At 69.2% G+C, this 57671-nt stretch carries 50 protein-coding genes, 2 tRNA genes, 3 pseudogenes and 1 riboswitch (1 of these 56 running past the window's edge); of the genes and pseudogenes, 39 read left to right on the top strand and 16 right to left on the bottom strand.

The genetic code is table 11. The annotated features are described in order from the left end of the window. Positions 1-105: 105 nt before the first annotated feature. The 14 genes and pseudogenes from H590_RS0109990 to H590_RS0110055 all read left to right on the top strand — a co-directional run bounded on the left by H590_RS0109990 (position 106) and on the right by H590_RS0110055 (position 16450). Positions 106-1335, top strand: coding sequence for a sensor histidine kinase (locus H590_RS0109990; RefSeq protein ID WP_126412844.1), 1230 nt, complete (start codon positions 106-108; stop codon positions 1333-1335). Then, positions 1329-2021 carry a response regulator gene (locus H590_RS0109995; protein WP_126412845.1) on the top strand — a complete coding sequence of 231 codons (693 nt, stop codon included), beginning with the start codon at positions 1329-1331 and terminating at the stop codon, positions 2019-2021. The genes H590_RS0109990 and H590_RS0109995 overlap by 7 nt, the downstream gene beginning before the upstream one ends. Before the next feature lie 228 nt (positions 2022-2249). Further along, positions 2250-3245, top strand: a pseudogene (cbiB, locus tag H590_RS16060) (adenosylcobinamide-phosphate synthase CbiB); the annotation flags it as partial. A 104-nt stretch (positions 3246-3349) separates the two neighbouring features. Beyond that, a complete protein-coding gene (locus tag H590_RS0110005; protein ID WP_028703444.1) occupies positions 3350-4804 on the top strand; it encodes a cobyric acid synthase in 1455 nt (484 codons plus the stop codon). A gap of 152 nt (positions 4805-4956) precedes the next feature. Beyond that, positions 4957-5023, top strand: a riboswitch (cobalamin riboswitch). Between the two features lie 50 nt (positions 5024-5073). Beyond that, positions 5074-5835 carry a precorrin-2 C(20)-methyltransferase gene (cobI, locus tag H590_RS0110010; RefSeq protein ID WP_097799297.1) on the top strand — a complete coding sequence of 254 codons (762 nt, stop codon included), beginning with the start codon at positions 5074-5076 and terminating at the stop codon, positions 5833-5835. Continuing rightward, positions 5832-6794: pseudogene (gene cobM / locus H590_RS16065) on the top strand (precorrin-4 C(11)-methyltransferase); the annotation flags it as partial. The gene cobI and the pseudogene cobM, both read left to right, overlap by 4 nt. A gap of 182 nt (positions 6795-6976) precedes the next feature. Continuing rightward, the gene (gene cobJ / locus H590_RS0110020; protein WP_028703446.1) at positions 6977-9547 is read left to right on the top strand and encodes a precorrin-3B C(17)-methyltransferase; all 2571 of its coding nucleotides are present in this window, start codon (positions 6977-6979) and stop codon (positions 9545-9547) included. Then, positions 9544-10917 carry a CbiX/SirB N-terminal domain-containing protein gene (locus tag H590_RS0110025; RefSeq protein WP_084149436.1) on the top strand — a complete coding sequence of 458 codons (1374 nt, stop codon included), beginning with the start codon at positions 9544-9546 and terminating at the stop codon, positions 10915-10917. The genes cobJ and H590_RS0110025 overlap by 4 nt, the downstream gene beginning before the upstream one ends. A gap of 46 nt (positions 10918-10963) precedes the next feature. After that, positions 10964-11824, top strand: a complete 861-nt coding sequence (locus H590_RS0110030) for a hypothetical protein (protein WP_028703448.1) — start codon at positions 10964-10966, stop codon at positions 11822-11824. A gap of 121 nt (positions 11825-11945) precedes the next feature. Further along, a complete protein-coding gene (locus tag H590_RS16070; protein ID WP_126412847.1) occupies positions 11946-12830 on the top strand; it encodes a CPBP family intramembrane glutamic endopeptidase in 885 nt (294 codons plus the stop codon). Positions 12831-12923: 93 nt separating this feature from the next. Continuing rightward, complete coding sequence (locus tag H590_RS0110040) at positions 12924-13856, top strand: sugar phosphate isomerase/epimerase family protein (RefSeq protein ID WP_028703449.1); 933 nt, start codon at positions 12924-12926, stop codon at positions 13854-13856. Positions 13857-13990: 134 nt separating this feature from the next. Further along, positions 13991-15004: a LacI family DNA-binding transcriptional regulator gene (locus H590_RS0110045; RefSeq protein WP_028703450.1), complete on the top strand. Its 1014-nt coding sequence runs from the start codon at positions 13991-13993 to the stop codon at positions 15002-15004. Between the two features lie 292 nt (positions 15005-15296). Further along, the gene (locus tag H590_RS0110050) at positions 15297-15767 is read left to right on the top strand and encodes a VWA domain-containing protein (RefSeq protein WP_161626019.1); all 471 of its coding nucleotides are present in this window, start codon (positions 15297-15299) and stop codon (positions 15765-15767) included. Between the two features lie 2 nt (positions 15768-15769). Continuing rightward, on the top strand, positions 15770-16450 hold the full coding sequence (locus H590_RS0110055; protein WP_126412848.1) for a hypothetical protein: 681 nt from the start codon (positions 15770-15772) through the stop codon (positions 16448-16450). Between the two features lie 3 nt (positions 16451-16453). Here the strand turns inward: H590_RS0110055 and H590_RS0110060 are convergent, their stop codons facing one another. Genes H590_RS0110060 through H590_RS0110070 form a run of 3 tightly spaced genes read right to left on the bottom strand, consistent with a single transcriptional unit; the run spans position 16454 to position 21229 of the window. Next, entirely contained in the window at positions 16454-18109 is a 1656-nt protein-coding gene (locus H590_RS0110060) for a DNA repair helicase XPB (protein WP_036981976.1), read from the bottom strand. A 31-nt stretch (positions 18110-18140) separates the two neighbouring features. Then, positions 18141-20348 (bottom strand): helicase-associated domain-containing protein, encoded by a 2208-nt coding sequence (locus H590_RS0110065; protein ID WP_028703454.1) that lies wholly within the window; start codon positions 20346-20348, stop codon positions 18141-18143. Beyond that, positions 20345-21229: a hypothetical protein gene (locus H590_RS0110070; RefSeq protein ID WP_028703455.1), complete on the bottom strand. Its 885-nt coding sequence runs from the start codon at positions 21227-21229 to the stop codon at positions 20345-20347. The genes H590_RS0110065 and H590_RS0110070 overlap by 4 nt, the downstream gene beginning before the upstream one ends. Positions 21230-21541: 312 nt before the next feature. Between H590_RS0110070 and nagB the strand changes: the two genes are divergently transcribed. Then, positions 21542-22327, top strand: coding sequence for a glucosamine-6-phosphate deaminase (gene nagB, locus H590_RS0110075; RefSeq protein WP_028703456.1), 786 nt, complete (start codon positions 21542-21544; stop codon positions 22325-22327). A gap of 92 nt (positions 22328-22419) precedes the next feature. On the opposite strand, the gene H590_RS0110080 is transcribed toward nagB, so the two are convergent. Further along, on the bottom strand, positions 22420-23142 hold the full coding sequence (locus H590_RS0110080; RefSeq protein ID WP_028703457.1) for an ABC transporter permease: 723 nt from the start codon (positions 23140-23142) through the stop codon (positions 22420-22422). Between the two features lie 459 nt (positions 23143-23601). On the opposite strand from H590_RS0110080, the gene H590_RS0110085 reads away from it, so the two are divergent. From H590_RS0110085 to H590_RS0110100, 4 genes are all read left to right on the top strand, one after another. Next, complete coding sequence (locus H590_RS0110085) at positions 23602-23985, top strand: cold-shock protein (protein ID WP_028703458.1); 384 nt, start codon at positions 23602-23604, stop codon at positions 23983-23985. A gap of 308 nt (positions 23986-24293) precedes the next feature. Continuing rightward, complete coding sequence (locus tag H590_RS0110090; RefSeq protein ID WP_028703459.1) at positions 24294-25034, top strand: DUF3027 domain-containing protein; 741 nt, start codon at positions 24294-24296, stop codon at positions 25032-25034. A 101-nt stretch (positions 25035-25135) separates the two neighbouring features. Then, on the top strand, positions 25136-26989 hold the full coding sequence (locus tag H590_RS17380; RefSeq protein WP_084149438.1) for a vWA domain-containing protein: 1854 nt from the start codon (positions 25136-25138) through the stop codon (positions 26987-26989). Positions 26990-27572: 583 nt separating this feature from the next. Beyond that, positions 27573-28979: an NCS2 family permease gene (locus tag H590_RS0110100; RefSeq protein WP_028703460.1), complete on the top strand. Its 1407-nt coding sequence runs from the start codon at positions 27573-27575 to the stop codon at positions 28977-28979. 65 nt (positions 28980-29044) lie between these two features. Here the strand turns inward: H590_RS0110100 and H590_RS0110105 are convergent, their stop codons facing one another. Continuing rightward, on the bottom strand, positions 29045-29728 hold the full coding sequence (locus tag H590_RS0110105) for a DUF7691 family protein (protein ID WP_028703461.1): 684 nt from the start codon (positions 29726-29728) through the stop codon (positions 29045-29047). A 195-nt stretch (positions 29729-29923) separates the two neighbouring features. Between H590_RS0110105 and H590_RS0110110 the strand changes: the two genes are divergently transcribed. Next, positions 29924-30868, top strand: coding sequence for a hypothetical protein (locus H590_RS0110110; protein WP_154655320.1), 945 nt, complete (start codon positions 29924-29926; stop codon positions 30866-30868). 23 nt (positions 30869-30891) lie between these two features. On the opposite strand, the gene serC is transcribed toward H590_RS0110110, so the two are convergent. Then, entirely contained in the window at positions 30892-32022 is a 1131-nt protein-coding gene (gene serC / locus H590_RS0110115; protein WP_051238489.1) for a phosphoserine transaminase, read from the bottom strand. 109 nt (positions 32023-32131) lie between these two features. Between serC and H590_RS0110120 the strand changes: the two genes are divergently transcribed. The 4 genes from H590_RS0110120 (at position 32132) to trxA (ending at position 35545) form a co-directional block, all read left to right on the top strand. Further along, a complete protein-coding gene (locus H590_RS0110120) occupies positions 32132-33265 on the top strand; it encodes an N-acetylglucosamine-6-phosphate deacetylase (RefSeq protein ID WP_028703464.1) in 1134 nt (377 codons plus the stop codon). 212 nt (positions 33266-33477) lie between these two features. Further along, positions 33478-34164 carry a metal-dependent transcriptional regulator gene (locus H590_RS19160; protein WP_338028430.1) on the top strand — a complete coding sequence of 229 codons (687 nt, stop codon included), beginning with the start codon at positions 33478-33480 and terminating at the stop codon, positions 34162-34164. Between the two features lie 12 nt (positions 34165-34176). Then, positions 34177-35028: a class I SAM-dependent methyltransferase gene (locus tag H590_RS0110130; protein ID WP_028703465.1), complete on the top strand. Its 852-nt coding sequence runs from the start codon at positions 34177-34179 to the stop codon at positions 35026-35028. Positions 35029-35164: 136 nt separating this feature from the next. Continuing rightward, positions 35165-35545, top strand: a complete 381-nt coding sequence (gene trxA, locus H590_RS0110135) for a thioredoxin (protein ID WP_028703466.1) — start codon at positions 35165-35167, stop codon at positions 35543-35545. Between the two features lie 136 nt (positions 35546-35681). Here the strand turns inward: trxA and H590_RS0110140 are convergent, their stop codons facing one another. Continuing rightward, positions 35682-36758 (bottom strand): transaldolase family protein, encoded by a 1077-nt coding sequence (locus H590_RS0110140; protein WP_028703467.1) that lies wholly within the window; start codon positions 36756-36758, stop codon positions 35682-35684. A gap of 245 nt (positions 36759-37003) precedes the next feature. On the opposite strand from H590_RS0110140, the gene iolC reads away from it, so the two are divergent. The 4 genes from iolC to iolD are packed head-to-tail and all read left to right on the top strand — an operon-like array spanning position 37004 to position 41697. After that, positions 37004-37990, top strand: a complete 987-nt coding sequence (gene iolC / locus H590_RS0110145) for a 5-dehydro-2-deoxygluconokinase (RefSeq protein ID WP_028703468.1) — start codon at positions 37004-37006, stop codon at positions 37988-37990. After that, positions 37987-38868 (top strand): Cgl0159 family (beta/alpha)8-fold protein, encoded by an 882-nt coding sequence (locus tag H590_RS0110150; protein ID WP_028703469.1) that lies wholly within the window; start codon positions 37987-37989, stop codon positions 38866-38868. Before iolC ends, H590_RS0110150 begins: the two co-directional genes overlap by 4 nt. Before the next feature lie 5 nt (positions 38869-38873). Then, positions 38874-39770 (top strand): 5-deoxy-glucuronate isomerase, encoded by an 897-nt coding sequence (gene iolB, locus H590_RS0110155; RefSeq protein WP_028703470.1) that lies wholly within the window; start codon positions 38874-38876, stop codon positions 39768-39770. Between the two features lie 22 nt (positions 39771-39792). Next, complete coding sequence (gene iolD / locus H590_RS0110160) at positions 39793-41697, top strand: 3D-(3,5/4)-trihydroxycyclohexane-1,2-dione acylhydrolase (decyclizing) (RefSeq protein ID WP_028703471.1); 1905 nt, start codon at positions 39793-39795, stop codon at positions 41695-41697. A 267-nt stretch (positions 41698-41964) separates the two neighbouring features. Here iolD and H590_RS0110165 read toward each other — a convergent pair whose 3' ends face one another. Continuing rightward, the gene (locus tag H590_RS0110165) at positions 41965-42225 is read right to left on the bottom strand and encodes a hypothetical protein (protein ID WP_028703472.1); all 261 of its coding nucleotides are present in this window, start codon (positions 42223-42225) and stop codon (positions 41965-41967) included. Between the two features lie 239 nt (positions 42226-42464). Here H590_RS0110165 and H590_RS16085 point away from each other — a divergent pair, with 239 nt between their 5' ends. The 4 genes from H590_RS16085 to iolG all read left to right on the top strand — a co-directional run bounded on the left by H590_RS16085 (position 42465) and on the right by iolG (position 46736). After that, positions 42465-43643, top strand: coding sequence for a LacI family DNA-binding transcriptional regulator (locus H590_RS16085; protein WP_051238484.1), 1179 nt, complete (start codon positions 42465-42467; stop codon positions 43641-43643). 27 nt (positions 43644-43670) lie between these two features. Next, positions 43671-43859 carry a hypothetical protein gene (locus H590_RS0110175; protein WP_028703473.1) on the top strand — a complete coding sequence of 63 codons (189 nt, stop codon included), beginning with the start codon at positions 43671-43673 and terminating at the stop codon, positions 43857-43859. A 67-nt stretch (positions 43860-43926) separates the two neighbouring features. After that, positions 43927-45534 (top strand): MFS transporter, encoded by a 1608-nt coding sequence (locus H590_RS0110180; RefSeq protein ID WP_028703474.1) that lies wholly within the window; start codon positions 43927-43929, stop codon positions 45532-45534. A gap of 188 nt (positions 45535-45722) precedes the next feature. Further along, on the top strand, positions 45723-46736 hold the full coding sequence (gene iolG / locus H590_RS0110185; RefSeq protein WP_028703475.1) for an inositol 2-dehydrogenase: 1014 nt from the start codon (positions 45723-45725) through the stop codon (positions 46734-46736). Positions 46737-46763: 27 nt separating this feature from the next. Here the strand turns inward: iolG and H590_RS0110190 are convergent. Continuing rightward, positions 46764-46839: transfer RNA gene (locus tag H590_RS0110190), tRNA-Arg, on the bottom strand. Between the two features lie 103 nt (positions 46840-46942). Between H590_RS0110190 and H590_RS0110195 the strand changes: the two genes are divergently transcribed. Continuing rightward, positions 46943-48343, top strand: a complete 1401-nt coding sequence (locus tag H590_RS0110195; protein ID WP_028703476.1) for a UTP--glucose-1-phosphate uridylyltransferase — start codon at positions 46943-46945, stop codon at positions 48341-48343. After that, a complete protein-coding gene (locus tag H590_RS0110200) occupies positions 48340-48720 on the top strand; it encodes a hypothetical protein (protein ID WP_084149440.1) in 381 nt (126 codons plus the stop codon). Before H590_RS0110195 ends, H590_RS0110200 begins: the two co-directional genes overlap by 4 nt. A 48-nt stretch (positions 48721-48768) precedes the next feature. Here H590_RS0110200 and mscL read toward each other — a convergent pair whose 3' ends face one another. The 4 genes from mscL to H590_RS16090 form a co-directional block, all read right to left on the bottom strand. Beyond that, entirely contained in the window at positions 48769-49137 is a 369-nt protein-coding gene (gene mscL, locus H590_RS0110205) for a large conductance mechanosensitive channel protein MscL (protein WP_028703478.1), read from the bottom strand. A 146-nt stretch (positions 49138-49283) separates the two neighbouring features. Next, positions 49284-49952: an SAF domain-containing protein gene (locus H590_RS0110210; RefSeq protein ID WP_028703479.1), complete on the bottom strand. Its 669-nt coding sequence runs from the start codon at positions 49950-49952 to the stop codon at positions 49284-49286. A gap of 59 nt (positions 49953-50011) precedes the next feature. After that, positions 50012-50341 carry an FmdB family zinc ribbon protein gene (locus H590_RS0110215; RefSeq protein ID WP_028703480.1) on the bottom strand — a complete coding sequence of 110 codons (330 nt, stop codon included), beginning with the start codon at positions 50339-50341 and terminating at the stop codon, positions 50012-50014. 227 nt (positions 50342-50568) lie between these two features. Beyond that, positions 50569-51237: a 5-formyltetrahydrofolate cyclo-ligase gene (locus H590_RS16090; RefSeq protein ID WP_051238492.1), complete on the bottom strand. Its 669-nt coding sequence runs from the start codon at positions 51235-51237 to the stop codon at positions 50569-50571. A gap of 79 nt (positions 51238-51316) precedes the next feature. Here H590_RS16090 and H590_RS0110225 point away from each other — a divergent pair, with 79 nt between their 5' ends. The 5 genes and pseudogenes from H590_RS0110225 (at position 51317) to H590_RS16100 (ending at position 55766) form a co-directional block, all read left to right on the top strand. After that, complete coding sequence (locus H590_RS0110225; protein ID WP_028703481.1) at positions 51317-52594, top strand: molybdopterin molybdotransferase MoeA; 1278 nt, start codon at positions 51317-51319, stop codon at positions 52592-52594. An 87-nt stretch (positions 52595-52681) separates the two neighbouring features. Then, entirely contained in the window at positions 52682-53314 is a 633-nt protein-coding gene (locus tag H590_RS0110230; RefSeq protein ID WP_028703482.1) for a GNAT family N-acetyltransferase, read from the top strand. Positions 53315-53446: 132 nt separating this feature from the next. Continuing rightward, on the top strand, positions 53447-54277 hold the full coding sequence (locus tag H590_RS19165; RefSeq protein WP_071161744.1) for a hypothetical protein: 831 nt from the start codon (positions 53447-53449) through the stop codon (positions 54275-54277). A 49-nt stretch (positions 54278-54326) separates the two neighbouring features. After that, positions 54327-54402, top strand: a tRNA-Ala gene (locus tag H590_RS0110240). Between the two features lie 264 nt (positions 54403-54666). Beyond that, positions 54667-55766 (top strand): annotated as a pseudogene (locus H590_RS16100) (AI-2E family transporter). A 73-nt stretch (positions 55767-55839) separates the two neighbouring features. On the opposite strand, the gene H590_RS0110250 reads toward H590_RS16100, so the two are convergent. The 3 genes from H590_RS0110250 to H590_RS16105 all read right to left on the bottom strand — a co-directional run. Next, positions 55840-56706 carry a C1 family peptidase gene (locus tag H590_RS0110250; RefSeq protein WP_028703483.1) on the bottom strand — a complete coding sequence of 289 codons (867 nt, stop codon included), beginning with the start codon at positions 56704-56706 and terminating at the stop codon, positions 55840-55842. Between the two features lie 97 nt (positions 56707-56803). Further along, positions 56804-57016 carry an EamA family transporter gene (locus tag H590_RS18940; protein ID WP_232021367.1) on the bottom strand — a complete coding sequence of 71 codons (213 nt, stop codon included), beginning with the start codon at positions 57014-57016 and terminating at the stop codon, positions 56804-56806. A 2-nt stretch (positions 57017-57018) separates the two neighbouring features. Further along, on the bottom strand, positions 57019-57671 hold the 3' portion of the coding sequence (locus H590_RS16105) for a DMT family transporter (RefSeq protein WP_197720481.1). It continues 58 nt past the right edge of the window; the window shows 653 of its 711 coding nt (coding positions 59-711); the start codon falls outside the window, past its right edge; the stop codon is at positions 57019-57021.

Raw genomic sequence — 57671 nt, forward strand, 5'->3', positions numbered from 1 at the left:
TCCGGTTCCTGGATGCGTGTGTGGTAACCCACATCCTGCCGGAGGCCTCCCCCCTCAGCTCAACTGTTCACAACGTCCCGGGGAAGTACACCTAGAGTGACCCGGGTGACGAGCGACTTCACCGGGCGGGCCACCGTGCAGGACCACTACCCGCCACCGCCTCTGAGCCGATGGCAGCAGACCTGGCGGTGGGGGCTGTGCGTCCTCGTGACCCTGGTGCTGCTGATCAGCAATGGCGATGGCTTCTCCTTCGTGATCCCGATCTGGCTGGACCTGTTCGCCGGAGTGGTCTCGCTGGTTCTCGTCGGCTTCCGCCGTCGCCACCCCCTACCGATCTGCCTGGCGCTCAGCGCCCTGTCCGCGGTCTCGCAGAGTTCCGGAGCGGCGTCCGGGTGGGGGTTCGCGAGCCTGTGCACCCGGAGGCGGTGGCGGGAGATCCTCCCCGCCACGGTCGTCTTTGTTGGTTGCGGAGCTGTCAATGTGGTCCTCTCCGACGATCTGCGCAAGACCCTGGGACGTCCCTTTCCCGGGGCCTCGACTGCGCAGTACCTGAGCTATCTCGGCTTCATCGTGCTGTCGACCCTGGCTCTGTTTGCGGCGCTGATGGCTCTGGGGCTGTACACCGGCGCCCGTCGAGATCTCATCGCCTCGTTGTCGGAACGGGCCGACACCGCGGAGCGGGAGCAGCAGATCCGGGTGCTGGCCGCCCGGTCCGAGGAGCGCAACAGGATCGCCCGGGAGATGCACGACTCCCTGGCCCATCAGCTGACCCTGGTCTCGATGCACGCCGGAGCCCTGGCCTCCCGGGACGACCTGAGTCCTGAACAGACCCGCCGGGCGGCCGGCGTCATTCAGGAGGCGGCCGGCCGGGCGCTCAACGAGCTGCGCGGCATCCTTGGCTCGCTGCGCAATGCCGACGAGGTGGACGGTCGGCTCTCCCGCCCCCAACCCACCCTGGCCGATCTGGCGGACCTGTTGGACGAGATGCGCTCGGCCGGCATGCGGATCGAGTGGGATGACGCCCTGCAGCACCCTGAGGAGATCCCCGCCCCGACCGGGCGGAACCTGTACCGGATCGTCGCAGAGTGCCTCACCAATGCCGGGAAGCACGCCCCGGGGGCGACGGTGCGGGTCGCGCTGTCGGGAGGCAAGGGCGAGGGAGTTCGGCTGAAAGTGACCAATCCCGTGCGCGGGTCTCAGACCGGTCGCAGCACCGTTCCGGGTTCCGGGTCGGGTCTCATCGGGGTGGCCGAGAGGGTGGAGTCGCTGGCTGGCAGGATCGACTACGGGACGCAGCAGGGCGAGTTCGTGGTGGAGGTGTGGTTGCCGTGGTGAATCGGGAGGGGGCCGAACCGGTCTCCGTTGCCCTGGTGGATGACGACCCGCTGGTCCGCAGCGGGCTGCAGCTGCTGCTCGAGGGTCCGCAGTCGGGAATCCGGATCGTGGGGGAGGCCAGCGACGGCGATGAGGTGCTCGATCTCGTCGCGCAGTGCCGGCCTCGGGTCGTGCTGATGGACATCCGGATGAGACGGGTCGACGGCATCGAGGCCGCCCGGCGGCTGCTTGCCACCGAGGATCCGCCCCGGATCGTCATGCTCACCACCTTCGATGCCGACGAGATGGTGCTGCGGGCGCTGGCGGTCGGTGCTCACGGATTCCTTCTCAAGGACACTGCGCCGGACCGGATGGTCGAGATGATTCGCTCCGTCGCGGCGGGGGAGTACACCCTGTCGCCGACGATCCTGGGTCAGGTGATCGCCGCGGCCACCTCCGAGGTGGTCGACCCACGGCGCGACCAGGCCCGATCGGCTCTGGCCGGGCTGAACGCCCGCGAGCGCGAGATCGCGGTGCGGCTGGCCGACGGGTTGTCCAATGCCGAGATCGCGGGCCGGATGTACCTGTCGGTGGCCACGGTGAAGGCCTGCGTGACGCGGATCCTCAGCAGTCTCGGGATGGCCAACCGGGTTCAGGTGGCGATCCTGGTCCATGACGCCGAGCTTGAGGATCGGGAAGACGGATGAGATCTGCCACGTGCGGGCCGGCGAGTGGATAGTGCGCCTGCCGGGGTTCCTGGTGGCAGATCTCGTTTCTACTGCGGCCGGCCCTCGGTTGAGATCTGCCATCTAAAGGCCGGCGGCTGGATAGTGCGCCTGCCGGGTCCCTCCGTGACAGATCTCGTTGGGTCCCGGCCGAACGCACCGAGATTCGGCCGAACTGCTCAGCCACTGCCTCATTGGTAGGTTGACCGTATGGCGTTCACCCCACATCGCAGACTCGGTGCCGCACTGCTGGCCAGGGGAGTCGGAATCGGTCTGGGTGTCCTCGCCGATCGCTCCATCGCCGATCCGCAGCACCACCCGGTTGCCGTCTTCGGGTCGGTGGCCGACAGGCTGGAGAAATGGGTCTGGGAAGACTCGGTGACCTGCGGCGGCCTCTACACCGCCGCCTGTCTACTGCCCCTGGGAGTTCTCGGCGCCGCAGTCGACCGCGCCACCCGCGACCACCCGGTGGCGCGAGTCATTGTCACCGCGGCCGCCACCTGGGCCGTGGTCGGCGCCACCTCGCTGGCCCGCGAGGGGGACACGATGGCCTCAAGACTGGCCGCCGAGGACCTCGAGGGAGCACGCGACCAGCTCTCCCACCTGTGCGGACGGGATCCGAGCTCTCTGGACGAGCCGGAGCTGGCGCGGGCCACCGTGGAGTCGATGGCCGAGAACACCGCTGACGCAGCGGTCGCCTCCATCTTCTGGGGAGCGGTCGGCGGGCTCCCGGCGATGCTCATCCATCGGGGTGCCAACACTCTGGACGCCATGGTCGGTCACCACAACGAGCGGTTCGAACGGTTCGGGAAGATCTCGGCCCACCTCGACGATCTCCTCGACCTCGCCCCGGCGCGGATCACCGGGGTGCTTGCCTGCATGCTCGCTCCCATGGTCGGGGGAGACCGGCGGCGCAGCCTCTCCGTGCTCGCCCGCGACCACGCCCACCACCCCAGCCCCAACGGCGGCTGGTGCGAATCAGCCTGGGCCGGGGCGCTCGGCGTCACCCTGGGCGGCCGCAACCTCTACTACGGATCCCGGGAGGAGAACCGCCCCCTGCTGGGAAACGGTCCCCGACCCGACGCCGACAAGGTCCGCGACGCCGCCAGGCTGGTCCAGGCGGTGACCTTCGCCGCCACCGGGATCGCGGTCTCCGGAGTCGCCGCGGCGGGCCACCTGCTCTTCTACGGCGGCATCCTCCCGCGCCCCGCAGGCACCCTCGGAGACCGCGACACCAAGGGTGCGCGCCGCACTCGCAGGTCCCTCAGAGCGGCCCTCCGCACCACCACCCACCCCACGGAGGCCCACCAGTGACCGGAATCCTCATTGCCGGAACCTCCTCGGACGCGGGGAAGTCTCTCGTCGTCACGGCCCTGTGCCGAGTGGCGGCCCGCCGGGGCATCGACGTGGCCCCATTCAAGGCCCAGAACATGTCGAACAACTCGATGGTCTGCGCCGATGGCGCCGAGATCGGCCGCGCCCAGTACCTCCAGGCCCAGGCAGCCGGCGTCGCACCGACCTCGGCGATGAACCCGGTGCTGCTCAAGCCGGGCACCGACAGGCGCTCCTTCGTCGTGCTGCGCGGCCACCCCGGCGGCACCCTGGAGGCCGGCCAGTACACCACCGGACGCCATCAACTCGCAGAGGCGGCGTGGGCCGCCTACGACGAGCTCGCCGGCCAGCACGACCTGGTGGTCTGCGAGGGAGCGGGGTCCCCGGCCGAGATCAATCTGCGCCAGGGGGACTACACCAACATGGGGCTGGCCCTGGCCAAGAATCTCCCGGTGGTGCTGGTCGGCGACATCGACCGTGGCGGCGTGCTGGCCTCCATCTACGGCACCTGGGCGCTCCTCGACGACGCCGATCGCAGCCACCTGGTCGGCTATCTCATCAACAAGTTCCGCGGCGACGCGGCCGTCCTGGCCCCCGGTCTCGAGGAGATCACCCGGCGCTCCGGGCTGCCCAGTCTGGGCGTGCTGCCCTGGTTGGACGGCGTCTGGCTCGACGGCGAGGACGCACTGGAGGTCGGCCGGTGGCACCACGAGGGGGAGTCCACCGACTCCGCCGCACTGCGGGTGGCGGCGGTCCGACTGCCCAGGATCTCCAACGCGACCGATGTCGACGCGCTGGCAGGGGAGCCCGGAGTCGACGTCCAGGTGACGGTCAATCCGACCACCTGCGCGCGGGCCGACATCCTCGTGCTGCCCGGATCCCGGTCCACCGTCTCCGATCTGGCCTGGCTGCGTCGCACCGGGATCGCCGAGGTGATCGCCGAGCGGGCGGCCGCCGGGCGCACCGTCGTGGGCGTGTGCGGCGGCTACCAGATGCTCTCCCGGCTGATCCTGGATCCCGAGGGGGAGGAGGCCGCCCCCGGTTCGCGGATCGAGGGTCTGGGCCTGCTCCCGGTGGAGGTGGACTTCGCCGCCGACAAGGTGACGTCGCTGTCCCAGGGGTCCTGGCGCGACATCCCGGTCGGCGGCTACGAGATCCACCACGGCTCCTGCACGGTGCTCGACGAGGCGGAGCCCTTCCTGGACGGCTGTCGGGTCGGCAGCGTGTGGGGGACGATGTGGCACGGCGCCTTCGAGTGCGACGCCTTCCGCCGGGCCTGGTTGGAGCAGGCCGCCGCCGACGCCGGGCTGGACTGGCGGGCCGACCACCGGGCGATGGGCTACCAGGCCCTGCGCGGCCAGATGATCGACACCCTGGCCGACGGCCTGGAGGCCCATGTCGACATCGACCGGCTGCTCGGTCTGGCCCGCTGAGGCCGGGCCCCGCGGACTCGGCCGTCACCCCAGCATTGGCCCCACCGCCGACCCGGCGTTAGCCCGGTCGCCGACCCGGCCGCTGCCCGGACAGTTCTGCGGGAGGTGCCTTGTCGGGCGGATGTGGGAGACTGGGGCCCGCGACCATCGACGAGGAATCCGGTGAGAGTCCGGAGCGGTCCCGCCACTGTGACCCCACCCAGGGGCAGCCAGACACTCCGATGGCACGTCACGAGCACGTTTCGGGCGAGAGACCTGAGGAGGCCGGCATGACCCATGCCATGAACCCTGTACGCAGACTTGTCGGAGTGGGGGTGGGTCCCGGCGACCCCGAACTGGTCACCCTCAAGGCGGCGCGCATCCTCAGCGAGGCCGATGTCGTCCTGGTGCCCGCCACCGAGACGTCCGGGGACGGCCCCGGTCGCGCCGAGATGATCGTGCGGGCCGCCTGCCCGCAGCTGCGCGGAGATCTGCGCAGGGTTCCCTTCTCGATGTCGCAGCGTCGCGGCATCGGTCACAAGCGTGCGGAGTCCTGGCGGGCCTCGGCCGACGCCGCCATCGCCGCCTTCGACGCCGGGGCGCACACCGTCGCCCTGGCCACCGTCGGCGATCCCGGGGTGTTCTCCACCTTCAGCTACCTGCGCGGCAATGTCGAGGAGCGGATGTCCGACGTCGAGGTGACGATGGTTCCCGGCATCACCGCGATGCAGGCCCTCTCGGCGGCCACCGCCACCCCGCTCGTCGAGGGCCGCGAGATCCTCGCGCTGGTGCCGGCCACGGTCGGCGTCGAGAAGCTCGGTGAGGTCCTCGACCTGGTCGACTCGGTCACGGTCTACAAGGGCGGCCGCGTCCTTCCGGCGGTTCTCGAGCAGATCCGCTCCCGGGGCCGCGACGCCGTCCTGGGCACCGACGTCACCCTGGACTCCCAGCAGCTCGTCGGGCTGGACGACGTGGCCGAGGGCACCACGCTGCCCTACTTCTCGACCGTCATGACCGCCCCGTCCCGCACCACGACTGGAGGAAGCCTGTGACCGGTACGACCGGACCGAACGGAACCACCGGAACCGATGGGGCGCGCCCCGCGCGACCCACTCAGCACAGCTCCGAGAAGACCCTGGAGGAGATCGACCACACGAAGATCTCCCCGGCACCCATCCCCAGGGTCCAGACCGGATCCGGCGAAGGGAAGGTCGTCTTCGTGGGGGCCGGACCGGGTGCGGCCGATCTGGTGAGTGTGCGCGGAGCCCGCGTCATCGAGCAGGCCGACATCATCATCTGGGCCTCCAGCCTGGTCCACCCCGACATGGTCGCCCGCCACAAGGCCGGCGCCGAACTCATCGACTCGGCCTCGATCCCCCTGGAGGACCTGGAGCCGCTCTACTCCCGGGCCCGCGACGAGGGTCTGCTGGTCGCCCGGGTGCACACCGGCGACCCGTCCATCTACGGGGCCACCGCCGAGCAGCGGGATCTGTGCCGTCGGGTCGGGATCGCCTTCGAGACGATCCCCGGCATCTCCGCCTTCTCGGCGGCCGCCGCCCGGATGGATGTCGAGATCACCGTCCCGGAGGTCTCCCAGTCGCTCATCCTCACCCGGTTGGAGGGAGGTCGCACCCCGATGCCGAAGGGGGAGACCATCGCCTCCTTCGCGGCGCACGGCGCCACCATGGCGATCTACCTGTCGGCGGCCCGCAACAAGGCCCTCCAGGAGGCTCTGCTGGAGGGCGGCTACCCGCCCGAGACGCCGTGCATCATCGGCTACGCGGTCACCTGGCCCGAGGAACTGATGTTCCGCTGCCCGCTGTCGGAGCTGTCGGAGACGATGCGCGCCCACAAACTGTGGAAGCACGCCGTCGTGCTGGTCGGCCCGGCCCTGGCCGAGGGCCCGATCGCCACCCGCAGCCACCTCTACCATCCCGGCTTCCGGCACGAGTACCGGCCGGCCGATCCCGCAGCCCACGCCGATCTGAGGGAGCACGGCACCCGGGGTGTCCTGGAGGACATTCCCGACCCGCAGTCCATCGGTACTGCGCAGCCCTCCGACACCGCGCCGTCCTCCGACACGGAATCCACCATGCAGTCCGGCACTGCGCCCACCACGCACCTCGACACGGCGTCCGACGCCACCTCCAGCACGGCGTCCAACGCCACCTCCGACACCAAGGGAGACCTTTCATGATCCGGGTCCACGGCTATCTCGGCACCCTCACCGAGGCGATGAACCGCGACGTCGCCGACTCCGCCCTGGTGGTCGGCGGCCGCCGTCACCTCGACGCGCTCGGGGTGCCCGAGGACAAGCGACAGGTCCTGGGTCTCATCGGCCCGGCGATCGAGCGCATCCAGTCCCTCCCCACCGACTCCAAGGTGACGGTCGTCGCCTCGGGCGACCCGATGTTCTTCGGGGTGGTGCGCAGGATGCGCCAGGCCGGTCTGCGCCCCGAGGTCATCACCGCTCCGAGCTCCCTTCAGGCGGCCTTCGCCGCGATCGCCCTGCCCTGGGACGACGCCCAGCTGGTGTCCTCCCACACCGGCGGGATCGAGTCGGCCATCCGGGTCGCCAAGGTCCACCCCAAGGTCGGCGTCCTCACCGCTCCCCACAAGGGCCTTCCCGAGCTCGTCGCCGGACTGGCCGGCCTGGGCCGGTACTACGTGGTCGCCGAGCGGATCGGCGAGGAGAACCAGCGGATCCGGATCCTGGACGAGGACGCCGCCCGCGCCGTGGTGGACGCCGAGGACCTCACCAGCCCCTATGTGGTGCTGGTGCTGGCCCATCACCCCGACGACCCGGCCGAGATCGGCGTCAGCCCCGAGCTCGTGGGCGACGTCAACACCCCCGGACCGCAGGATCCGACACCGGGTTCCGACACGAACCCGGACGGCTCCGACCGGACACCGATCATCGGCCAGATCATCAACACCGATGCCGCGATCGCCCACGCCGAGGCGATCGACAAGGCCCTCGGGGTCACCACCAGGAAGTACCCCGGGCCGGCCACCGCCGGGCTGGTCGAGGCCTGGGGCCAGTGCGACCTCATCGTCTCCCATCTGGCCCTCGGCGCCACCACCCGCATCATCGCCCCGCTACTGGCCTCCAAGAAGACCGATCCCGGGGTGGTCGTCGTCGACGAGGCCGGACGGTTCGCCATCCCGCTGGTCGGCGGCCACGTCGGGGGAGCCAACGGTCTGGCCCGCCAGATCTCCGAGGCCCTCGGCGGGACCGCCGTCGTCTCCACCGCCACCGACTCCCTGGGGGTGCCCGCCCTCGACCAGCTCGGCTGGTCCTACGAGGGGGACGTCGCCGGGGTCACCGGTGCGATCATCGCCGGACGGCCCGTCGCCGTGGTCCGTGAACACCGCTGGCCGCTGCCCCCGCTGCCGAGGAATGTCAGCGAGGACGCCGCCTCCCCGGTCGCGCAGATCATCGTCACCGACCGCACCGCGCAGTCCGCGCCGGCCGGGACCGATGGGCTGCCGACCGTCGTCCTGCACCCCCGCTCCCTGGTGGTCGGGATGGGCTGCAACTCGGGCACCGATGTGGAGGCCCTGCGGGCCCTGTTCGACAAGACCCTGGCCGATGCCGGACTGGCCGTCGGATCGGTGAGCGCTCTGCTCAGCCACGAGGTGAAGGCCGGCGAGCTGGGACTGATCAAACTCGCCCATCAGCTGGGGGTCGAGTACCGCACCTACCCGGCCGATGTGCTGGCCGCCCAGGACGCCCCCAACCCGTCCCAGGTGGTCGCCCGGGAGGTCGGCACCGGAAGCGTCAGCGAGGCCTCGGTGCTCGCCGCGAAAGCCGAGCTCATCGTCCCCAAGCACAAGACCTCCGAGGCCACCTGCGCGGTCGGGCGGATCCCGGCCCGCGGCCACCTGGCCGTCGTCGGCCTGGGGCCGGGCTCCCGCGACCTGCTCGCCCCGCGTGCCATGAAGGCCATCCAGGACGCCACCTTCGTCGCCGGCTACGCCCCCTACGTCCGCCAGATCCGCGACCTGGTGCGGCCCGGGGTGGAGATCCTGGCCACCAAGATGGGCACCGAGGAGGAGCGCACCGAGGCCGCCATCGAGGCCGCCCGGGCGGGCAACAACGTCGCCTTCGTGTGCGGCGGGGACCCGGCGATCTACGCGATGGCCTCACCCACCCTGGAGATGGGCACCGACGGCATCGATGTGGAGATCGTCCCCGGCATCACCGCCGAGCTCGCCATCTCGGCGATCCTGGGCGCCCCGCTGGGCCATGATCACGCCACCATCAGCCTGTCGGACCTGCACACCGACTGGGATCTCATCCTCAAGAGGGTGCACGCCGCCGCCGAGGGCGATCTGGTCACCACCTTCTACAACCCGCGTTCCCGGACCCGCACCCACCAGCTGCCCGACGCCCTGGCGATCATGGCCGAGCACCGGCCGCCGACCACCCCGGTGGCGATGATCTCCCACGCCGAACGACGTCAGCAGGAGGTCATCATGTCCACCCTGGCCGAGTTCAAACCGGAGTGGGTGGGGATGACGGCGATGGTGGTGGTGGGCTCCTCCACCACCAAGTACGTCACCTCCGGGGACGGCCGTCAGATGATGGTCACCCCGCGCGACTACCACTGGATGGACGGCGCCATCAGCGCCCACAGCCAGAAGAACTACTCTCACCGTGACCTGCCGAAGGCCGATGACGCCTCCTACTTCGGGCAGCGAAAGGCGCGCAAGGACAGCGCCGATGAGGCCGGCAACGATGGCCGGACCCAGGAAGGATGACCATGACCGATCGCACTCCCACATCAGCCTCCGCCAGCTTGGCGGGAGGCACAGCCACCGTGGCGGACCTCGGTTCGGGGGTCCCGCTGGTGATCGCCGCGCACGGCACCCGCGACACCCACGGCGTGGAGACCTGTCGCGCCCTGGTGCGCCGGGTCGCCGGCAAGCTCCCCGGGGTGCCGGTGGAGCTCGGCTTCGTCGAGCTCGCCGAGCCGCCCATCGCCGAGGCGGTCGCCGCCGCGATCACGGCCGGGCAGTCCGAGCGGGCCGAGGAGACGCCGTCGGTCGCGTCCCCGCAGACCGCTGAGGACGCCGACCCCGCCGCGGATCCGGGCGGGCCGGACGCCGTGGTGGTGCCCCTGATGATCAACACCGGGGGACACGTCCAGCAGGACATCCCCGAGGCGATCGAGGAGGGACGAGGCGACTCCCGGGTGGTCTACTCCCGCCCCCTGCAGCCCGATGCCCGGCTGCGCCAGGCCCTGGTGCGGCGACTGACCCAGGCCATGGAGCCGGCCTCCGGGGAGGCCTGGAAGCCCAGGGACACCGCCGCCGTGCTGGTGGGCCGTGGCGCCCTGGCCCCCGATGCGAATGCCGCGCACTACCAGCTCACCCGGCTGTTCTGGGAGGAGAGCGGGCTCAACCGCGTCCAGCCGGCCTTCATCCAGGTCACCCGTCCGGCCCTGCCCGAGGCCCTCACCCTGCTGGCCTGCCAGGGAGCCACCCAGATCGTGGTGGTCGGCAACTTCCTGTTCCCGGGCCTGCTGCACCGGTGGATGACCGAGCAGGTCGAGGCGTGGAACTCCGCCCGACCCGATGTGGAGGTGCGCATCGCCGAGGTGATCGGCGACTGCGATGAGCTCGCCGACGTGGTGGTGGACCGCTACCGCGAGCCGCTCGACGAGGTCGGCCTGGGGGAGGGTGCTCCGGTGTACATGTCGGGGCTGAGACTGCAGGGCAGGGATGTCCTGGTGGTCGGTGCCGGCCATGTCGCCGAGCGCCGCGTGGTGCGCCTGCTGGAGGCCGGTGCGCGGGTCCACGTGGTGGCCCCGAACACCGGGATCCAGCTGGGCAGGCTGGCCCGCAAGGGTCTGGTGGATCTGCAGCGCCGGGCCTTCACCCCCTCGGACCTCAACGGCATGTGGTTCGTCCAGGCGCTCACCAACGACCCGGAGGTCAATGCCGCGATCGCGGCGGAGGCCGAGCGCCAGCGGATCTTCTGCGTGCGCGGGGATGCCGGGCGCAAGGGCTCGGCCTTCACCCCCGCCACCCAGGAGGCCGGCGGGATGACGGTCTCTGTGGTCGGCGACCGCACCCCGCGCAAGTCCGCCAAACTGCGCGACGAACTGCTGAGGGCTCTGCAGGGTTAGCCGGTCGCCGATCGGGTCGGTGCCGAAGTCACCGTAGGATCGAGCAGTGATCTCGTTTGACCTGCACAGCCTCGGATTCGACGCCCCCTCCCTCGACGAGCTGGTGGACAGCGCTCTGGCCGCCGGTGCGGCCGGCGTCCAGCACGTGGCGGGATTCGACATCCTGGCCGCCTACACCGATCCGTCCGGCGCCAGGCTCGGCCTCATCAAACCCTTCGACGGGGACCTGGACACGATGGCCAGCCTGGTCTGCCCGACGACCCATCCCGCCGAGGTGTTCCGCTACCGGGACACCCTGGCCCAGGTCGACGTCCTCGCCCCCGGACGCCCCGCCGGGCTGTCGCGCTCGGCCCTGGACGGTTCGGGGGTGCTCTCCGGGGACACCATCCTCAGCGGCCGCGCCGACGCCGAACCCCAGCGGCTGGCGCGGTTCCTCGCCAACACCGATGATCCGCTGGAGTACCCGCTGTCGTCCGGTCCGGGGTCGGACCAGCCCAAGCGGATCGAGCACCTGAGGGTCGGCGCGGTGGCCACCGACTTCCCGAAGATCTACGACTCGGAGGAGGCCTACGGCCACTCCGAGGAGGGCTCGATGGGACAGGAGCTGGCCTTCTCGGCCGGAACCCTGATCTCCCCGTGGCTGCTGGAGATCAGCGCCGGACGCGCCACCCGGGACCAGGCCAGCGCGGCCACCCAGATGACGATGGTGTGCCAGAAGGTGCAGCGACGCACCAATGAGCTCACCGGGGTCGACTGGTTGCGGGTGATCGGCAAGACCTCGGTGCCGATGACGCTGGCTCTGCCGGCCGATCTTCCTCACACCCCCCACGAGGGATCGGTGATCTCGACGACGGTGACCCCGGTGGTCTCCTCGGGAACTTGGGAGGCCGGCAAGGTCTGGAACTGAGCCGGTGGAACTGAGCCGGTGGAACTGAGCCGGTGGAACTGAGCCGTCGGAATCGGCACGTCGGAACCGTGACGCCGCCGCGGATCGGGGTCGGGCAGGGACCGGGCGATAGTCTGCCCGGGTGACCTCACCCGTCCAGCAGTCCACCCCGACCGGGCACTTCCTCGCACAGGCCGGCCCGACCCATCCCGGGCTGGTCGCCATCCTCGGGGCCTGTTTCATCGCGGTCGGTCAACTCTTCGTCCAGATCCCTGCCCAGCTGGTGGGCGTGGACACCGCGTCATCGCGGGGGACCGTGCTGCTGCTGGCCTCCTTCGTCCCGGTCTGGGTGCTGCTGTGGGCCTGGCTGAGACTGGCCGAGCACCGCCCACTGCGCCGGATCGGGCTGGACGGCAGGAGGACCGATCTGCTCATCGGGCTCGGGATCGCATTCGCCATCCTCGCGGTCGACGCCGTGGTGATGGCCGCCTCGGGGCAGGTGAGGTTCCACTGGGGCGGTTCCGGGGTCACCGGGATCGCCGTGATCATCGCGATCCTGGTGCTCTTCGCCATCCAGGGATCGGCCGAGGAGGCCGTTCTACGAGGGTTCGTGATGCAGGGGGTCTGCGCCAGGTGGGGGGTCTGGGCGGGTCTGCTGATCCAGGCGGTGGTCTTCGCGGTCCTGCACGGCTCCAATCCGGGGGCCGGTCCGGTGGCGCTGGGCAATGTGGCCGCTTTCGGCATCATGCTCGGCCTGCTGGTGCTGTGGCGGGGGAACCTGTGGGCGGCGATGGGCTTCCACGCGGTGTGGAACTGGGCCCAGGGAATGGTGCTGGGATACGACGTCTCGGGGTTGAGCTTCGGACACTCCGTGCTGTCCCAGACGACGTCGCCGAGCGCATCGGCGGTGGTCACCGGGGGTGCCTTCGGGGCGGAGGGCTCGGTCATCACGCTGGTGGCGCTGATCCTGGCCATCATCGCGCTGGGATGGGCGTGGCGCAGGTCCCCGGGCGCGTCCGGCCACTGAGCCGCGCACATGACTGTACAGACCACGGGAACCTGTCCTACGCTCGTTGGAGCGCTCCAACGGCGGAGCTCTCAACGATGAGGAGAAGCGGGAATGGCCCCCAAGGCACGCAACACGAACGATCCGAAGTACTCGAAGCTCGCCATCGGCGTCTGTCCCGATCAGTGGGGAGTCTGGTTCCCGGACGACCCCAAGCAGATCGCCCCGCGCCAGGCCATGCAGGAGATGGCGGAGGCCGGATTCGAGATTCTGGAGACGGGCCCCTACGGGTACTTCCCGACCGACCCCAAGGAACTCACGAGATGGACCGATGAGTTCGGCCTCAAGGTGGTCGCCGGCACCGGCTGGGGAGTCCTGCACAAGGCCGAGGCCTGGCCTACCACCGTGGAGACCTTCCGCAAGATCGCCGAGACCCACGCGGCCGTCGGCGCCGAGTACATCGTGCACCTGCCCCCGCTCTACCGCGACGACAAGACCTGGGAGTGGACTGACGACCGGGTGCTCTCCGACGACGCCTGGAAGCTGTTCATCGAGAACGCCAACAAGCTCGGCCAGATGCTGCTCGACGAGTACGGCCTCAAGATGGTGCTGCATCCGCACGGCGACTCCCACATCGAGACCCCCGAGGAGATCGCCCGGATCTTCGACGCCACCGATCCCACCTACGTGAACCTGTGCCTGGACACCGGCCACGTCGTCTACGGCGGAGGAGACCCGATCGAGCTCATCAAGCAGTACCCCGAGCGGATCACCTATGTGCACATCAAGGCCTTCGACCCCGAGATCACCCGCGAGGCCCACGAGAAGGACTGGCCCTTCGGCGAGGCCGTCGCCAAGGGGGCCTCGGTCCGCCCGCCGGCCGGTGAGCCCGACATGAAGAAGCTGGTCAACGCGCTGTCCGAGCTGGACAAGGACATCTACGTGGTCTGCGAGCAGGACCTGTACCCCTGCGATCCGGGTCTGCCCAAGCCCAACGCCATCGCCACCCGCGAGTACCTGGCGGAGTGCGGCCTGGGACTCAAGTGAGTCCGACCGTTCACATCTGAGGACTCCAGAGAGGTCCGTCCCGGCACCTGTAGGAGCAGACTGTCGTGACGGAGCGGGACGGTTGTCGGAGCGTGGACGGTGGGTGAGGCGGGACGCCGAGCGGAGGGGGAGTGATGAACGGAAGACAACCGACCCAGGTCGAGGTGGCCAGGATGGCCGGGGTGTCCCGCCAGACGGTCTCCCTGGTGTCCCGCAACGACCCGAGGGTCTCGCCCGCCAGCCGGGCCGCCGTGGAGGCGGCCATGAAGACCCTCGGGTACCGCCCCAATGTCGCCGCGCGGGCGCTGGCGGCCCGGCGGACCGGGTTCATCGGCATCGCGATCTCCGGGCTGGTCAACCCCTTCAACGGCGAACTGCTCGAGATGATCAGGCGGCACTGCGAGGCCGAGGGACTCCTCCCGTTCATCGTCCCGGTCGACCAGGATCCAGCCGACGAGAGGCTGGTCATCGACCGCTTCCTGCAGATGAACGTGGACGCACTGATCCTCGTCTCCCCGCAGTTGGGCGGTGAGGAGCTGGAGCGGGTCGGCCGACGGGTGCCGACCGTCGTGGTGACCCGCAACGCCGGCCCCGGCAGCGTCGACCTGGTGCACACCGATGACGCCCTGGGGGCCCGCCTGGTGACCGAGCGTCTGCTGGAGGAGGGCTATCGCCCGCTCATCTGTCTCGGGGTGGAGGGGCCGGTCTCCGGCGACTCCGCCGGGGACCGGGTGCGCGGCTACCGTCAGGTCTGCGAGGGGGCCGGTATCGAGCCCCGGGTCGAGATGGTCCGGCTCGACGATCTGGGCCCGGTGATCGCGCGCATCGTCAAGCAGTACGGGCGCGGCTTCGGTCTGTGCTGCCACAACGACCTGATCGCCCTGGCCGCGGTCGGGCAGCTGGCCGCTCAGCACCTGAGGCCCGGCCGGGACGTCGGCGTCACGGGTTTCGACAACACGGTGGTCTCCGGCCTTCCCGGGGTGTCGTTGACCACGGTCGACCCGAGCACCTCGACGATGGCCGGCCGGGTCGTCGCGCTGGTGGTCGAGAGACTCGCCGGACGCACCGATCCGGTCGACGTCGTGCTGCCCCCGCAGCTGGTGGTGAGGACCTCGACCTGCGGGCGAGGAGACGGGACGAACCCCTGAGGCAGGCCGTCACCCCGTTTCGACATGGTGCGACTGGGGGTCCGGTGATCCTGTCCCCTGTTCCGGGGATTGCTGATGGGTTCGGCGCGGTGGTGTCGTGGCAGGGTGGTGCTGCGGCGCGGCAGTTCTGGTGATGCTGGCAGCGAGTGGCTGCGGAGGGCTCCCGGGTGGTGCCTCCCGTGCGGCTTCGGGGTCCTCGGCGTCCTCATCCGGATCGGCTCCCGCCTCGCAGCGGCCCGCGAGCCAGGCGGCGTCCCCGTCGGCATCCGGTCCGGCCGGACGAAGCGTGGTGGTGATTCTGGACGCGTCCGGGTCGATGCGTCGTGATGACGCTGGTGGCGGGGTCACCCGGATGAAGGCCGCCCAGGACGCGGTGACCTCCCTGGTGTCGGGCCTGGACTCGTCAACATCTGTGGGGTTGGTGGCCTACGGATCGAGGACTCCCGGTGATGACGTGACCAAGAGCAAGGGCTGTGGTGATGTGACGGTGGAGCAGCCCCTGGCCGGGTCGTCGGGCTCCTCGGTGGTGGCTCGGGCAAAGGCCCTGAAGGCCGGTGGGTGGTCGCCGATCGGGTCGGCTCGTCAGAAACTGTCCCCTCAGGGAGTCCAGGGGGTGTCCGTGGGGCAGCCGTGGGCCACGATCGCGAAGGAGAATCCCGGTTTTCCGAGCGTGTCCGGCGGGACCTCGCGGACCTTCGGCGGCAGGACGGTGACCTTCGGGTGTGGCGCGGGTGCGAGTGGGGCTTTGACAGAGGGGTGCTGACGGTGATCAATCCGTTGGCGAACCGCACGATCGACGAGCTGGGGGTGGGGTCGTCGCGCTCGAGTGTCGATGCACTGTTGGGGGAGTCGGTCTCGGGCCCGGCCTCGGGCGCCGGGCATGTGGTGTACGTGGCGGACCGGGAGAAGGGCCTGGCCTGGGATGTGACCTACGACGCGGCTGGTCGGGTGGTGGTCATCGTGCTGTGCCACTGTATGCCACCCTCGAACGACCTGCCCGCCGGGATGAGCCGGCAGTGGGAGCTGCACGGCCTCAACCTCACCATTCGCGACGACGGACGGGCGGTATCGGTCGCGCGCACCTACAGCGGCATGGGGCCCGGCAGTGGGAGTTGCGATGACAAGGAGTGCGCCGAGGTGAAGGACTTCCGCGTGACGGTGCCGTCAGCGACGACCCTCAAGCTCACCGTGACGAGCAGCTACCGGGCGCCGCTGGTGCTGTCCGAGGATGGCAGCATGCAGACCGGGGACTCCCGTTTCCCGTCCGAGGACTCCGAGGTGGCCGTCGGCGACTACTACACCCTGGCGGTCCAGTCCGACGGGAATGCGCTGACCACCCTGTACTCGGCGGACGGCGTCGAGAAGACCGTCTCGAAGTTCAACGGACTGGGATCTCCGTGGATCTGCAGTCCCGACCACCATGACCCGCAGAAGTGCGGCGCCTGAGGCTCACGCCTCGTTGATGCGATCCAGTTCCCCGCCGTCGACGATCCGGTAGGAGTACCCCTGCTCCGCCAGGAAGCGCTGACGGTGGGCGGCGAAGTCGGCATCCACGGTGTCGCGGGAGACCACCGCGTAGAACCGGGCGGTGAGGCCGTCCTTGGGACGCAGCAGCCGGCCCAGTCGCTGGGCCTCCTCCTGGCGCGAGCCGAAGGCCCCCGAGACCTGGATCGCCACCTCGGCGCTGGGCAGGTCGATGGAGAAGTTCGCGACCTTGCTCACCACCAGCAGGTTGATCGTGCCGTCGCGGAACTCCTGGTAGATCTTCTGGCGGCGCAGCGAGGTGGTGGCCCCGGTGATGATCTCGCAGCCCAGTTCGGTGGCCAGCTCCTCGAGCTGGTCGACGTACTGACCGATCACCAGGGTCGGTTGACCCTGGTGCCGTTTCACCAGTTCGCGGACCACCGCGTTCTTGGAGGCCAGGGTGGAGGCCATCCGGTAGCGCACGTCCGGTTCGGCCAGCGCACAGGCCATCCGCTCGTCCTCGGTGGGGGTGACCCGCACCTCCACGCAGTCGGCGGGAGCGATCCAGCCCTGGGCCTCGATCTCCTTCCAAGGAGCGTCGTAGCGCTTGGGCCCGATGAGGGAGAAGACGTCCTCCTCGTGGCCGTCCTCGCGGACCAGGGTGGCGGTGAGGCCGAGCCGACGTCGCGCCTGCAGGTCGGCGGTCATCCGGAACACCGGGGCCGGCAGCAGGTGCACCTCGTCGTAGATCACCAGTCCCCAGTCGCGGGCCTCGAAGAGTTCCAGGTGCGGGTGCACCCCGTGACGCTTGGTGGTGATCACCTGGTAGGTGGCGATGGTGACCGGCCGGACCTCCTTGCGGGAGCCCGAGTACTCGCCGATCTCATCGGGGGTCAGGGTGGTGCGGCGGACCAGTTCGTCCTTCCACTGCCGGGCCGAGACGGTGTTGGTCACCAGGATCAGGGTGGTGCACTTGGCCATCGCCATCGCGGTCGCTCCGACCACCGTCTTGCCGGCCCCGCAGGGCAGCACCACGACCCCGGAGCCCCCGGCCCAGAAGGACTCGGCAGCCATCCGCTGGTAGGGACGCAGCTTCCAGCCGTCCTCGACCAGATCGATGTCGTGCTGTTCGCCGTCGACGTAGCCGGCCAGGTCCTCGGCCGGCCAGCCGAGCTTCAGCAGGGCCTGCTTGAGGGTGCCTCGCTGGGAGGGGTGGACGACCGCGGTCTCCGCATCGATCTGGTCCCCGACCAGGCCACGGACCGACTTGGCCCGCAGCACCTCGGTGAGCACCGCCTTGTCGGAGGAGACCAGCACCAGACCCTGGGTGGGGTGCTTCTCGATCCGCAGCCGTCCGTAGCGGCTCATCGTCTCGGTGATGTCGACCAGCAGCGAGGAGGCCACCGGGAACCGCGAGTAGCGCATCAGGACGTCGACGACCTGCTCCGCGTCGTGGCCGGCCGCCATCGCATTCCACAGGCCCAGCGGGGTGAGCCGGTAGGTGTGGATGTGTTCGGGGGCGCGTTCCAGTTCGGCGAAGGGGGCGATCGCGTGGCGGCACTCGTCGGCCATCGGGTGGTCGACGTCGAGCAGCAGGGTGCGGTCGGACTGAACGATCAGGGGGCCAGGAGTCTGAGACATCGACATCCAGTATCCTCCGTCGCCAAGTCCGCTACTGGGCCACCGCCCGGGCGGCGCTCACTCGCGGCACCGGGATAATGACGATCCCCCCGCCACCACGGCGCACACAGCGCATCGCCCCCTTGGCCAGAGCCATCACCTTCAGCGTCTCAGAGGTCGTCGTGCCGTCGTCGCGCACCCAGGTGACCTCCAGCCAGGTGCCGTCGGCCTGGGCGCGGTGCAGGATCGCCAGCAGATGACGCGAGTCGTTGAAGGTCGGCAGGCTCGCCAGCGACTCGGCCACCGCCTTGGGATCGGACAGGGGACCCGGGGGGAGCCCCGGGCCGCCGTGATCGGCGGTCCGTGCCCTGGCCGGGGCCGGAGCGTTGAAGATGTCGCCGTGGGCGTCGCGGGCCACCGGACTCAGACCCATGTCGCGCAGCGCGGCCAGCACCACGTCGGGGTCGGCCTGTGCCGCCAGCACGGTGGGGGCCAGTCGTCTCAGGCCCAGTCCCTCGGCGGCCGAACTGCGCAGCAGGGTCTCCATCAGACTCGGGTCGTCGACCTCCAGGACCGAGCCGGTGGCGGCCACCGAGACCCGCCCGTGGTCACGGACGACGTCGTCCAGCAGCACCAGGAGTCCCTGGGGCACCTCCGACATCGAGTGCAGACGCCACCACTCGCGCACCTGGTCGCCGCTCCAACCGGCATCCAACGCGCGACGCAGGCTGGTCCGGGTGAACCGGCGCACGCCGGCGACGCCGGTGGACTCGCGGTCTGCCAGCAGGGCCAGGTCGGCGGCAAGGGCGGGGGTGAGGGGCCCGGGGGCCACCGCGGTGAGATCGGACTGCAGGATGACGCTCTCCTGTCGCTGCGGCATGCCGGGATCCTCGGTGGCGTCGACCAGGCCCGAGCGGGCGCCCAGCGCCGTGAGGCCCAGAACCTGGCACTCCTCGGTGGTCGCCCTCAGCACGGGGGCGGCCTCGAGCACCGGCCAAACGGGATGGCGCCAGGCGATCCTGGCGATCACCAGTTCGGGATCCACGGGGGTCCCGGGCTCGGCGGTCCTGAGCTCGTTGAGGACCTGCTGGCGCCAGGCGCGGGCGGTGGCCGGAGCCGGGGCGTCCAGGGTGTTCGACAGCTCGCCGGGGGTCTGGGGAATGGCCAGCCAGGCGTCGCGGAGCACCTGCCACTGGGTCCACAGCTCGTCCTGACGCCACTTGTCGGCGGTGGTGGTCGGCAGCCAGCCGCGGCTGTCGGCAGCGATGAGATTGGCCGACACCGCCACCGTGAGGTACCACCAGCCGGTGTCGCCGTGGGCCACCCTGGCCAGCGCCCGGGTGGCGTCGCGCTTGGCCATCCCGCCGGATGCCAGCCGGGCCGGGGTGATCGTCTCGACCGCCTCCAGCAGGGCCGACATCGAGGAGATGGCCTCAAGAGCGGTGCCCAGAGCCGCCGAGTCGGTCCGTGCGGCGGGGTGCGGTGAGGGCCAGGCGGGCGGCCGGGCGGACACCGGGTTCTGGAACAGCCGGCCCTTGCGCAGCACCAGGGAGACCTCCCGGGGCAGCACGACGGTCTCGTCGTCGACCGGGTGAAGCAGCCGGTGGGCCAGTGCCAGGTCGATCGGGGAGGTGGCCGTCTCGGGGCTCACCGCGCGGCGGGCGTGCGGCACATGTCCCGACGGGGACCACATCAGACGGTGCAGGACCGGCAGCACGGTCGGTCCTGCGGCATCCAGTCGCTCGGAGACCTCGGCCGCGGTGAGAGGTTGACCGGATTCGGGCGCCAGTCCGGCAGGGCTCGGTCCCAGCACCGAGGCGGCTGCGCTGACCAGGTGGAACTGATCCTCCTCGGGCAGCACCAGGGCGAGGTCCTCGAGGTGGTCGACGGCCTCGTCGAGATCGCGTCGGGAGGGCAGACCGACGCTGTGGGGGGTGCCCGAGTGCTCGCCGGCCCCCTCAGTGGTCTGCTCAGCTGTCGCGGTTGTCCGGTCGCCGCTCGCGGCGTCCAGCAGGTGACCGGCCAGGTCATCCCTCGAGACGTCCCCCAGGGCGGCGATGGCCAGTACGACGCGGTACTGCCAGCTGTCGAGGCCGTCCAGAGCGGCGCGCACCGACGCCTGGGTGGAGGCTCTCTCGGCCATCTCGGCCAGCGACCGAGGGGGCGGGCTCGCCAGATCGGGGCGCAGGCTGAGCAGCTGGGTCATCGCGTCGGTGTCCATCCCGCGAATCACCGAGGCCAACGTGATCGTGCCGCTCATCGTGAGATCCCCTGTCGCCCCTGAGAGGGATCGGTTCTGGGTGTGGGTGTGAGTTCTCGGTCGATGATGATCATCGAGGCGACCAGGATGGCGATATTGGCCATCCAGCAGGTCCATCGGAGCTGTTCCCAGCCGCTGCGGGTGGGGCTGCCGAGGATGGTCATGAGCAGCGCGAGGGCGGTCGCGACGCCGTAGAGCCGCAGCAGGGCGGTGCGGGCGACCGGGTGGCGCCAGGTGAAGTACCAGCCGACCGCCAGGGCGGGCAGCGACAGCCAGGTGCCCAGGCAGCCGGCCACCACGCTGGCCACCAGCCCCCAGCCCAGACCGCGGCACAGCGCTCCCAGGGTCCTGTTTCCGGGCAGTTCGGGGCGCTCCCCCCACAGCCCCGAGGGCTCGGCGGGGGCCAGGTTGAGGCCGTTGTCGAGGGCGGGCTCCGGGGGTGCCCAACGGTCGGACCCGGATCGTGCGGAACCGCGTCGGGCCGCACCCGAGTGGGCGGGGCCGGACGGTTCGAGACCGGACTGAACGACGCTGGACGGGCTGGACGGTTCGGGGCCGGTGAGCGGGGAACCGCCCCATCCTGCCGGTCCGCCCGAGGTGAGGATCGGCCGACGCGGATCGATCTCGGCGTGACGGCCCCACTGAATCGGCACCCCGGTGGAGGGGAACGGGAGACTCGGGTCCCGGGTCTCCCCGGTCTGCGGGACGAGGGACGACAGTGGCGGCTGATGAGGTGATGCCTGATAACCCTGCGGAGGATCGGCCGGCAGATCAGGACGCGGGGCGTCGGGGCGGACGGCCGACGACTCCAGGGGGGTGGTGTCCGGCATCGCGAAGGCCATCGGCGGTTCGACGGCTCCGACGACGTCGGTGAGAGTCACCGGTGCGGGTGTACCCCCGGACGAGGCACGGCCGCTCGATCTCATCGCAGTCGTGCTCGTCTCAGTCACCCTGGTAGCCACAGCCCCATCTTAGGGAGGAGGACGACCCCGTCCCGTCCGGCCGACCGCCCCGACGGTCCTGTCGGCGTGCTCAACGCTCGCCCTGATGGTCGAACCGCGCATCTGAAGTGCGCGCATCACTCAAAATCCTGTTCATTGAGTGTCCCGACTCCTACTCTCGAAATCGACTCAGGAAAGACGCGCCGGCCACCGCCGTGACGCGTCGCGACACACTATCGAGGGGGCTCCATCGTGGAGGTCATCATCTGCAAGGACGCCGACGAGGCGGGGCTACAGGCAGCGGCTCGGATCGCTGCGATCCTGTCCACGCGTCCCGATCCGGTGCTCGGGGTCGCCACCGGCAGCTCGCCGCTGCCGACCTACCGGGCGCTGGCCGATCTGGTGCACTCCGGTCGGCTCGACGTCTCCCGCCTGAGGGCCTTCGCCCTCGACGAGTATGTCGGGATGCCGATCGACGACGAGCGCAGCTATGCGGCGACGATTCGCCACGAGGTCACCGAGCGGCTCGGCCTCGACCCGGCCGGCGTCCACGTCCCCGACGGCCTGGCCAGTGACATCGTGGCCGGTTGCCGGGCCTACGAGAAGGCCATCAGGGATGCCGGCGGGATCGACGTCCAGATTCTCGGGATCGGCGGCAACGGGCACATCGGCTTCAACGAGCCCAGTTCCTCCTTCGCCTCCCGCACCCGGATCAAGACCCTCGCCCCGCGCACCCTGCGCGACAACGCGCGGTACTTCAAGGAGGGCGAGACGGTTCCCACCCACTGCGTCACCCAGGGGCTCGGCACCATCATGGATGCCCGCCATGTCGTCCTGCTGGCCAGCGGTGAGAGGAAGGCCGATGCGGTGGCCGCCGCCGTCGAGGGCCCGGTCAGTGCGATGTGCCCGGGCTCGATCCTTCAGCACCACGAGCACGCGGTCATCGTCGTCGACGAGGCCGCCGCCGCCAACCTGAAGCTGGCCGACTACTACCGCTATGTCTGGCAGCACAAGCCGGAGGAGTACAAGGACTTCTGACGGCGTCCCGCTCCTCGGCCGGGCAGTCGCGCCCTGATGGTGGAAGGTGCCCGGAAGGGCGCCGACCCCGGGTGCGCCCACCGGGGAGCGGTTCACTCGTGCAGAGTGCGCTTCAGGTCCGGGGGCAGCAGCAGCGCTGCGCACACCAGCCGATGGGCGACAACGACGGTGACCGCCTGGCCGGCGAGGATGCCGATCAGGACCAGCAGCTGGGCGGCACCGGCCTGGAGGGCGGATCCGCCACCGAGCAGGACGCCGACGAAGGCTCCCGGAAGGGTCACGAGGCCGACTGTTCGGGTGCTGTCGACACTGGGGATGACGGCCTCGGCGACACAGTGCTCGGTCACCATCCGGATGGCCTCGGAGCGCGGCAGGCCGAGCGAGAGGGCCGCCTCGAAGGTGCCGGTGTTCTCGCGCAGCTCGGGGAACAGACGTCGACCGGCCAGGGTGTGGCCGTTCATCATGTTCCCGATGATGATCCCGGCCATCGGGATGAGGGTTGCGGCGTTGAAGGGTGCCGAACCGCTGACGAAGATGATCGCGAGCACCGGCAGCGCGCCACTGGCCACCGCGACCGCGGTCCAGGGCCAGGCCCTGCCGACTCCGGTGCGCCTGGCGGTCGTGATGACGCCGACGACGAACATCAACAGGGTGAAGGCGGCGCCCGCCCACAGATGCTGCAGGGCGTAGTGGAGGACCAGGGAGACGGCGGCGAGCTGGACCGTGGCCCGAACTGCGGAGATCACCGACGACTTGCTGATTCCGAGGCGGCCGAGACGGGAGGCGATCACCGCCAGTCCCACCAACGCCACCAGTGCCACGATGAGTTGCCAACTGGGACCAACTGTCATGCGCCATCTCCATACCCGGCGCGGGTCGCGCGATCGACCCTGACAGCACGGGGCTGAGTGGGACGTGGTCCACCACGATGGTGGCCCTGAACATCAGACACCCGGCCGCCGCGCGCTACACCATACCGGCCGCGACGCCCGCTGTGCTGCACCTCTGCCCGGGAACCGGGCGGGGAACCGGCTGGGCGCGTCTGTCCGGGAACCGGGCGGGCACTGCTGCGGTGTTGCGCAGGGGTTGCGCAGGGTCAGCCTTGGCGGCGTTGGGGGGAGCTTGTAGGCTGAGTAGCTGACTGGGAACAGAGACCTGGAGCCGACACTGTCGGTTCCGTGAGCCGTCGTCGGGCCACGAGATGCCGACGGCGGTTCTTCATTCCCAGGCACCAGAACAAGTACGAGTACGCAGAATCGGGGAGTGAGCCAGCGATGCCAACCGGGAAGGTGCGTTTCTACGACGCCGCCAAGGGGTTCGGTTTCCTGACCAGGGACGGCGGTGGCGACGTGTACGTCAACGCCTCCGCCCTGCCCAGCGGTACGACGACGTTGAAACCCGGCCAGAAGGTGGAGTTCGGCGTCGTCGAGGGCAGGCGGGGTGACCAGGCACTGTCTCTCCAGCTCGTCGAGACCCCGAAGTCGCTGTCGAAGTCGACCCGGAAGTCCCCCGACCAGCTGGCCGTCATCTGCGAGGACCTCATCAAGATGCTGGACCACATGGGCAATGGCTATCGTCACGGCCGCCATCCCGATCCTCGGACCGCCTCCAAGGTGGCCAAGATGCTGAGAGCCGTTGCCGACGAGTTGGAGCTGTGATGAGCGCCCAGTACCCAGAATCCATGGACTCCACGGAGCCCGCTGTCCCCTCGGAGTCGGAGGTCGCCCCCGAGGCCGCTGCCTCCTCCGAGGCTGCTGCTCCCGAGTCGGTCGACGCCCCGCAGTCGACTGTTCCCGCCGAGTCCACCGACTCCTCGGAGTCGGCTGCTGCTCCTGAGCCCGCTGTTTCCTCTGGTTCTTCTGAGCCCTCGAATCCCTCCGAGGTCGAGGAACCGCAGGGGGCCCCCGAGGCGCACGACGCCCCGGTCCGCAAGCGTGCCGCCGCCAAGCCGAAGGCCGACCCGACCCTGGTCAAGGCGGTCGACCAGGCCCGGGAGGCCGCCGAGTTCCAGGCCGGCGACTTCGGCGTCGGGGAGTACCTCGGCGCCGTGATCGAGGGGGATCGCGTCCTCACCCATCTCTTCGAGTGCCCGCACCCCGGATACCGGGGCTGGCACTGGTCGGTGACGATGGCGCGCGCCCTGCGCGGCCGCAACGTCACCGTCGACGAGGTGTCCCTGATGCCCGGCGACGACGCCCTCATCGCCCCGGCCTGGGTGCCGTGGCGGGAGCGGGTGGAGCCCGGCGACATCACCCCCGGCTCCCTGCTGCCGACCCCCGACAACGATCCCCGGCTGGAGCCCGGCTACACCGGTGGTGAGCTGGCCGCCGAGGAGGATCCCGCGGAATGGGCCGCCACCCGCGCGGTGGCCGGCGAGCTCGGCCTCGGCCGGGAGCGGGTGCTCTCCATGGAGGGCCGTGACCGCGCCGCCGAACGCTGGTTGGAGGGTCCCGCCGGGCCCGACGACAGCTTCACCAAGCACGCCCCGGGACAGTGCCAGACGTGCGGCTACTTCGTCCGCCTCCAGGGTGGGCTGGGCCGCCTGTTCGGGGCCTGCACCAACGAGTACTCGCCCTTCGACGCGCATGTCGTGGAGATCGAGCACGGCTGCGGCGGCCACTCCGACCTGGTGGAGAAGAAGCGCGGCATCGAGCTTCCCGAGCCGGTCTTCGACACCATCTCCGTCGACTCCTCACTTTTCGACTGAGAGTTTCTCTCCGCCGTGTTCCCTGAACTGGGGACAGGCGATGGGCGCCATTCTGCTCGTGAGAGTGTGGGGTCTCCCTGGGCTGCCGACATGGCACGACGATGGCTGGTCCTCCCACTCGCAGCGGCACTGATGGTGGCGGGGTGCTCGGTTCCGGGATTGTCATCATCGGCGCACTCACCCACCGGGTCCGGCGCATCCGCCGCCGCGCAGCCTGCCTCCGCAACAGTAGGGGCCCCACGGGCTCGTCGGCCGCATCCTCTGAACGGCGTCCGGCGAACTACCTGCTCATCGTGGACGCATCGGGTTCGATGCGGAAGTCCGATGTGGGTGGTGGTACTCGGATGGCCGCCGCCCAGGACGCCGCCTCGAAGTTCGTGTCCTCCCTGCCGAAGGGATCCAGGGTCGGCCTGGTGAGCTACGGCGACAAGACCTTGGAGGAGGCCCCGCGCTCGGCCGGATGCGGAGATGTCTCGCTCAAGGTTCCGGTCGGGTCTGACATTGGCGCGGTGACCCGTCAGGTCAAGACCCTCAGGCCGGTGGGATGGACGCCGATCGGGAAAGCCCTGCAGACAGCGGCCGCCCAGGCGAAGGGCCAGCCCCTCAATGTCGTCCTCATCACCGATGGCGAGGACTCCTGCGCACCGCCCGACCCGTGTCAGACGGCGGCCACGCTGGCGGCCGACAACGCAGGCCTGTCGATATCGGCGATCGGCCTGAACGCGTCCTCCGACCAGCTGTCCTGCATCGCCAGCAAGGGCAAGGGGTACTTCGTCACCGCCAGCAACTCCGCCCAACTGGCGCGTCGTCTCGAGGCGCTGGGGGACCCGGATGCAGCCTCCCGGACCCTTTCCCCCTCTGGAGTCCAGTCGATCCGGCCCGGACAGCTGGTCGACGAGATCCGCAAGAGCCACCCGGGATTCCCGAAGGTGGACTCCGGTGCGCAGGTGCGAGTGGTCTGGATGAACTGCACCTGGACGTTCAGCGCGAAAGGCGTCCTCACCTCGATCGCACTGGAGGGATCGGGGTCGGCCTCGACCATCGACGGGCTGAGGGTGGGGGACGCCGCCGCGGCGCTGAACGTGCTCGGGGCGCCCGTCTCGACCTCGACCAACGGCGGAGCGGAGACGCGCCTCTACCCGGCGGACGTGCGTCTCGGACTGGGCTGGAAGGTGCAGATCAAGGACGGCAGGATCATCACCATTGTGCTGTGCACCTGTCTCACCGGTAGCTGCCCTCCGTCGGTGGACCAGATCCGGAAGATCCAGGATGACCCCACGATGAATCCGACGAAGATCACCTGCATCGACGACGGGAACTGGGTGGTTGTGGAGTCCAACTTCGAGGGGGACCACACCGGAGGATGGCTCTTGCTGCAACGGACAGGCGGCGGGTGGACCAAGGTCAAGCGGGTGACCAACGCCGGCGACTGCTACGAGTTGCCCGAGGATGCACCGTACGGCGAGTTGGAGAAGCCGTTGGGAGGCTTCTGCAACTTCCGGGCATCGGCTGTCGGAGTGAAGACAGCCCCCATCACGATGGATGGGGCCGGACCAATAGTGCTGGGAATGACCAGGGAGACTCTCGAAGGTACTTCGGTGAACCTGTCCATGGAGGATGAGTGTGGGGGACACGCCGCTCCGAACGTCGTCAACGGCTTTGTCCCTGGTCTTGACGGCTATCACCTCCGGTTCATGGACGGGAAGCTCACCGCCATGGCGGTGGACGCCCTAGGTGCGAGGACGACCTCGGGGGCCACTGTGGGGATGAGCGTCAAGGATCTCCTGAGTCTCTATCAGGGAACCCTCACGGTGGACACGGAGCACGGCGGGTACTCCTACACCGCCGGAGGCAGAACACTGGAGTTCACGAGCTTGGGCGACGACGGCTTCGAAACGAACACTGTGCTGGCGATCCGCGTGCACTACAGCAACTCGCCCTGGGCCGTCTGCTGATCGGGTGGCGTGCGGGACCGCGATCTCGGAGGTGAACATTTCACTCGCGGAAGTGCCCTTCGGGGCGCTGGTGCGTGGTGGACCCCGGTTCCGTGAGTGATCGGTTCACTCGGGTGAGGTTTGGGTTGGCCGTTCCACCGATTTGGGCCATCCGACAGTGCGTTTACCTTGTGATCCGCCTGCGGACTCGGGTGCCGGGCGCCCTGAGGCCCCCTACGGAGCTGCTCTGCCGCTAGGCGCGGGTCGTTGGGAGTGTCGGGGTGCGGTCGGCGGGGGAGTTCGCGGTCCGGGGTGAACATTTCACTCGCGGAAGTGCCCTTCGGGGCGCTGGTGGGTGGTGACCCCCAGTTCCCTGAGTGATCGGTTCACCCTCAGCGGAGCTGCCCCCGAAACGATCACCGGGACAGCTCACCGCCGGTCCTCGTAACACGATCGATTTCAGAATCTCAGTATCATGCTCGCCGTGTCTGTGACCCCCACATATCCAGAACCAAACAGCAGAATCGATCGCTGGTTCGAGCTCACCAAGCGAGGCACCACCCGCTCCAAGGAGATCCGCGGCGGTGTCGTGACCTTCTTCACGATGGCCTACATCCTCGCTCTGAACCCCCTCATCCTCGGAGCAGCCGCCGACAAGAACGGCAAGCTCCTCAGTGGCGCCCCGAAGTTCCTCGACGCGGCGGGCAAGACCCTCAACGAGGCCGCCATCGATCACAACAAGATGATGGTCCTGGCGGTGACCGCCCTGGTCGCCGGTGTGATGACCATCTTCATGGGCATTTACGGCCGGTTCCCGCTGGGTATCGCCGCCGGACTCGGCATCAACTCGCTGCTCGCGTACGGCGTGGCACCCACGATGACCTGGCCTCAGGCGATGGGCCTGGTCGTCTGGGAGGGCATCCTCATCTTCATCTTCGTCATCTCCGGTCTTCGGGAGATGATCTTCCGCGCCGTGCCTCGCAGCCTCCGAGCGGCCATCGGCGTGGGCATCGGTCTGTTCATCGCCTTCGTCGGACTTGTCGACTCCGGTGTGGTTCGCGCCGGCACCGGCACCCCGGTCCAGCTGGGAGTCAACGGGTCCCTGGTGGGCTGGCCGATCTTCGTATGCGTGGTCGGGTTCATCGCCGTGGTGATCCTGTACGCCAAGAAGGTCCGCGGCGCGATGCTCATCGCGATCGCGGGCGGCTCGATCCTGGCCCTCATCATCGAGGAGATCGGCAAGATCGGTCCCCACATCGGCGACCAGAATCCCACCGGCTGGGCGCTCAACGTCCCCCGTCTGCCGGCGGCCTCCAGCTTCTCCTGGCCCGATCTCGGGCTGGTCGGGCGGGTCGACCTGTTCGGCGGCTTCCTCAAGGACGGCCACTTCAACATCGCCACCTTCATCTCGGTGCTGCTGGTGGTCTTCTCCCTGATGCTGGCCGACTTCTTCGACACCATGGGTACCGTCGTGGCGATCGGCGCCCAGGCCGGGCTCAATGATGCCGAGGGCAACCCGCCCCACCTCAAGGAGATCCTGCTGGTGGACTCCCTGGCCGCGGTCGCCGGCGGACTGGGATCCTCGTCCTCCAACACCGGTTTCATCGAGTCCTCGGCCGGTGTCGGCGAGGGCGCCAGGACCGGTTTCGCATCCGTGGTCACCGGCATCCTGTTCCTGCTGTCGATGCTCATCTCCCCGGTGATCACGATGATCCCCTCGGAGGCGGCCGCCCCGGTGCTGGTCTTCGTCGGATTCCTCATGATGTCCCAGGTCACCGACATCAAGTGGAATGACGTCGTCGAGGGACTTCCGGCCTTCGCCGCCATCATCCTGATGCCCTTCACCTACTCGATCACCGACGGTATCGGTGCCGGGTTCATCCTGTACTGCATCACGAAGCTGTTCGTCGGCAGGGCTCGCCTGGTCCATCCCATCCTGTGGGCGGTCTCGGCGCTGTTCGTCATCTACTTCGGCCAGGGGCTGCTCCTCGATCTCATCGCGAAGCTCTGACCCCCGCCGCCGACAAGCTGCCGACAAGCTGCCGACAGGCGACACGACCGGTCACGCCGGCCAGATCACATCGTCGTTCTCTCGATGGTGCTCTGGCCGGCGTGCCACACCACGAACAGGTCGGGAGCCGCTCGGCCGGCCCCCGGCGCGGCGGCACTCCAGGTCTGGAACTGGACGAGGAACCCGACGAGCCCGGCGACCGTCTCCCGGTTCGGCTCGGACACCCGTTCGGCGATCGCCGACAGGGCGTCCCGGGTGGCGGTGACATGGGCCGCCCGGGAGTAACCGGTGCGCATCCCAGGGGCCGGACGCAGCGGGATCTGGGGGTCGCTGCCGAACAGTCGACGCAGGGACAACTCGCTGGGCAGCCCGGCCCGGGCCAGGTCGAACTCGAAGTCGTCGACCCGGCCGAGGTCCATCGACATCGAGTGGGTCCCCCACGACAGGTTGTGCAGCCACAGGTCGAGCACCCGCCAGCAGCGGACCAGCCGGTCGGGGGAGACGAACCGGCCCGCGATGAGATCGTCCACGTCCTGGGGGGTGGGCCAGTTCACCGGCAGGATCGGCGCCTCGTCGTCGATCCGGGTGACCGGGCGCAGCTTGGACCACAACCCCCGTCTACGAGGCGTCTCGGGCACGCTGAAGTGCTCCTGTGCCCAGCCGCGAAGCGTGCGTGCCTGTGCCTCGTCGGCTCCGAAGATGTCTCGAACCTCATTGATCGAGATGGCGTGAAGCCGTAACTCACCCATGCGCCAACGGTACAGACCCGATCCCGGAACTATCGTGGAACCCGTGGATCCGCGCTCAAGACAGTACGTCGTGACAACAGCCCTCGTCCTGGTCGTGGTGCTCGTGGTGGTCGGCGCCCTGCTGGGAGCCCGATGAGCGGGGATCGAATGATCGGCCACGGTGGCCTCGGCCCGTCCGTGGCAGGATGGAGCCTCGTGACTGGAAGCCTCCCGCGACGCGTGCTGCAGACCGTCGTCTGCGCCTTGGCCGCCTGGACTCTGGCAGCCGGTCCCGCGGTGGCCGCCCCCCAGGGGTTCTCCATCCAGGTCTCCGGCGTCTCGGCGCCGGTCGGAATGGCCGCCGACACCGACGGCAACTGCTACTGGGTGACCGACGGCAGCTCGCGGACCACCCGCACCCTGGTGGCCGTCGACGCCCAGGGCCGTCGCAGCAAGGAGGTGTCCTGGCAGGCGATGCCCACCAATGTGCAGGCACTGGCCTGGTCCGACAGCTCGCTGTTCGTCGGCGACATCGGCGACCCGACGGCCAGCCGCAAGAGTATTCAGGTGCTCAGCCCCCAGGCCCTCGACGGGTCGGCGACCTCCTGGCGCGCCTGGGACCTCGTCTATCCCGACGGACCCCATGACGCCGACGCCATGGCGGTCAGCGGGAGGGGCAACATCTACATCGTCACCCGCGGCGACTCCCCGGCGATCTACCGGGCGCCCACCGAGCTGAGCCGCGACTCCGACAACACCCTGGTCCGGGTCGCGAGCGCTCCCGCCGATGTCACCGACGCCGTCTTCCTGTCGGACGGCAAACGGATCGCGCTGCGCACCAGGGACCAGGTCACCCTGGTGGACGCCTACACCTGGAAGACGCTGGCCACCGCGCCGGTCTCCCCGTCGGGGGGAGACGCCATCTCATCGACCCTGTCGGGCGACGGTCTCCAACTGGCCGGCTCCTCGACGACGGTCACCGGGATGAGCCTGCCCGGCGGCTCCACCAGCGCGACGCCGACCCCCTCGGCATCGGCGGCCGACCCCGCCCACAGCGACGATGACGACACCGCCGGGATCCGGTGGGGGACGCTCATCACCCTGGTGGCCAGCGTGCTGCTGGCGGTCGCGGCGGCAGTGGTGGTGTACCGGGCGAAGTAGCCTGGCGGGGGCCGAGGGGCCTCTCAGGCCCCGACCCGGGGCATCCTCTCCAGGATCCAGTCCAGGCAGGCGACCAGCGCACGGACATCCTCCGGGTCGACCGAGGAGAAGGTCCCGACCCGGATCTGGTTGCGCCCCAGCCCCCGGTAGGGCTCGATGTCGAGAATCCCGTTCTCTCGGGCGATCGCGCACAGCTGCGCCGAGTCGATGCTGTGGTCCAGGTCGATGGTCACCACCACCGGGCTGCGCAGCGCCGGGTCCTGGACGAACGGGGAGGTCAGCGGGTTGTCCTGGGCCCACCGGTAGAGGACTCCGGAGGAGGTGTGGGTGCGGTTGGCCGCCCACGCCATCCCGCCGTGCTCCAGCAGCCAGGAGATCTGCGCCTCCAGCATCACCAGGGTGGCGATCGCCGGAGTGTTGAGGGTCTGGTCCTTGCGGGAGTTCTCCACCGCCAGGGTCAGATTGAGGATGTCGGGCACCCAGCGGGCCGAGGAGGTCAGGTCGGCCGACCTCGCGATCGCCGCGGGGGACAGCACCGCCACCCACAGCCCGCCGTCGGAGGCGAAGTTCTTCTGCGGTGAGAAGTAGTAGGCGTCGGTGGCCGAGATGTCGGCATCCACCCCGCCGGCCGCTGAGGTGGCGTCGATCAGCACCAGGGCGGACTCGTCGATACCCTCGGGCCGCTGCACCGGGGCCACGACGCCGGTGGAGGTCTCGTTCTGGGCCCAGGCGTAGGTGCCCACCGCATGGGCGGCCCGCGGCAGCGCCAGTCTGCCGGCCGGGGCCTCGAAGATCGCCGGATCGGCCAGGAAGGGGGCCTTCTGCAGGGTGGTGGCGAATTTGCGGCTGAAAGAGCCGTAGACGCCGTTGGCGCTGCGATGAGCCACCAGGCTGCACGCCGCCATCGACCAGAACAGGGTGGCCCCGCCGTTGCCGAGTGCCACCTCGTAGCCGGCCGGCAGCCGGTACAGCTCGGCCAGACCGGACCGGATGGAGTGCACGACATCCTTGACCGGGGGCTTGCGGTGCGAGGTGCCCATCACCGACCCGGGTGCGGCCAGAGCCTGGATCACCTCGCGTCGGATGCGCGAGGGCCCCGACCCGAAACGGGGGTCGGAGGGCAGCAGATCGACGGGAACCTTCAGCTCAGACATGCCCGAATTCTCCCAGACGGGGGCCGCCGGGACGCCGATGTCCACGCAGGAGGACCCGGACAAGGCATCCTGTGGAAGAATCGAGGGGCGAACACCACCGGAGGTCAGCATGATCATCTCGTCGCGTCACGTTCTCTACCCGGACGGTTCGGTCGGGCCGGCAACGATCACCATCGAGGGTGACCGGTTCAGCGAGGTGGCCCTCGGCGTCCTGGACGCCGAAGACGAGGTCGACGAGTGGGTGCTGCCCGGATACGTCGACACCCACTGCCACGGGGCGGCCGGGGCGAGCTTCTCCGACCCCGACCCGGACAAGGTGCGGGCCGCCATCGGGTACCACCGCTCCCAGGGCGCCACCAGCCTGTTCGCCAGCACCGTCACCGAGGACATGGACGACCTGGTCGACCAGATCGGCCGGCTGCGCCAGTTCTGCGCCGAGGGCGAGTTCGACGGCATCCACCTCGAGGGGCCCTTCCTGGCGGAGTCCCGCAAGGGCGCCCACAACGTCGACCTGCTGCGCGATCCGACCCCCGGACGGGTCTCCCGGCTGCTGGACGCCGGTGGCGATGACCTCCGGATGATCACCCTCGCCCCGGAGCGCCGGTGCGGGATCGAGGCGGTGCAGACGATCGCCGCTGCCGGGGTCCACTCGGCCTTCGGCCACTCCGAAGCCGACGCCGCGACCGCCCGCGACGCCGTCGACTCCGGTGCCGACGTCGTCACCCACCTGTTCAACGCGATGGCCCCGATCCATCACCGCAAGCCCGGTCCGGTGCCGTGGATGCTCACCGACTCGCGGGTGATGTGCGAGCTCATCTGCGACGGCGTCCACCTCGCTCCCGATGTCATCCGGATGGCGGTGCAGGCCGCCGGTCCTGAGCGGATCTGCCTGGTCACCGACGCGATGAGCGCCACCGGCCAGCCGGACGGCGACTACATGCTCGGGTCCCTGGCGGTCCGGGTGGTCAACGGCGGTGCCCGGCTGCTCAACCCGGACGGTTCCCTCGGCGCGATCGCCGGGTCCACCCTCACCCTGGGCCGGGCCGTCGAGTTCGTCGTGACCACGGTGGGGATACCGCTGGCCCAGGCCGCCATGATGGCCTCGACCACCCCGGCCCGCTGGCACGGACTGGACGCCGGCGTCATCAAGGCGGGCAGGCGCGCCGACCTGTGCCTCACCACCGGGACGGGTCACCTGGAGCGGGTCATCCGTGCCGGCCGGGAGATCGAGCGGCAGGGCTGACGGGTCGCGGAACGGGGCCGAGCCCGTCCCGCGGGAAGGTCTGCGCGGCCGGTGGAGCACCGGCCGGGGAATGAGTCATCGCGGTGAGCTGTTCCCACATCGGCGTCTCCCACCGCTTCTACCGTGGGACGAACAGAGTTTCAGATGGTTGCGAGGGCCCATCGGGCACGACGGAGGAGAACGTGAGCGGCGAACTCATCGACACCACAGAGATGTACCTGCGTACTCTTTACGAGCTGTTGGAGGAGGGCATCGATCTGCGCAGGGCGAGGATCGTCGAGCGGCTGCATCAGTCCGGGCCCACCGTCTCGCAGACCGTGGCGCGGATGGAGCGCGACGGCCTGCTGGTCGTCAGACCCGACCGCACCATCGAGTTCACCCCTGCCGGCCATGCCCAGGCGGTCAATGTGATGCGCAAGCACCGGCTGGCCGAGTGCCTGCTCACCCAGGTGATCGGACTGGACACCGCCCTGGTCCACGGCGAGGCCTGTCGCTGGGAGCACGTCATCTCCGACGAGGTGGAGAACCGGCTCATCGACATCCTCGACGATCCCGACAAGTCCCCCTACGGCAATGCGATCCCGGCGATCGGCCAGTTCACCAGCACCGACTCGGCGGTCCCCTTCCGCAGGGACTCCCATCCACTCGCCGAGTTCCTCATCGACGGTGGCGAGGGGGACCAGCAGGTGAGGATCGTGCGGTTCACCGAGCACTTCCAGGCCACCGAGCCCAATCTGGCGACGGTCAAGAGGGTCGGCCTGGAGATCGGCGTCCCGATCACCGCGCGACTGCAGGACGGGGCGGTGCTGATCACCGGACCGGACGGCAGCGCGGAGTTCTCCGAACACGACGCCGACGGCATCTTCATCGTCCCGGCCACCATTCCCGCACGTACCTGAGGGGAGCCTGAGGTGAGGACCGCATCCGTTCGCGAGCTGGCCCGTCGACTGGGTCTGGGGAGCCCCCAGGACCCGTGGCCCGACTATCTGGCGCGGTTCCACGCCGAACGTCCGGGAGTGATCCAGGAGGCCCTGCGTCGCAGCACCGCCGGTGAGCGGAATCCTTACTCCTGGCTGGCCAGGGCGGTCTCCAGGACCGCCGAGGTGGTGGTCGACGTCCGCTGCGGAGCCGGGGTGCTGTCGCGCAGACTGGCCGACGGCCGGCGCCAGGTGATCGGCGTGGAGGACTCCGCCGAGGAGCTGGAGCAGGCGATGAGCGGAGGCGCGGGAGCCGACGCCGTGCACTGGGTGCGCGGGGCGTTCGACCACCTGCCGCTGTCCGACTCCTCGGTGGACGCCGTGGTGACCTCGATGGGCATGGTGACGGTGCCCGATCCGCGGCTGCTGGTCGACGAGGCCTCCCGGGTACTGCGCCCCGGTGGGATCTTCGCCTGCATGGCTCCCACCATCCGCCCGGTCCCGCCCTCCCTGATGCGCCCGGCGGTGGAGCTGGCCGCCAGGGTCGGGTCGACGCCGAGCTTCCCCGGCGCCCTCGAGCTGAGGATGACCGATCTGCTCGCCCAGCGGGGTCTGCGCAAGGTGGAGGACGCCCGGTCCTGCTACGTGTTCACCGTCCGCGACAGCACCGACGCCGACCTGCTGATGTCGGCGATGTACCTGCCTGGTTCCACCGCCTCCCGCAGGCAGTCGGCCCGCGACTGGCTGGTCCACCAGGTGCAGAGCCGGGGACCGGTCAACCTGCCCGTGCCGATGCGCCGGGTGGTCGCGCTGAAGGATCCGCAGCCGGCCGACGGCGTCGCCTGAGCCGGGCCCCGGCCGCCTCGGGGGCCGGGCAGAGGGGAATAATGCCCCCGGCGGGTGTGTTCCCGAGCCAGAAGAGATGCCGTGACGACTCTGGCATCGGTACCTGAACAGCTTGAATGACTTCACGGAGGTAGACATGGCGACGGTTGCCCTGAACGAGGAGAATTTCGCCTCGACCATTGACTCGAATGATGTCGTGCTCATCGACTTCTGGGCGGGCTGGTGCAACCCGTGCATGCGGTTCGCCCCGATCTACGACAGCGCGAGCGAACGGCACGACGACGTGACCTTCGCCAAGGTCGACACCGAGGCCGAGCAGAACCTCGCCGGCGCCCTGGAGATCACCTCGATCCCCACCCTGATGGCCTTCCGAGCCGGCTACCTGGTCTTCCGCCAGTCGGGTCTGCTGCCCGGATCGGCACTGGACGACCTCATCGCCCAGGTCAAGGCGATCGATCCGGCCGAGCTCGCCAAGCAGGCCGAGGAGCAGCACGCCGAGGAGCACGCCGACATCTGAGGACTGAGGGTCCTCTGGGATCCTCATCCGCCGAGAGCCCCTCGTCCGCTGAGAGGTCCGCCTCACCACAGAGCAATGGCCGGTGAACGGGTTTTGAACCCGTTCACCGGCCATCACTGTGCTGAGCCGGGGTGGATCACGGCTCGGGCATCACGATGTCCTTGACCAGGGTCTCGAGGTCGCAGTCGGCCTTGAGGAACCCGCGCAGGGTGCGCACCGTCGGCCCGAAGGTGTCGAACTCCTCGACGGTCATGCCGTCGGGATCGTAGGCGCGACGGAACTCGGGCATCTTCATCAGGGCGTCGAGGTGGTGCTGGGGAACCGGCTTGCTGATGGCGTCGAAGTCCGGGGTGTAGCCGGAGTCGTTGACCCGCTTGGCCCAGGCGAAGGGCGGGGACAGCACGAGGTCGCCACCGGTCAGCTCGGAGTACTGCAGGACGTTGCGGTAGGCGGCCACCAGGACCCGAGCCTGGAACCCGCGCTCCTGGAAGATCTGGTAGGCGTGCTTGATCGCGGCGATACCGCCCCACTCCAGGGCGCCCGGGTCGATGAACAGCTGCTCGCGGGAGGCGACGATCTTCAGCCAGTCGTCGAGACGACCGCCCATGATGGTCACCACCGGGCCCATCTCGTCGATCGGCTTGCCGTCGGCGACCCGGCGGTCCAGACCGCGCTGGATGGCCTCGGCGGTGCGCACCGCCTGGGGGACCGAGAAGGACACCGTGACATTGATGGAGACGCCGCGGTAGGTGGCGTCCTCGATGGCCTTGACGCCGACGCTGGTGGCCGGCACCTTGACGATGATGTTGGGAGCCATCTGGCTGAAGGACTCGGCCTGGTCGGCCAGGGCCTTGGCGTCGTTGTGCAGGCGGGGGTCGGTCTGGATGGACAGCCGGCCGTTGTGTCCGTGCTGCTCCTTGAAGATCGGCTCGAGCAGGGCGGCGGCCTCCACGGACATGTCCTTGACGGCCTGCCAGCCGACCTCGGCCTCGCCCCAGGTCGGGTGGGCCTTGGCGATCTCGCGGATCCGCGGCGCCCACACGTCGAGGTGCTTCTTGATGGTGCCGTAGGCGATCTGCGGGTTGCAGGTGGCGCCGACGCCGCCGAAGGAGATCGACTGGGTGAGCTCCTCGAGGTCCGCGGAGTCGTTCCACAGGGCGGTCGAGGTGTGCTGCGCCACCTGGAGGAGAGGCCCGGGGGTGTATTCGGTCATTGGATGATCAGCTCCTGTGCTGGATACCTGGGGTCAGCTCGTCATCGTCGTCGCTGACAGACCCCATTACACTGCCTTCCAATTGTCCTGTCAAATACCGGGGCACTTCCCTCGGTCGGTCCGTGCGCGGCCCCCGCGGGCGGTGCGGTCGCGTCCTCTGTCGGCAGCCCGGGTATTTGTATTGACAATAGGTGCGGTGCTGCTACCGTTGGCCTGCGTAGCCACCCCAGAGAAGTGGAGCTCACATGATTGCCCCCGGATCGCGTTCCCTTGACGTCCTGACGATGGGACGGATCGGCGTCGACATCTACCCGTTGCAGCACGGCGTCGGGCTGGAGGAGGTCACCTCCTTCGGCAAGTTCCTCGGCGGCAGTCCCACCAATGTCGCGGTGGCGACCGCCCGGATGCGGCACGCCTGCGCGGTGATCACCGCGGTCGGCGACGACCCCTTCGGCAACTTCTGCCGGCAGGAGATGGCCCGCCTCGGGGTCTTCTCCACCTATGTCAAGACCGTCCGCGAGATCCCCACCCCGGTGACCTTCTGCGAGATCTTCCCGCCCGACGACTTCCCGCTGTACTTCTACCGGTTCCCCAGCGCGCCCGATCTCAAGATCACCCCGGCTGACATCCCCGAGCAGCAGGTCCGCGACGCCAGGATCCTCTGGTTGACGGTCACCGGGCTGTGCCAGGAGCCCAGTCGCGCCGCCCACCACCACGCCCTCGACATCCGTGACAGGGCCGAGCACACCATCCTCGACCTCGACTACCGCGACAGCTTCTGGGACTCCCCGCAGCAGGCCCACGAGGCGGTCGCCGAGATCCTGCCGAAGGTAACCGTGGCGGTCGGAAACCGCGAGGAGTGCGAGGTCGCCGTCGGCGAGACCGACCCGACCAGGGCCGCCGAGGCCCTGCTGGACGCCGGGGTGCAGCTCGCGGTGGTCAAGCAGGGGCCCAAGGGGACCCTGGCGATGACCCGCACCGAACGGGTCGTCGTCCCGCCCACCCCGATCGAGGTGACCAACGGGCTGGGAGCCGGGGATGCCTTCGGCGGCAGCCTGTGCCACGGACTGCTGGAGGGCTGGTCGCTGGCCGACACGATCCGCGCCGCCTCCAGCGCCGGGGCCCTGGTCGCCACCCGGCTGGAGTGCTCCACCGCGATGCCGACCGAACCCGAACTGTTCTCGATGATGGCCCGCCACCCCGACATCACGGCCACCCAGGAGTCACGATGAGCACCACACCGCTGATCGACAGCCTCGTCGAGCGCCGCGTGAAGGACCCCCGCGGGTTCCAGGCCAGGGTCATCGACCGCGAGCGGCCCCGCTGGCACGGCGGGGAGCCGCTGATGGTGATCGCCGCCGACCACCCGGCCCGCGGAGCACTGCGGGTCGGTGCCGACGAGTACGCGATGGCCGACCGGGAGTCCCTGCTGGAACGGTGCGTCACCGCCCTGTCGCGACCCGGGGTCAACGGATTCCTGGGCACCAGCGACATGGTTCAGGACCTGGCCAACCTCGGTGCCCTGGAGGGCAAGGTGGTCTTCGGCTCGATGAACCGCGGCGGACTGCGCGGGGCCAGCTTCGAGATCGACGACCGGATGACCGGCTACGACGTCGACGGGGTCATCGGCCAGGACCTGGCCGGCGGCAAGATGCTGATGCGCTACGACTTCGAGGACTCCTCGACCTCCGACACCGTGGCGGCCTGCGCGAGCAGCATCGACGCGCTGGCCAGGGCCGGTCGGATCGCGATGGTCGAGCCCTTCATCTCGCGCCGGGACGCCACCGGGAAGGTGGTCAACGACCTGTCGACCCAGGCGGTCGTGAAGTCGGTCGCGATGACCGCCGGACTGGCCGCCGACTCGACATGGACCTGGCTGAAACTGCCAGCCGTCGAGGGGATGGAGGAGGTCGCCCGAGCCTCCTCGATGCCGATCCTGCTGCTGGGCGGGGAACTGTCCGACGATGTCGAGGCGACCCGCCGGATGTGGGCCAGGGCACTGGCCCCCTCCACCGTCCAGGGTCTGGTCCTGGGCCGATCAATGCTCTACCCGGCGGACGGCGACGTCGCCTCCGCCGTGGACAACGCCGTCACACTATTGGAGGTCTGACACAGATGAGTGACTACGTTCTGCCGGCAGGTACCGCCGGCCACGACGAGTTCGAGGTCGACGTCTCCCCGCAGCGGGCCGGCTGGACCTACTCGGGGCTGAGAGTCGCGACCCTGGCGGCCGGCTCCTCGACCACCGTGGAGACCGGGGAGTACGAGTACCTGGTGCTGCCGCTGGAGGGGTCCTGGAGAGTCGAGGTCGACGGCAGGACCACCGAGCTCGCCGGCCGACGCACCATCTGGGGCCAGGTCACCGACTACTTCTTCCTGCCGCGCGGGACCACCGCGGTGGTCACCGCCGTCAGCGGCGGCCGGGTCGGGCTGCCCTATGCGCTGGCCTCCGAGGACCTGGAACCCCGCTACTGCCCGGTCGACGAGGTCACCGTGGAGCTGCGGGGAGCCGACTACCTGTGCCGGCAGGCCTCCAGCTACTCGGTCGGCAATGCCCTGCACACCTCGCGACTGCTGGTCGTGGAGGTCATCACCCCCGGTGGCTGCTGGTCCTCCTACCCGCCCCACAAGCACGACGAGGAGGGGCCCGACGAGCACGAGCTGGAGGAGATCTACTACTTCCAGATCAAGGGCAACGAGTACGGCCCCGGGATGGCGCTGCACGCCACCTACGGGACCGCGGACCGCCCGATCAGCGTCGCCGCCAAGATCGGCACCGGCGACGTCGCCCTGGTGCCGCACGGCTGGCACGGCCCCTGCGCGGCCGCTCCCGGGTACGACCTGTACTACCTCAATGTGATGGCGGGCCCCGGCGGAGCCGAGTGGAAGTCGGTGGACGACCCCGAGTACACGTGGCTGCGCGGCACCTACGAGACCGGGACGATGGACCCGCGCCTTCCCTACCAGGTCGACGAGAACGTCGACGACATCCAGGCTGACCCCAAGAACTGACCCCAAGAAGGAGTCCAGAGAGATGGCTGAACCCACCATCCGGCTGAGCGTCGGACAGGCGATCGTCCGGTACCTCACCCACCAGTACAGCGAGCGGGACGGCGTCGAACGCCGCTTCGTGCCCGGCATCTTCGGCATCTTCGGCCACGGCAACGTGGCCGGACTCGGCCAGGCCCTGCTGCAGAACGAGGTGAGCCCCGACCCGGAGGAGGGCCGCCTGGAGTACTGGCACGGTCGCAACGAGCAGGGCATCGTCCACGCGGCGACCGCCTATGCCCGCACCATGGACCGGCTGCAGACCCTGGCCGCCACCGCCTCGATCGGCCCGGGCTCCCTCAACATGGTCACCGGGGCCGCGCTGGCCACCACCAATCGGATCCCGGTGCTGCTCTTCCCCTCCGACATCTTCGCCAACCGGGCGCCCAACCCGGTGCTGCAGCAGCTGGAGGACTCCAGGGACCCCGACATCAGCTGCAACGACGCCTTCAAGCCGGTCTCGAAGTTCTGGGACCGGGTCAACCGGCCCGAACAGCTGATGGTGAGCCTGCCCGGGGCGATGCGGGTGCTCACCGACCCGGTCGAGACCGGTGCGGCCGTGGTCTGCCTGCCCGAGGACGTCCAGGCCGAGGTCTACGACTGGCCGCTGTCCTTCTTCGCCAAGAAGGTGTGGCACATGGACCGCCAGGTCCCCGCTCCCTCCGCCCTGGCCCGGGCGGTCAGCGCCATCAAGGGCGCCGCCAAGCCGCTCATCGTCTCCGGCGGTGGCACCATCTACTCCCAGGCCTCCGAGCAGCTTCGGGAGCTGGCCACCGCCACCGGCATCCCGGTCGCCGACACCCAGGCCGGCAAGGGAGCCATCAACTGGGACCACCCGGCCGCCGTCGGCGGTCTGGGGGCCACCGGCGCCGGATCGGCGAACGCGCTGGCGGCCGAGGCCGATCTGGTGATCGGCATCGGCACCCGGTACTCCGACTTCACCACCGGCTCCCAGACGGTCTTCGGAAACCCGCAGGTGCGCTTCGTCAACATCAACGTCGCCGCCTTCGACGCCGTCAAGCAGGGTGCCGAGATGGTCCTCGCCGATGCCCGGGAGGCACTCAGCGCGCTGACCGCCGCACTCGCCGACTTCCACGTGAGCCAGCAGTGGACGGACAAGACCCGCACTGAGGTGGCTGCCTGGCAGAAGGCCACCGACGCCTGCTACCACGCGGATCACGGTCCGCTGCCGGCCCAGACCGAGGTCTTCGGCGCCCTCAACGAGATGATGGGCGACGAGGACATCATGATCAACGCCGCCGGCTCGATGCCCGGCGACCTGCAGTGCCTGTGGCGGGCCAGAACCCCGGTCCAGTACCACGTCGAGTACGCCTTCTCCTGCATGGGATACGAGATCCCGGCCGCCCTGGGCGTCAAGATGGCCCGGCCCGAGTCCGAGGTGGTGGCGATCGTCGGCGACGGCACCTACCAGATGCTGCCGATGGAGCTGGCGACCCTGGTCCAGGAGGGTCGCAAGGCGATCTTCGTGCTGCTGCAGAACTACGGCTACTCCTCGATCGGAGCGCTGTCGGAGTCCCACGGGTCCCAGCGGTTCGGCACCAAGTACCGTCGCGACGACGACGGCGAGGGCCATGTCCGCGGCGACGACCCGTCGCTGCGGCTGCCGGTCGACATCGCGGCCAATGCCCGCTCCTGGGGGCTGGACGTCCTCGAGGTGCACGGCATCGAGGAGTTCCGTCAGGCCTACCAGAAGGCCCACGCCTCCGACCGGGCGACGATGATCCACATCGAGACCGACCTGTACGGCCCCAACCCGCCCTCCACCGGCTGGTGGGACGTCCCGGTCACCTCGCAGTCCCGGCTGGAGTCGACCCAGGAGGCCTACCGGCAGTACGCCGGCGAGATCACCCGGCAGAGGCGGTTCTTCTGAGCCTTGTTCGACCAGGCCTGGTCGACCAGGCGTGTGGACCGGCGGGACCCCCGGGCAGAGACTGCCCGGGGGTCCCGCCGGTCTGGTCCCCAGGACCTTCGGGGAGATGGCAGCGGCCGGGGACATGGAAGGGGCCCGTCCCCAGGACGGGCCCCTTCGTGCTGACGGATTCGTCTCGACTCGATGTGAGTCGCAGGCTGTGTGAGACTCTCCGTTGCGTCTCTGCCAGGGTCGCACCTCAGGGTGCGACCGGTTCCGCTGTGATGGTCAGTTCTGGGCCAGCACCGCCTTGCGCAGGGTCGAGGCGACCAGCGCGAAGGAGGAGGCCACTGCCAGGAACCCGCCGAGGATGACGGCCACATCGGAGGAGATCACCAGACCGGTGAGGGCGACGATCACCGAGACGGCCACGAGAACGACCGCGACGATGGGCAGCTGGAACCTGTCAGTGTCGGCGTGACGGGAGACGGAGTGCCGAGAGGCAGCTCCCCTGGACGCGAGGGACTTGTTCAGAGAAATGGTGGTCATGTGCGTGCCTGCTTCCATGATCGGAGTGCCGGGCACGGCTGAAAGCCGTGCTCAGCACGGCTTCGTGCGCTCCCCGGGATTCCGGGAAGGGTCAGGTTCATGACCTGACAAGGAAGACGATACGGGATGACACCGTGCCGGGCAAGTACCCGGGGCACGTCTATGCCCACGGCGAAGAATTTGTTCTGACAAATAACTCGCAGCTTCTGACGTTGCCGCTGGCGGTAGCATCACCCGACGTGGATGGCGCACAGGGGCGAACACCGCACAGGGTCACGATTCGCGACGTCGCGAGACTGGCCGGCACCTCGACGTCCACCGTCTCGGTGGCTCTGTCGGGCGGCGGGAAGGTCTCCGAGGCGACCCGCAGGCGGGTCATCGACGCCGCCGACCGGCTCGGCTGGCGGCCAGACCGCAGAGCCTCGGGACTGCGGCGATTCCACTCCCGGTCGGTGGGGGTGGTCTACGAGGTCGAGCAGTCCTTCCAGGCGCATCTGCTCGACGCCCTCTACGTGGGGCTGTCCGGCGAGCACCTCGAGGTGATCCTGGCCGGGGCCACCGCCCATCACACCGAGCAGATGTGCATCGAGGACCTCACGCGCGAGGGTTGCGAGGCGATGGTGCTCACCGGTTCTGGACTCAGCGACCAGGAGATCGCCGCGGTGGCGAGGCGCCTGCCGGTGCTGAGTCTGTGTCGACAGGTGGCACTGGGGGGTGTCGATGTCGTCGCCTGCGACTCGCGCTCGGGGGTCGCCGGGGCGGTGGATGCCCTGGTCTCCCTGGGGCACCGCCGGATCGTCCATGTCGGCGGATCGGGTCAGCCGATGGCCGATGCCAGGGAGCAGGGGTACGTGGAGGCGATGACCCGCCACGGGCTGGCGGGGGAGATCCGCGTGCTGCCCGGCGGGTCGACCATCGAGGCCGGGGTGCTGGCCGGGCACGCGCTGTGGGCGATGGCCCCCGCGCCGACCGCGGTCACCTGTTTCAACGACATGTGCGCGGCGGGCCTGGTCCGGCAGTTGCGGATGATCGGGGTGCGGGTCCCCGACGACATCAGCGTGGTCGGCTTCGACGACGCGCCGGTGGCCAGCGATCCCACCACGGCCCTCACCACGGTCCGTCAGGACGTCACCCTGCTGGCGCGGCTGGCGGCGAGGGTGCTGCGTACCCGGGTGGAGGCCGGCGGTCCGGTGCGGCCCGGGGCCGAGCGGGCGGTGACGGTGCCCGCGGTGCTGGTGACCCGTTCGACGACCGGGTCCCCCGCGGTCGTAACGATTCGACTCGGCCGGCAATCCGTTCACCCAGTCGCCAGTCTCCCGATCGAATCGTTTTTTCATGTCAGTACGTTTATCACTTTTCGGATGACATGGGGCATCATCGTTGTGCCGGTGCACTGGGGCACCGTCCGCGGCCAATGAGGGCCGCGGGACTGAGCAAGGAGCGTTATGACTGAGAAGAAGGCCATCGGCGCGGGAGTCCCCTCCCGCGGACCGGTGGGCAGCGTGCGCACCGGGGCCCGCCAGGGTCTCCAGGAGCTATTCCCCGAGATCGACCGCAGCGTCGACGCCTGCATCGCGGACCGCGCTCAGGCGGCGGCGCGTCCGGTGTCCCTGCTGACCGGCCGCGACGAGTGAGGTTGGAGTCATGACCATGGACACGACACGTCCCGCCCCCGGGACCGATGAGCCCGACATCGCAGAAATGGTGGCCGGGACTCCGGCCTCCGGCAAGCATCGCGGCATCCTGGCGGTGGCCGGGGTGGCCACCCTGGGTTCTCTGCTCTTCGGCTATGACACCGGTGTCATCTCCGGTGCACTGCCCTACATGTACATGCCGCACGGTGCCGGCGGCCTTGCGTTGAACCCGGTCGAGGAGGGCCTGATCGGCGGCGTTCTGCTGATCGGTGCGGCCTTCGGCGCGGTGCTCGGCGGGACCATGTCGGACCGCTGGGGACGACGTCACAACATCACGATCCTCGCCGTGCTGTTCCTGTTCGGAGCCATCGGCACCACCTTCGCGCCCAGCGTGGCCGTGATGAGCCCGTTCCGGTTCATCCTCGGCTTCGCCGTCGGCGGCGCCTCCGCCACCGTGCCGGTGTACCTGGCCGAGACGGCCCCCAAACGCATTCGAGGGTCGATCGTGGCGATCGACCAGCTGATGATCGTCACCGGCCAGCTGCTGGCCTTCACGATGAACGCCGTCATCAACGCGGCGCACGGCGGACCGCAGATCACGGTGACCGCCAACCACAACGCCGACCAGCACGGCATCGGCCTCGGCCAGCGGTCCTGGGACTCGGTCCTCGCCCTGCAGGCCAGCAAGGGCGGCCCGATGGACGACGCGCAGTTCCACGCCTTCGTCAACAACCTGGTGGTCAGCGCGGGCAACGGCGCCGCCTGGCGGTGGATGCTGGTGCTCTGCACGATCCCGGCCATCGCGCTGTGGATCGGCATCCGGCTGATGCCGGAGTCGGCCCGGTGGTATCTCGTCAAGGGTCGCATCCGCGAGGCGATCGGCTCCCTCAAGCGGGTCCGCAATCCTGAGAAGGACGGGTCCCTGGAGGACGAGGTCACCGAGATGCTGGAGACTCGTCACCATGAGCGCGAGGAGGCCGGGGCCAGAGGCACCTTCAAGCACGTGTGGCAGACGCCATGGCTCCGCAAGCTGCTGTTCATGGGCATCTTCCTGGCGATCGTCAACCAGACCACCGGTGTCAACACGATCATGTACTACGCCCCGAAGGTGCTGGAGTACGCCGGCATGACGACCTCCGCCTCGATCACCGCCCAGGTGGCCAATGGCGTGATGTCGGTGATCGGCTCGGCCCTGGGCCTGTGGCTGATCCTGCGGTTCCGCCGTCGTCAGATCCTCATCTTCGACGTCTTCGGTGTCGCCGCGGCGCTGCTGGCGATCGCCGGCGTGTTCCACTTCATGATCGCCCCGCACATCGCTGACGGCACCCGGCCGCCGGCCTGGACGGCCTACCTGGTGCTGGCCATGATGGCGCTCTTCATGCTCATCGTGCAGTCCACCAATGGCACCGTGGTGTGGACGATGCTGGGGGAGATGTTCCCCTCCAACGTCCGAGGCGTGATGAACGGCACGGCGATCTTCTTCATGTGGGTCGTCAACGCGATCATCACCTTCACCTTCCCCTCGATGATGGCCAGCCTCGGTGGTGGACTCACCTACACCATCTATGGCGTCCTCAATGTCGTCATCGGCATCGTCCTGCTCAAGATCATGCCGGAGACCTCCGGGAAGTCTCTGGAACAGATCGAGGGATACATGGAGAAGCGCTACTCCTGATCCGACCCCAGTACTGATGAGGGCGGGCTCTCCCTTCAAGGGAGGGCCCGCCCTCAATTGTGTTAACATTTCCGTGGTGACGGTGCCGACACAGTGAGTCCTGCTCGCAGGGCACCACCACAATCCCGCCGGTGGCGCGGCCACTGACCAGCATCAGTGCAGATGTCCTATGAGAGGTGTTCTCAATCATGATTCGAATCGCAATCATCGGTGCCGGCCGCATTGGCCACGTCCACGCCCGCGCGGTGGCCAACCACCCGCAGGCCGAGCTGGTGCTGGTCTGTGATCCCTTCGAGAAGAATGCGAAGGAGCTGTCGGCGCAGTACGGCGTCAAGTACTGCCTGGACCCCCAGGAGGTGTTCTCCTCCCCGGACGTCGACGCGGTGATCATCGGATCCCCGACGCGGTTCCACGTGGACCACATCCTGGCCGCCGTGAAGGCCGGCAAGAAGGTCATGAGCGAGAAGCCGATCGCTCTCGACCTGGCCTCGGCCAAGCGCTGCGTCGACGAGCTGGGAGACGCCGCCGACCACGTGATGATGGGCTTCAACAGGCGCTTCGACCCGAGCTTCGCCGAGATCCACCACCGGGTCGCCGATGGCGAGGTCGGGGACCTCCAGCAGCTCATCGTCGTCTCCCGCGACCCTGCCGCCCCGCCGGCCGAGTACGTGGCCGGGTCCGGCGGCATCTTCAAGGACATGACGATCCACGACTTCGACACCGTGCGGTTCTTCCTCGGCGACATCGCCGAGGTGACCGCGGTGGGTACCAATGTCGACGAGGCGATCAAGGCCCAGGGCGACTTCGACCAGGTCCTGGTCACGCTGAAGTCGGTCGACGGCAAGCTGGCCACCATCGTCAACTCCCGCAGCTGCGCATTCGGCTACGACCAGCGTCTGGAGGCCTTCGGAGCCGACGGCATGCTGAGCGCCGACAACCTCACCGAGACGGCGGTGCGCAAGGCCTCGGGGAACCAGACCGAGGCGAAGTCCGCGGTGATGGACTTCTTCCTGGACCGCTACGAGGACGCCTACCGGATCGAGCTGGGACACTTCATCGAGGCGGCCGCCTCCGGTGAGGCCGTCTCGCCGTCGGTGCGCGACGGGTACGCCGCCCTCCAGCTGGCCGAGGCGGCCGGCCTGTCGGCCAAGGAGGGACGGACCGTCGCCATCGAGGCGAACAAGGTGCCGGCGGCCGTCTGAGTCTCGACGGACCGCGCGGTACCGCGGTGGCGGCCCCGAGAGGATTCGAACCTCCGACACATGGTTTAGGAAACCACTGCTCTATCCCCTGAGCTACGGGGCCATCATGGCCGTGCAACGGACCTCGACCAGCCTAGTGGTAGGGCCTCGCGAGACGCCAGCCAGCCTCTAGGATCGGACCTGACGCCTAGCCGGAAGGAACCATGATGAGCGAAGCAGGACTTGTCGCCGCACAGCAGAAGATGACCAAGGCCGGGGTCGACCAGGCCGCCATTGACGTCTTCACCTCCTACTACCACCAGCTCGAGGAGGGCGGCACCGGGCTCATCCGTGAGGACACCATCAGTCCCCTCACGGACCCCCCGATGCTCGACGAGCTCGATGTTGACGATGCGGCCGCGGCGCAGGCCCTGGACCGCACCGTCATCATCAAGCTCAATGGCGGCCTGGGCACCTCGATGGGCCTGGACCGGGCGAAGTCCCTCCTGGAGGTCCGCGACGGCAAGACCTTCCTGGACATCGTGGTCGACCAGGTGGTGGCGGCCCGCCGCACCTACGGTGCGCGGCTGCCGCTGCTGTTCATGAACTCCTTCAACACCCGCGACGACACCCTCGCCCATCTGGCCCGGTACCCGGAGCTGAGCGTCGACGGACTGCCCCTGGACTTCCTGCAGAACGAGGAGCCCAAGCTGAGGGCCGACGACCTCACCCCGGTGGAGTGGCCGGCCGACCCGAGCCTGGAGTGGTGCCCGCCCGGACATGGCGATCTCTACACCGCCCTGCTCGGCTCCGGGGTGCTCGACAAGCTGCTGGCCAAGGGGTTCAAGTACGCCTCGGTCTCCAACGGAGACAACCTCGGCGCCGTCCCGGACGCCAGGCTGGCCGGCTGGTTCGCCGCCTCCGGCGCCCCCTACGCCGCCGAGCTGTGTCGGCGCACCATCAATGACAAGAAGGGCGGGCACCTGGCGGTCCGCAAGTCCGACGGCCAGCTGATTCTGCGCGACACCGCTCAGACGGCTCCCGAGGAGATGTCCTACTTCACCGACGAGTTCCGCCATCCCTACTTCCACACCAACAATCTCTGGTTCGATCTCGAGGCGCTGCGTCGAGTTCTCGATGAACGCCACGGGGTGCTGGGTCTCCATCTCATCCGCAATGAGAAGACGGTCGATCCCAAGGACGCCGACTCCACCCCGGTGATTCAGATCGAGTCGGCGATGGGCGGGGCGATCGAGGTATTCGACGGGGCCACCTGCATCTGCGTGGACCGGTCGCGATTCCTGCCGGTCAAGACGACCAACGAGTTGCTCCTGCTGCGCAGCGACGTCTACTCCCTGGACGACTCCGCACATCTGGTCAAGAACACCGACACCACCTGCGAGATCGATCTTGACAAGCACTTCTACAAGAAGATCAATGACTTCTCGAAGCGCATTCCCGAGCCGCCGTCGCTGCGTGCGGCCACCCGGCTGGCGGTGGCGGGGGACTGGACCTTCGGTTCAGGGGTGACCGTCTCCGGGAAGGCCCATCTGGTCGCCGGCAACGGTCCGGCAACGGTGCCCGACGGCAGCACCCTCACCGGCGAGATCACTCCCGAGACCCTGTGAGCGCGCAGCGGGCGGCAGCCCAGTGCTGGCAGGCGATCGCCGCGGTGCTCACCGGTGAGCGGCCCGAGCCGCCGGCCCGGCCGGACTGGCGGGCTGACTCGGTGGCCGACTGGTTGGTCTCACTGGGCTGGGACCGGCAGGCGCTGGGGGAGAGACGGCGGCACTGCCAGCAGGAGCGCCTGGTGTGGCCGGACCGGCTTCCCGACGATCTGGCGAGCGGTCTCGAGTTCGCCCGCTACTCGGCGCTGCTGGCCGAGGTGCGGCGCCTCCTCGGCGTGGACGGGCTGCCGAGCGCGATTCACCACGGACCGAGGATCATCGGCCCGGCGGAGGAGAGGCTGTTGCGCGAAGTGCCCCCGCACAGCGTGCAGAGCTGAGCGGGGGCACCTGGCAGGACTCGTGCGCGACGAGCCGACCCTGTCGGGTCAGTTGCTGCCATTCTTGGCGGCCAGCAGGTCGCGGATGTCGGCGAGCAGCTCCTCGGTGGTCGGGGGGACATCGTCGGGATCGTCGGTGACCAGCTTGGACTTGGCGTACTCGAAGGGCTTGACCAGGCCGAAGTAGATCACGAAAGCCAGGATGAGGAAGGCCACCACAGCGGTGAGGAAGGCGCCGATGTGGATTCCCCAGGGCACGAAGGTGGAGAAGTTCGGCGTCCCGCCGAGCTTTCCGATGAGGTCCATGATGATCGCCGTGAACGACTTGACAACGTCACCGAACGCGGCGCCGAGAATGAACGCGACGGCAAGCTCGACGAGATTGCCCCGCATGATGAAATCTTTGAAACCCTTCATAAACCCCTCCGGTCCTGGACTCGCCCGGTGAGTCCCGTACGCTATCGTCAACAGCACGGCAGCATAGGTCTGCCGTCGGAGGAACTCCTCATTCTGGACGCGTTTTTCGCGACCGGAGGAAGGCCGGAGAACCGCCCGGGCCCGGTTCAGGTGATCACGACGCCGATCTCCTGACTGGACGCGTGGGTCGCAATTCTGGCCGCGCTGGCGGGATCGGTGCTGACCACCACCACCGAGTGGTCACCGGTGGTCGACAGTGCCCCGGAACTCGAACCGGTGAGAATGGTCCGGACCACTGCCGAGGGTGCCAGGGTCTCGGTCCGGGAGCCGTCGCCGGCCACCACGACGCTGACCGTCTGACCGACCTGGAGCATCGCCAGCAGGGCCGGGTCGGAGATCGTGATCCCGGTCAGCGCGCCGCCCGGGCCCGCCCGAGGAGAACCCAGCAGGTCGGCCGAGGTGAGCACACTGCCGGCCGGCCGATCGGCGACCAGGGTCTGTCCGGTGGCCCGTGACGTCGCGGTGAGCGCCCCGGAGGGCACCAGGCGGCGGGGCATCTGCACCATCTTGAGGGCGGATCCCTCGATCCTGGCACCCCCGGAGAGCGGACGGGAGGCGGCGACCACGGCCACCTCGGCCTCGGGACTCGGGCTCGAGGAGGACGCGATCAGCCACACCACCGCGGCCAGCAGGAGAGCGGCGAGCCCGCGGCGATGTCGTGCGATGAGGACGTGAAGAGCCCGTCCGCGGGCGGGACGCCTGCCGGACGGGTCTGTGGAGACGGTGGACGAGTCACTGTGCGGGTGTGTTCTCACACCCCCACGTGTAGCGGCCGCCGGGAGAAATCAGCGGTTGTCCACAGGTGCGTCGAGAGTCAGTTGGCCGCCACCGGGGCTGTGGACGACGCTGGTGCGCTGGAGGTCGCGTCCGACCCGGTGGCCTTCGTGGTGCTCGCGGTGCTGGCGGTGCCGGTCGAGCTGGAGTGCTCGTGCTCGGGAGCCGGGGCGGCAGCGGCGGTGGCCCCATGGGTGTGATTGTCGGTCGAGTAGAACCCAGAACCCTTGAACACCACGCCCACCGCGCTGAAGACCTTGCGGAGCTTTCCCCGGCAGGAGGGGCAGGTGGTGAGTGCGGCATCGCTGAAACGCTGGACGACCTCGAGATCGCGTCCGCACTCGGTGCAACGGTACTGATAGGTGGGCATGCTCTCCTCGATCCGGTCCGATCGCACGATCGGGCGACCCTAATATGGTAGGTGACTGCGCCGCGTGCCCGAAACCGGCCACCCGGCGATGCCGACGGAGACCGCTGGGCGTCGCCCCGGCGTCACCCTGACCACGAGCGGAACGTCTGGTCCGGCCACGCTATTCCTGGGCGTCCTGTCCTTCAGCATCACTGTCCGCGCGGGCGACACGTCCGGGCCGAGCGTCCTCACTCTGCGGGTGTCGCTGCCTCCGACACCGCCAGGGGAAGCAGCCCGGAGGGGGTGAGGGCGGCGTCGACCCGGATGTCCCACCGGTCGTGGGGGAGAGCGGGGACCACCTCGGACTCGTCGACCATCGCCCAGACCGGGGCGACAGGGTGGCGCCCGCTGTCCAACCGGTGCCCACCGCCCGACCGGTACCCGCTGCCCGCAAGGGCCCGGTCGTACCAGCCGCCGCCGGTCCCGACCCGGTGACCGTTGCGGTCCACCCAGATCGCCGAGCAGATCACCAGATCCGCCCGGATCAGCGCATCGGGTCCCAGCACCGGGCCATCCGGCTCGGGAATTCCCCACAGTCCGTCCCGGAGGCGGTCGGCGTCGAAGCGGGCCCAGGCCGGGTCGTGGATCCCGTGACCGGCCCCGTCGGTGAGCACGGGGGCGAGCACAGTGAGACCGGCCCCGGCCAGCCTGGCCGCCAGCCCCACGGTGGCGGGTTCGCCCGGTCGCGACAGATACAGCGCGACGGTGCCCGCGCCGGTGCGGCGGACCTCCCGGAACCCGGTGCGCTCCCAGCCGCGGTCGCGTCGATCCTGCTCGCGATCGCTCAGAGCTGCCCGACGGGCGCGGCCCAGGTCCCGCCAGGTGGCCTTGGAGGAGCCCGGGCGGCCGTCGGGCATCAGGATCGGCAGCACGATCCTCACCCTACTGGGCAGGGCCTGTCCGCTCAGGCGGCGTCGAGCCCGTACGCTGTGGACCATGGCGCTGTTCCGCAAGAAGAAGACCGACGAGGAGACGCCGCTGGGGGCGCCGCTGGCGTTGCCGGGGGCTCCCGACGACGACGAGAACGGTCGGCGCAGCCTGGAGGACCACCGCGACTTCCTGCTCTCCCTGGTCAAGCCGCTGGCTCCCTTCGGGTTGAGCATCGGCGACTCCCTCGGTCTGGAACTGTGCGAGGACGTCCCCTCTCCGGTCGATGTGCCGCGCACCACCACCTCGGTCATCGACGGGTTCGCCCTGGACTCGGCAGTCACGACCCGCGCCGGCAATCCCTACCCGGTGGTCCTGCAGGTCGACCGGCGGCCTCCGAGCCCGGTCGTCCAGGGCACCGCCGTCGTCGTGAGAGCCGGGGATCCGCTGCCGGCGGGAGTCGACTGCGTGGTCCCCGAGGAGTCCCTGGACGCAGACGGCCAGGTCAGCCTCACCGCTGCCGTGCACCCCTGGAGCGGCTGCCGGCTGGCCGGTTCGGACTTCGCCGCGGGAGACCCCATCGTGTCCCGAGGGAGGATCCTGCACCCGGCCACCATCGCCCTGCTCGCCGACTCCGGTGCCGGCAAGGTGCTGGCCCGGCCCCGCCCCCGGGTGGTGGTGCTGGGAACCGGCGGCGGCAAGTCCGGCCACGACGGCGTCCCCCTGCTGGACGTCACGGCCCATCTGATCTCCGCGGCCGCCGCCGAGACCGGCGCCCACGTCTGGCGGGTCGAGGCCGACGTCTCCGACACCGCGGCGCTGCGCGAGGCAATTACCGACCAGCTCATCCGGGCCGATCTGCTGCTGATCACCAGCAACCGTCCGGCCGCCGCGCGCCGCGATCCGGTCGCCGATCTGCTCCCGGATCTGGGTGCCACCGACTTCTGCCAGGTGGCGATGGATCCCGGTGCCACCCAGGGGTTCGGCCTGGTCGGGCCGGATCTGGTCCCGGTGATGGTGATGCCCCCGGGGCCCGGTGCGGCACTGGTGTCCTTCCACGCCTTCGCGGCGCCGCTGCTGCGCAAGCTCGGCGGGATCACCGTGACGGCGCGCCAGACCGTGGAGGCCGAGGCCCTCGACATCCTGGCCGGCCCGGACACCCCGGTGAGGTTCGTCCCGGTGGTGCTGCGCGACCGCGGTGGTCGCAGCTGCGCGGCACGCGCGGGACGTGGGGACGCTCGCGAGCTGGTCGACCTGTCCGAGGCCGACGCCTTCGCCGTGATTCCGGCCGGCCAAGGCGTCGATGTCGGCGACACCGTGACCTGCTGGGCCGTGGAGCGGGACTGACCGACGATGACCGACTCGCTGCCACAGCGCGCCTTCCAGATGCCCTACGGCACGAGCCTCCCGCGGGCCCATCACTGGCCGACGGTGCTGCGGGCGGGAGCCGTGGTGCTCCGGCCCCTGGTGAGGTCGGACGGTCCCGAGTGGTTCCGGATCAGGCAACGGGACGCCGAATGGCTGCAGCCCTGGGAGGCCACCAGGCCGCCGGGATCCCTGGAGAGGGTGCCCAGCTTCCCGCAGATGGTGGCCCGCAACCGCAGGCTGGCGAAGGTGCCGGTGGCCCTGCCCTGGGCGATCGTCTGGGATGACGGGTGGCCCCGCAGCCCGGCCCGGCACCCGGAGAAACTCGCGGTGATCGGTCAGCTGACGGTCTCCAGCATCACCTACGGCTCGGCGCTCAGCGCGTCGATGGGCTACTGGGTGAGTCATCGGTATGCCGGCCGCGGAGTGGTGCCCACCGCCGTGGCACTGGCCGCCGACTACTGCTTCCAGGTGCTGCGCCTGCACCGCATCGAGATCTGCATCAGGCCCGAGAACGCCAAGAGTCTTCGCGTCGTCGAGAAGCTCGGGCTGGTCGAGGAGGGGATGCGTCCGCGGTACCTCCACATCGACGGGCAGTGGTCCGACCACCGGGTGTTCCGGCTGCTGTGCGACGACCGTCCGGCCGGCGTGCTGCAGGAGTACTTGGCGTCGCACGTCCTGCCGGGCTCTCCGCTGACCTGAATCGGCTTGCCGGGTGGCAGTCCGACGCGTCATAGGATGTGCGCACCCGAATTACATCCGTGTGATGCGAAATGTCCGACACTCCGGCGAAGAGCCTGACGGGAGCGCATCGGGACCTTTAGCGTGTGCCACGTGGAAGCAATCATCGTCGGAGTGCTCGTCGTGGCGTGGATCGCCTACCTTGTGCCGTGGTTCGTGATGCGTCGCCACGACCGTGCCGAGGAGAGCGAGGAGGCGACCGAGTTCCCTGACACCATGTCGGTGGTGCGCGACGGTGGCCTGACCATCAGCGCGCATACGGCGGAGCCCCAGGACGATCTGGAGGTCGCCACCCCCTTCACGAGGGCGCACGCCCGCCAGGAGGTCCGCGAGGCCTGGGCCAATGCGGCCGTCCGGCGTCGCAGGACCGTGGCCGTCCTGATGCTTCTCACCACCTTGATGGCCGCGCTGGCACTGACCTCCGTGCTGTCCTGGTGGTTCACTGCCGCCGCCGGTGCACTCGTGGTGGCCTTCTTCGTCGTGGCGCGGATCTCGGTGGTCCGGATGGCCCGCCGGCTCGACGCGCAGATCGATCAGATCGACCGTGGGTGGGACGAGCACACCGTGCTGCTGAGCCGAGAGGCCCCCTTTCCCGAGGAGTCCCACCAGCACGAGAGCGACCACACGCTCGAGGAGAACGAACCCACCGCATACTCGGTCGAGCTGAACGGGCCGGTCTCCGCGGGCTCCGGTTCGCTGTGGGACGCCGTCCCGGTCACCACCCCGACCTACGTCTCCAAGCCGATCGCCGCGCGCACCGTGCGCACCATCGACCTGTCCGCCCCCGGACCGGTGGCCGGACAGACCAGCACCCCGGTGACCGCCGAGCATCCCCAGGCAGTCGGGGCCCATCTCCCCACGGTCGTCGAGGGGTCGACCGTCGAGCAGCAGCCGGAGGAGGCCCTCCGCCGCCGGTCGGCATGAGCCCGGATTGGCGCTGCGAGACCCCTGTGGTAGCGTGAGCGCGGTCCTTGGGGCATTGGCGCAGTTGGTAGCGCGTCTCGTTCGCAATGAGAAGGTCAGGGGTTCGAATCCCCTATGCTCCACCAGTAGATCAGAGGCCGGTTGGCCGGGTGTTGTGCCCGGTGAGCTGGCCTTCTCCATACCGGATGCGTGCCCGGGCTGACCGTGCATCGCCGCTCGACAGTGCGCCCCGGGATCCCGGCCGACCACCGGCGGGAATGGACGGACCGGGTCGAGACCAGTGGCGATCTCCCGGCCGACAGCCCCGGTCCACTAGGGTGAGGCGAACGTGTCAACCGGGTGGAAGCACAGTGATGTGGTGATGCTGACGAGTCAAGGGAGCGTGCAGCATGTCGGAGAGCAGGCGTACCGGGCCCTTGCGTTCGCAGCGGATTCGTCGCGCGGGCGTCACCGCGTGGTCGGCACTGGGCATCGTCGTGCTGATTGTGGTCGTCGCGGCCGCTATTGGCGCACTCTCCGGGATCCTCGTTCCCCTGGTGGTCGCCGCCATCCTCGGGATCGTGCTTGAGCCGTGGGTCTCTTGGCTCGAACGCCGCAGGGTGCCTTCGGCCCTGGCGGCGGTCATCGGCCTGGTCTCCGCGGTTCTTGTCGCGGCCGCCATGGTGTGGCTGGTGGTCGTCGGCTTCATTCAGCAACTCCCTGCGATCACTCAACAGGTGATGACGGGCTGGAACGCCTTCGTCAGCTGGGCGCGAGGTCTCGATCTCGATGCAGTCCTTCTCGATCAGATCCGCGAGGCCGCCTACGGGTATGCCCCGCGACTCGGCGAGGGCATCCTCGGCCTGGTCATCAGCACGCTCTCCGGGGGCGTCTCGATGGTGATCGGCACCTTTTTCAGTCTCTTCTTCCTGTTCTTCGTCCTGAAGGATTTCCGGCGCTTCGGCGAGTGGCTGTCGCGGGTGACGGGTACCGACCCGGTGCTCGTCGAGAGGATCAAGGACCTGTCGCAGACCGCTGTGCAGGGGTACTTCAGAGGTACCGCGCTGACGGCAATCATCACCGCGCCGATCTTCCTGCTGCCGCTGCTGTTCCTGAAGGTGCCGCTGATCCTGCCGATCTCGATCCTCTACTTCTTCCTCTCCTTCATCCCTATGTCGGTGCCTGGATCACCGGGGCCTTCGCAATTCTGATCGCCTTTGGATCTGCCGGTCCGACCGGGGCGCTGATCGTCGGCATCAGTCTGCTGGTGTCGAATGGGACGATTCAGAGCGCTGTGGGCTCGTGGGCTCTGGGCAGCTCGCTGTCCCTCCACCCGGTCGTCGTGCTGCTCGCCACCATCGTCGGCGGCACCATCGCAGGGATGCTCGGGATGGTGCTCGGCCCTCCGGTGGCAGCAGCGGTCGTCAAGTCGGTTGCCGCGGTTCGTGAGGGCGGATCGGCGACAACGAGCTCGGCGGCGCCGTCCGAGCCGGAACCGGCACAGCCCTGAGGACCCCGGGCACCGTCGTGGTGCACGGGGTGACCTCCGATGCTGGCCGGTCCCGTGATGGCGGGTCGGTGGATTACGGGGTGTCGGTCTTCAGGGTGTCGAGGTACTTCCTCAGATCGGCGGCGAAGGCCTTGTGCGACTTCGACGAGTGCCGCAGCGACAACCACGACTTCGCCGCGGCCACGAACTGGGCCTGGTCGTCCGGGGGTGGCGGAGGAGGCGGCGGGGTCGCCAGGGGAGCGAAGATCGTGCAGTCCCCCGAGGCCTTCAGCAGGACCTCCATGGCGTCCCAGCTGAAGTAGGCCCTGCCCTGCAGGCCCCAGTCCTCGCCCCAGGAGTTCTGCATCCAGACCCGCTCATGCTCGACGTCGAGCTCGTCGAGACAGTACTCGTGGCCGCCGGCCAACCGACCGGTGATCGTCTGACGCCCGTCGGGAGCCGGGTCGAACATGTCCTGGCGCCACTCCGTACCCACGATGACCGCATGATCGGCCAACGCGGTCAGCATGGCACTCAGAGAGAAGGCGTGCTCGTACCCGCTGATCAGGCCGCGAGTCTTGAGCACTTTCGCCACCGACAGACCGTCGGACCCGGTGTCGGTGGGCGGGTAGGTGCCCTCGAAGGGATCGATCTTGGTGGCATCGGAGTAGATGCCGACCGCATAGCGCTGGTCGGCGTCGGCGTCACCGCTGAGCACCGCCTGCACCTCGGGCTGGCTCCAGAACGGGAGGTAGGAGATGCACTTGGCGGCGGCGTTGCCGGTGCACGAGCCGAGGTCGCCCTGGTTCAAGGTCGGGATGTGAGAGGTGTGACGCACCGAGGTGAGGGTGCTGAGGTCGGCGGCCTTGAACGCGTAGTCCCAGGACCGGGGATCGTGGTTGACGTTGCGGCCCAGGCGAGGATCCCTGGGCTCCCGGTAGATCTTCACGTAGTTGCTCATCGCTGCGTCCTGTCCCCCTGAGTAAGGATGAAGCCGAGGGCGGCAGAAATTAGCACCCGTCTGGGTCATGTCATGCCAGTCTGTTCGCGGGGAATCCTCAGGATCTGGTTCTGCTCCGGGTGTGCACGGCTGCCCAGGCCAGAAGGATGATCCTCGCGCCGCTCAGGGCGACCAGCGGGGTGATCGTCTCGCCGAGCAGCAGGGCCGACCAGATCATGGTGAGCACGGGTTGAAGGAGCTGGGTCTGGCTGACGGCGGTCATCGGCCCGATCGCCAACCCCCGGTACCAGGCGATGAAGCCGACGAACATGCTCACGACGCCGAGGTAGCCCAGCGCCGCCAGGGGCCCGGCCCGGGGAGGGTGTGGATCTCGCGCAGACCCGTGACCAGGGCCAGGGTGCCCATCACGGGAGCGGCCAGCAGCAGCGCCCAGCAGATGGTCTGCCAGGCGCCGAGCTCCCGGGACACCAGACCGCCCTCGGCATATCCGACCGCCGCCGCGACGACCGCGGCAAAGAGCCACAGGTCGCCCGGCTCGAGAACCAGGTGCATCGAGGCGCTCTGCATCATGCTGAACATCACCACGGTGAGCGCGCCGGCTGCGGTGAACACCCAGAACACCGGGCGGGGGTGCTCGTGCCCGCGGATGGAGGCGGCGACCGCGGTGGCCGCCGGGAGGAGACCGACGACCACGGCCGAGTGTGATGCCGACGTCGTGGTGAGGCCGAGGGTCGTGAACAACGGAAACCCGAGGACGACGCCGAAGGAGATCACCGTGAGCCGTACCCACTGACGCCTCGAGGGCAGGGTCTGGCGCAGCACCAGCAGAGTGAGGGCCGCCAGGACGGCACCGATCACCGCTCTGGCCGAGGTGGCGAAGACGGCAGAGAACTGCGACACCGCGACCTTGGTCATCGGGAGGGTCAGGGAGAACCCGAGCACGCCGAGGGCGCCCCAGATCAGTC

Origin of the sequence: Acidipropionibacterium jensenii DSM 20535 (assembly GCF_000425285.1) — a bacterium.
Taxonomy (GTDB): Bacteria; Actinomycetota; Actinomycetes; order Propionibacteriales; family Propionibacteriaceae; genus Acidipropionibacterium; species Acidipropionibacterium jensenii.

Coding starts and splice junctions, on each gene's coding strand:
- cobI (WP_097799297.1), top strand. CDS start 5,074: ATGACCCATGCCATGAACCCTGTACGCAGACTTGTCGGAGTGGGGGTG.
- cobJ (WP_028703446.1), top strand. CDS start 6,977: ATGATCCGGGTCCACGGCTATCTCGGCACCCTCACCGAGGCGATGAAC.
- H590_RS0110025 (WP_084149436.1), top strand. CDS start 9,544: ATGACCATGACCGATCGCACTCCCACATCAGCCTCCGCCAGCTTGGCG.
- H590_RS0110040 (WP_028703449.1), top strand. CDS start 12,924: ATGGCCCCCAAGGCACGCAACACGAACGATCCGAAGTACTCGAAGCTC.
- H590_RS0110045 (WP_028703450.1), top strand. CDS start 13,991: ATGAACGGAAGACAACCGACCCAGGTCGAGGTGGCCAGGATGGCCGGG.
- H590_RS0110060 (WP_036981976.1), bottom strand. CDS start 18,109: ATGTCTCAGACTCCTGGCCCCCTGATCGTTCAGTCCGACCGCACCCTG.
- H590_RS0110065 (WP_028703454.1), bottom strand. CDS start 20,348: ATGAGCGGCACGATCACGTTGGCCTCGGTGATTCGCGGGATGGACACC.
- H590_RS0110085 (WP_028703458.1), top strand. CDS start 23,602: ATGCCAACCGGGAAGGTGCGTTTCTACGACGCCGCCAAGGGGTTCGGT.
- H590_RS17380 (WP_084149438.1), top strand. CDS start 25,136: ATGGCTGGTCCTCCCACTCGCAGCGGCACTGATGGTGGCGGGGTGCTC.
- H590_RS0110100 (WP_028703460.1), top strand. CDS start 27,573: ATGGCCTACATCCTCGCTCTGAACCCCCTCATCCTCGGAGCAGCCGCC.
- H590_RS0110105 (WP_028703461.1), bottom strand. CDS start 29,728: ATGGGTGAGTTACGGCTTCACGCCATCTCGATCAATGAGGTTCGAGAC.
- serC (WP_051238489.1), bottom strand. CDS start 32,022: ATGTCTGAGCTGAAGGTTCCCGTCGATCTGCTGCCCTCCGACCCCCGT.
- H590_RS0110120 (WP_028703464.1), top strand. CDS start 32,132: ATGATCATCTCGTCGCGTCACGTTCTCTACCCGGACGGTTCGGTCGGG.
- H590_RS19160 (WP_338028430.1), top strand. CDS start 33,478: ATGTACCTGCGTACTCTTTACGAGCTGTTGGAGGAGGGCATCGATCTG.
- trxA (WP_028703466.1), top strand. CDS start 35,165: ATGGCGACGGTTGCCCTGAACGAGGAGAATTTCGCCTCGACCATTGAC.
- H590_RS0110140 (WP_028703467.1), bottom strand. CDS start 36,758: ATGACCGAATACACCCCCGGGCCTCTCCTCCAGGTGGCGCAGCACACC.
- iolC (WP_028703468.1), top strand. CDS start 37,004: ATGATTGCCCCCGGATCGCGTTCCCTTGACGTCCTGACGATGGGACGG.
- H590_RS0110150 (WP_028703469.1), top strand. CDS start 37,987: ATGAGCACCACACCGCTGATCGACAGCCTCGTCGAGCGCCGCGTGAAG.
- iolB (WP_028703470.1), top strand. CDS start 38,874: ATGAGTGACTACGTTCTGCCGGCAGGTACCGCCGGCCACGACGAGTTC.
- iolD (WP_028703471.1), top strand. CDS start 39,793: ATGGCTGAACCCACCATCCGGCTGAGCGTCGGACAGGCGATCGTCCGG.
- H590_RS0110165 (WP_028703472.1), bottom strand. CDS start 42,225: ATGACCACCATTTCTCTGAACAAGTCCCTCGCGTCCAGGGGAGCTGCC.
- H590_RS0110175 (WP_028703473.1), top strand. CDS start 43,671: ATGACTGAGAAGAAGGCCATCGGCGCGGGAGTCCCCTCCCGCGGACCG.
- H590_RS0110180 (WP_028703474.1), top strand. CDS start 43,927: ATGGTGGCCGGGACTCCGGCCTCCGGCAAGCATCGCGGCATCCTGGCG.
- iolG (WP_028703475.1), top strand. CDS start 45,723: ATGATTCGAATCGCAATCATCGGTGCCGGCCGCATTGGCCACGTCCAC.
- H590_RS0110195 (WP_028703476.1), top strand. CDS start 46,943: ATGAGCGAAGCAGGACTTGTCGCCGCACAGCAGAAGATGACCAAGGCC.
- mscL (WP_028703478.1), bottom strand. CDS start 49,137: ATGAAGGGTTTCAAAGATTTCATCATGCGGGGCAATCTCGTCGAGCTT.
- H590_RS0110215 (WP_028703480.1), bottom strand. CDS start 50,341: ATGCCCACCTATCAGTACCGTTGCACCGAGTGCGGACGCGATCTCGAG.
- H590_RS16090 (WP_051238492.1), bottom strand. CDS start 51,237: ATGCCCGACGGCCGCCCGGGCTCCTCCAAGGCCACCTGGCGGGACCTG.
- H590_RS0110225 (WP_028703481.1), top strand. CDS start 51,317: ATGGCGCTGTTCCGCAAGAAGAAGACCGACGAGGAGACGCCGCTGGGG.
- H590_RS0110250 (WP_028703483.1), bottom strand. CDS start 56,706: ATGAGCAACTACGTGAAGATCTACCGGGAGCCCAGGGATCCTCGCCTG.
- H590_RS18940 (WP_232021367.1), bottom strand. CDS start 57,016: ATGTTCGTCGGCTTCATCGCCTGGTACCGGGGGTTGGCGATCGGGCCG.